The organism is Cryobacterium luteum (genome assembly GCF_900110125.1).
GTDB classification, from domain to species: domain Bacteria; phylum Actinomycetota; class Actinomycetes; order Actinomycetales; family Microbacteriaceae; genus Cryobacterium; species Cryobacterium luteum.
This window is the reverse complement of sequence record NZ_FOCN01000016.1, coordinates 1-57378: the sequence shown is the minus strand read 5'-3', so window position 1 is coordinate 57378 and position 57378 is coordinate 1. Positions and strand designations below refer to the sequence as shown.

Genomic DNA, 57378 nt, shown 5'->3' with positions numbered 1-57378 from the left:
CGGCAACGCGAGGCCATCTATGGTGACCGCCGCCACATCCTCGAGGGTGACGACCTGCACGAGCGCACCCAGACCTTCCTCACCAACGTCATCGACGAGGTGCTCGATGTGCACGCCGGCGACGGCAATGGAGATGATTGGGACTTCGATGCCATGTGGACGGAACTCAAGACCCTCTACCCGGTGGGCCTGACCATCGACGAGGTCGTTTCCGAGGCCGGCGACAAGGGCAGGATCAACCGCGACTTCATGCGCCGTGAGATCCTCTCCGACGCCAAGCTCGCCTATTCACGCCGCGAAGAGTCCCTCGGGGCACCCGCTATGCGCGAACTGGAGCGCCGCGTCGTGCTCTCGGTGATCGACCGTCGCTGGCGCGACCACCTCTACGAGATGGACTATCTGAAGGACGGCATCGGACTGCGCGCCATGGCCCAGCGTGACCCGTTGGTGGAATACCAGCGCGAGGGTTTCGCCATGTTCCAGCAGATGATGGGTCAGATTCGTGAGGAAACCGTCGGGTTCCTGTTCAATCTCGACGTCGAGGTGACCGCCGGTGCCGGTGCCGTCGCCGGACCGGTCGTCGCGGCCAAGGGACTCGCCCCGGCCGACGCCCCCGAGGAGAAGCTCAGCTACACCGCACCGAGCGATTCCGGCGGAGTCGAGGTGCGCAACCAGCGCGGCCAGATCCAGCAGGCCGCCACGGACCGGGCCAGGCGCACAGCCACCGTCGCGGCGAGCGACGACGAGCCGGCCGAAGCCGCCGGCCCGCCCCAGCGGGGAGCGTTTGGGCAGAAAACTGAGGGCGCAGCCCCGGTGAATCGGGCCGAACGCCGCGCCCAGGGCAAGAAGACGACCTAACGCGTCGAACACCCCGGTGACGCACGCCCAACCGCGGGCGCGTGTCACCGGGCCGTGGGCTACATGTGCCGGTGGTGCATCACAAGACGACGAGCACGGTGCCGCGCAGATGCCGGGTCGCGCCTTCCACCCGCAATGAGACGACATGCGGTCGGCGTTTGTCGTGCACCAGAATGACGGCGTCGAAGCCGCCGGTGGCGGTCGGTGACAGAGTGACGTGTTCGATCCAGAGCATCGGGCGGTGGGCGACGGTCCCCGTGACTGCTCTGGCCCGGGCCGCGATCGAGACGCGAACACGAAGATGGGCGTAGACGTCGTCGGTGACCCAGCGAGCAATCTGCTCGAGATTCCTGGCCCCGGCGATGATCTCGACAGCGCTCAGGGCGAGGGAGCGCAGGAACCGCTCCGCTTCGAGCGGTAGCGCGGGAACGATCGCTTGCGGGGCCGTGCCGGGACCGTCGGGACGCTGTTCCCCTCGGTCATCCCGCAACCGCGGAGCGCTGAAACCCGGTGATGTCATCGTATCTCCTGCCATCGAACCTGCAACTTCTCTGGCGCAAAACCTAAGCAGCCCGGTCGGAGCGCTGTCGAGCGCTTAAAGAGCCTGTGTATAAGGCCAGCGAGAATGCTCGGTGTCGGCTACTTTCTACCTGTGCGCTGGGATGATCTGTTTGACGACCTCGAAGGGCAGCTCGACCGCGCGCTGAGCTCCGCGGCAGCTGACCTCAGCCTGCAAGCGGAACGCCAGCGCCTGGAAAAACTCTCCCTGCGCACCCGGATCAGCAACGTCCTGCGTTCCGCCGGTGTCGGCGGTGCACTTCAGATCCGCGTGGTGCTGGTGACCGGCGAGACTCTCACCCTCCGCCCGACGACGCTCGGGCTGGACTGGCTGGCGGCCGACCTGCCCGGTGCGGCCAACAATCCGGTGGAGTGTGTGATCCCGCTGTCGGCCGTTGCCGGTGTGTTGCTGACCGAACAGCAGAGTCAGGCCTCGCTCGCCATCGAGTCAGAGGCCGCCGGCAGGCAGACCGAACGCGTCGGATTCCCCTTCGTGCTGAGCAGCCTGTGCCGCCGACGACGCACCGTGGAACTCCATACCAAGGGCGGTGTCCTGATCGGCACCATCGACCGGGTGGCGCGTGACCACCTCGATCTGGCGGTGCATCCGCTGGGAACCTTGCGCCGCACGCCCGACGTTTTGCACTACAACCTGGTCCCGTTCTGGCAGATCCATATCGTTCGCCTGCACTAGTGCCCACTCGTTCCGCCCACCTATTCAGCAACCCGATACCGACAAGCGAGGAAACGGATGAAAACACCCCGTCCCACCCGCACGCGCCGCCGATTCTGGGTCGATCCCCGATTCGTCATCGGTCTGGTACTCGTCGCCGCGTCGATCGCGGGAGTCGGAATGATCGTCGCCGGCAGTGATCGCACCACGGCGGTCTACACCGCACGGCACACGCTGACCGTCGGCGACCATCTGAAGACAGCCGACGTCACCCTGACCCGCGTGCAGCTCGGCGGCGCGACGGACCTGTATCTTGTGCCCTCAGCGGACCTGAAGGGTGGGCTGCTGGTCACCCAGACCATTCTGGCCGGCGAACTCGTGGCCCGGTCAGCGGTCGGTGACTCGTCGGGGAGCGACGTCACCAGCGTCGTCGTCGACATCCCCGGCGGACTGGCCGGGTCCATCTCGGCCGGATCCGTCGTCGATATCTGGTCGGCGCGCGCGACCGGACCAAGCGAATACGCGCCGCCGACGATCCTGGTGGGGCAGGCCGTCGTCGTGCGTATCGTCGAACCGACCGGCATCATCGCGGCTTCCAGCGGCCAATCGGTCGAGATGCTCGTGCCGAAGGCCACGGTGGGCGCGGTGCTCGAAGCCGTCATGAACGGCGACGCCCTCGCAATCGTTCCCGTGAACACCCCGGCAGGTGCGTGATGGCCCGGCTCGCGCTCGTTCTGGACCGGGCCACCGAACAGCGCATGCTGTCCGACATCATCGACTGCAATCACAGCGTGGTCACGCGCGTTGACACCGCCCGCGAATTTCTGGAGACTCTCTCCCACGGACAGCCGCACGTCGTGGTGGTCAGCGGCCGCCGGGAATCATTGACCGGTCAGTTGATCGCCGCCTGTGACGAACGCGGAATCCGGGTGGTCGCCCTCACCGCGACGGAACAGGAACGGCGCCACGCCGGCACGCTCGGCCTCTACGAAACGGTAGCGATCCCCTGCGACTGGTCGAACATCGAGGACCTGCTTGTGTCGGGCGTCGTCGTTCCGTTGCGTGTGGGGGAGCGGCAACTCACCGGCGGCGCGCTCAATACCGGTTCGGTGATCGCGGTCTGGGGGCCGTCGGGCGCTCCCGGACGGACCACCCTCGCCATCAACATCGCCGCGGAAATCGCCGCGGCCGGCCACACCGTGGTGTTGGCCGACCTCGACACCTACAGTGCCTCGATCGCACCGAGCCTCGGCATGCTCGATGAGGCACCGGGCTTCGCGGCCGCGTGCCGGCTGGCCGGCAGCGACAGCCTGAACCAATCGGAACTGGAACGCATCGCTCAGCGGTACAACTCGCCCAAGGGCGCCTTCTGGGTGCTCACCGGCCTCGGCCTGTCGTCACGCTGGCCCGAACTCTCCACGGAGCGCGTCACCCGCACCATCGACGCGCTGCGGCACTGGACGGATTACGTGGTGCTCGACACCGGCTTCAACCTCGAGAGCGACGAAGAGTTGTCCAGCGACCTTCGGGCACCCCGCCGCAATGCGGCCACCATCACGGCCCTGCGCGTGGCCGATCACGTCGTCGCCTGCGGGCTGGCCGACCCGGTCGGCATGGCCCGGTTTCTGCGCACCTGGAGCGACCTCACCGAAACGATCGGGAGCACCACGGTCAGCGTCGTGATGAACCAGGTACGGTCGAGCGCTGTCGGGCTGAATCCACGCGGTCAGGTGGCGGCCATGCTGCTGCGTTACGGCAGTATCCAGGATCCCGTTCTGGTGCCGCACGACCAGGGAGCCCTCGACGTGGCGATACTCACCGGTCGCACCCTGCGGGACGCGAGCCCGAAGTCTCCGGTGCGCCTGGGCATCCGTCGTTTTGTGTTGGAAGAACTCATCGTCGCTCCGGCTCAGGCATCAAAGCGGATGCCGCGGCGCGCGTGGTGGCCCGCCCGCAAGGCGGCCCCGGCGCAGTGACCGGATCAATTCCGCAGCGGGACCACGTCGACACTGCCGCCGGCACCCACGACGACCAGCACGCGCGGTGCTGTCACTCCCGCGAAGGCCAGCCTGAGGCGCTCGACCGACGGCAAAGAATCAGCGGGCGAGTCAGCGCGCGACCAGACGGTTATGGCGGCTCCGGTCAGATCGGCGATGAGGTCACGCAGTGCGGTCGGGTCTCCGGCCGTGACCAGGATCACCCGGTGGATGGCACGGCCTGGCAGGCCGGCCGCGGCCAGGGCCGACCGGTCCCGTCGCCAGACCGAGAAGTGGTATCCGGCGGCGAGGCCGGTGGCGACGAGCAGCCCGAGCGGTGCTCGCACCCGGTCGAGCAGGCTCTGCCCGCTCAGATCGTCGAGGGCGAACTCGAACACCCGGTAGCCGATCACGAGCAGGGTGATGATCGCCACGATCGCGCTGAGCCCGAAGATCAGAATGAGGTAAACCCGGCGGCCCGTCACCTGCGCGAACACCGGATCGACCGGGCGCAGCGGCTTCCAGGTGGCCCACCAGACCGGGCCGCCGACGAGTGCCGCGCTGAGGCCGCCGAGCAGCAGTGAGCGGGTGTCCGACCCGACCACGACCGGTGCCAGGCCAGCCAGCAGGGCGTTGACCACGATGCCCAGCCCGGTCGCGGCCGCCACCAGTCCGAAACCGGAAACGACGAGGCTCGCGGCCAGCCGACTCAGCACCGGGCGCTGCCGCAGCAGGCCGTGGTGGTAGGACCAGACCAGGGCGCCCACGAGCGCCGCCGCGATGGCGGTACCGACCGGGTCGAGAATATCGTTGAGCGAGGACTCCCGGGCGAAAGCCAGCCGGAGCAGCACGAACAGCACCGTTCCCGTTCCGACCAGAGTTGTGGCGGCTGCGGCGGCGATACCCACGACGATGAGCACGAGATCGGCCAGTACGCCGCGCACCAGCTGGGCGTGCTCACGCATCCACTGCCACCACCAGATCAGGCCGCCGCCGAGCAGCCAGACGCCGGCCTGCAGCGTCAGCCGCCACCACGGGTCGCCGACGGCGGTCGAGAAGAGCAGGGCGTCGACGGCCGCGTTCACCACGGACGCCACGGCGGTCACTGCGCCGACGGCCCCGATCAGCAGGCCGAAAATCGCGCCGAGGATCGGCGCGACGCCGGTCAGCCGGGTGGGGCTTTTGGCGTGATGCCGGGACATCCACCGGTGACAGGCCCAGACCAGAGCCCAGACCAGCGCGATCGCGAAGCTGCGCGGCTGCCAGTCGGTGCGCACCAGCGCGGCAAGGGTCGAGAGCAGGGCCGAGGTCGCCGTCACGAGCGCAACAGTCTGCATGCCGGCGAGGTACAGCCCCCAGGCGATCGACTCACGCTCCGCGCCGGCCAATCGCCGCCAGAGCACCCACCACAGCAACGAGGCGAACGGGCCGGCGATCAGGGTGAAGGCCAGCGACCGCGCCAGCGCTGACACATCGCTCCCGGCCAGGTTGGGGCCGGTCGGGAGATTTCCGGTGTCGAGGAGGCGTCCCAGAAGGCCGCTGAGGCCGATCGCGCCGATGACCACCAGCGCGAACAGCAGAACGTACACCACCACTCGGCGCGCAGCCGGGGCCGAGGCGCTGCCGGGTTGCCCGGCTGATCGGCGCACGACCACAACGATGGCGGTGATGCCGGCGCCCAACACGACGAGAAGAACGAGGAGAACCAGAACGGACATTATCGCGTCGCCGTCATGTCGTCACGATCATTTCGTCAACGTCGGGTTCGGGCAGATGGTGAGCTCCCACGGGGCCTGAGCGATCAACCAGTCGCCGTCGACCCTGACCAGGTCGAAGTTGCTCTCGAACTCATACTCGGAGGCACCGAATGGACCGTCGTCGTAGGAGGTGACCAGCGACACGATGACATCGGCCGAATCGGGACGAACCGTCGTGGACACCAGGACGACCCGCAGGTTGTCGGTCGGACCGCGCTCACCCTGGCTGCAGCCCACCGCGGCGTCCTCCGTGAGGAATGCGGCAACGGCCGCCTCATCACCGTCGATCACGGCCGCGGAATAGGCCTGCACCACGCCTTCCGGAGTGGTCGGATCGAGCGTTTCCGGTGCCCCCCGCGTGAAGACCACAACAAGAGAGACGAGCACGAGGACGCCGATGATGCTGAGGATGAGAATCAAGGTGCGATCCTTCGGTGCCGGCGTCGTGTGCATGATCACATCATGGACCCAATTTTGTACTGCCACCACAGCGGGCTTCGGGGAAGCGCGCGGGGATCTAGGCTAGTGAGGGTGTCGACTCTCAGTGATCTCGTACTTGCCCAGGGCCGCAGCAGCGCGGAAGATGTGGACTGGCTGCACATGCTCGTTGCGGACGGCCAGCTGCTGGCTGACCTCGCCTTCGCGGATATCGTCGTGTGGGTTCCGACGAGTTCCGGCAACTTCGTGGCGGTCGCGCACGCGCGCCCGTCGAGTGCCGCCACCCTGTTCTATCGGGACTTCGTCGGTCAGCAGGTCAAGGCCGAGTGGCGCAATCAGGTCACCGAAGCGTTCGAGACCGCCAAGATCGTCGATACCACGGCCCCCGACTGGTACGAGGAAACTCCCACTCGGGTGCGTGCCATCCCGGTGCTGCGTCGGCTGAGCACGACCGGTGCCGAGGTGGCGCCTTCCCCGGTGGCGGTGCTCACCCGCCACACCAACCTGAGTGAGGCACGTACGCCGAGCCGTCAGGAGCTCACCTTCAACGACTGCGCAAACGATCTGTTCGCCATGATCGCCTCCGGGGACTTTCCCGACCTCGGCGCCCCGACCGGGCCGCGCCGCGGCGCCCCGCGCGCATCGGACGGCCTGCTGCGGCTCGATGTCGACGGCCTGACCACCTTTGCCAGCCCGAATGCGCTCTCCGCATTCAACCGCATGGGCTTCGCCGAGGAACTCGAGGGCGAGTCGCTCGCTGAAGTCACCACCGGCCTGCTCACCGGCACCGCCGTCGTCGACGAGTCTCTGCCCCTCGTGGTTACCGGGCGCGCGCCGTGGCGCACCGATATCGAAGCGCGCGGGGTGACGGTGTCGCTGCGCGCGATTCCCATTCGCAACCGCGGCGAACGGGTCGGCGCGATCATTCTCTCCCGAGACGTCACCGAGCTGCGGCATCAGGAACGGGAGCTGATCACCAAGGATGCCACCATTCGAGAGATTCATCACCGGGTCAAGAACAACTTGCAGACCGTCGCGTCGCTGCTGCGCATCCAGGCACGGCGCACCCAGTCCGACCGCGCGCGCGAGGCGCTGACCCAGGCGATGCGGCGGGTCGCGGCCATCGCGGTCGTGCACGACACCCTCTCGGAGGGGCTCAGCCAGATTGTCGACTTCGACGCCGTCTTCGAACGGGTGCTGCTGCTGACGGTGGAGGTCGCATCCGCTCACAACACCACCGTGCATCCGAAGTCCTTTGGCAGTTTCGGAACGCTGCCGAGCGCGTACGCGACACCGCTCGCGCTCGTGCTGACCGAACTCGTCACCAACGCGGTCGAGCACGGCCTGGCCGGACGCGAAGGTGAGGTGTCGATCGAGGCGCAGCGCAGCGACGAGACCCTCACCGTGATGGTGCGCGACACCGGCGCCGGCCTGCCGGAGGGCAAGGTCGGTTCGGGCCTCGGCACGCAGATCGTGCGTACCCTCATTCAGGGCGAACTCGGCGGCACTATCGACTGGCACACCATGATGGGCAGCGGCACCGAGGTCACCATCGAGATCCCCCTGCGTTTCATGCAGGAGAATTAGCCCCGCCTTTTTCGTGGACGGGGCCCGGGCCCCGTCCATGGGCCCAGTTTAGAAACTGGGCCCACGTTCATAGGGTGGGCCCAGCAAGCGGATGCCGGTCGCGCGGCCGGAACGGACCGTGGCACTTCCGGAGACGGCCCGCGTGGACATGTTTCCGGGCCCGGTCCCGGAAACTGGGCCCAGATTAGATCATGGGCCCGGTTGCATAAGGTGCGCCCGGCAGCGGATGCCCGTCGCGCGCCCCGGGGGCGCCGCACGAGGGCGCCGGCGGGCATAAAAAAGCGAGCCCAGGCCCTTCCGGGAATACCGGAGGGCCGTAGGCTCGCGTTCTGTCGGTGCGCTGGCTCGCTAGGAGGCGCGGCGGGCGCGTGCGGCGCGGCGCTTGAGCGCGCGGCGCTCGTCTTCGCTCAGACCGCCCCAGACTCCGGAGTCCTGGCCGGTCTCGAGGGCGTACTGGAGGCACACCTCGGTGACGTTGCATCGAGCGCACACCGACTTGGCCTTCTCGATCTGGTCCACAGCGGGTCCAGTGTTACCGACCGGAAAGAAAAGTTCCGGGTCAGCGGTGAGGCAGGCAGCTTTATCGCGCCAGTCCATAGGGATGCTCCTTTTATTACATGGGTGCACGGCCGATTGGCCAGAGTTGCAGGGGTGATGACCGGTTGCAGGAAGATGGGATCTGCGCGATAACCGCGTTGAAACAGCTCACGTCCCTGTGAGCGTCAACCGGGCCTCAAATATCGTCCCATAATAGAGGTATCAAATCAATAGTTTTGTATGGCTTTTCGCTGTGAACAGCGGCTCTGGTACAGGGCGCCCAGCCTGGATTGACCTCCAGGCGCTTCGTCGTGCCCCCATGTTGGGGGTGTTCATCGTGCTGCTCACGCTGGAAGCACTCGCCCTCTGGGTCTTGAGCGCCTGGTGGGTGCTCGAACTGCTCATCGACACCCCCAACTCGGTAGGCGCCTCGCTCGCCCTGCTGGCCCTCACCGTGGTCGCTGCCGTGTGGGTCAGCGCCATCACCGTCGGGGCACTGCGTCGACGGCCGTGGATTCGCGGTGCCGCCGTGACCTGGCAGCTCGTGCAGGTCATGATAGCCATCGGCTGTTTTCAGGGGATCTACGCCCGGCCCGACGTGGGCTGGGCGCTGCTGCTGCCCTCGATCATCGTGCTCGTGCTGGTCTTCAACCCCCGGGTCGTTGCCGCGACCAGCCACGAGCCCGAGTCCGAAACCGACTGACCGGCTGGGCCCAGAGCGGCCGTGTGCGGGCCGTGACGGCCCGGTCGCTCAACCTCAGGCGTCGATGCCGAGCTTCTTGCGCAGGCTCGCGACGTGCCCGGTGGCCTTCACGTTGTACAGCGCGTGCGTGATGACGCCGGCCTCGTCGATCACGAAGGTCGACCGCAGCACGCCGGTGACGATCTTGCCGTACAGGTTCTTCTCGCCCCACGCGCCATACGCGCGGTGCACGGCGAGGTCGGTGTCGCTGAGCAGCGGAAAGTTGACCGCATCGTGCTCCTGGAACTTCTTAAGCTTGGCCGGGGCGTCTTTGGACAGGCCGAGCACCTGATAGCCGGCCGACTTGAGTGATCCGAGGTTGTCCCGAAAGTCGCAGGCCTGCGTTGTGCAGCCGGGGGTCATCGCCGCCGGGTAGAAGTACACGACGACCTTGCTGCCGGCGAAACCGCTCAGCGAAACGGATGCCCCATCCTGGTCGGTCAGAGTGAACTGGGGGGCCGTGTCGCCGACTGCGAGGCGTGCTGAATCCGTCATGTTTCCATCGTATCCGCGGCCGACCTGGCGAGCCGGCTCAGCGGGCGGGCGCGAACGTCGCGAGCAGGCGCTGCAGCGAGTCGAGGCGCACCCGGCCGGTGTCGCCGAGCTCGTCGGCCTCGACGGCATCGACGATCGCGCAGTCCGGCGAGCCGGGCAGGTGGGTGCAGCCGCGCGGGCAGCGCTCGGCGATCGCAGCGAGGTCGGTGAACGCCCTGAGGATGTTGTCGGTGTTGATGTGGCCCAGGCCGAAGGACCGCACGCCGGGGGTGTCGATGACCCAGCCGCGGCCGGCATCCGTTTGCAGGCGCAGTGACACGGTCGACGACGAGGTGTGGCGTCCGCGGCCGGTCACGGTGTTGACGACGCCGATGGCCCGGTTGGTGCCGGGCACGAGCGCGTTCACGAGGGTGGATTTGCCGACGCCGGAGTGCCCGACGAAGACCGTGTCGTGCCCGATCAGCGCCGCCGAGATCGCCTCGATCGGCATGCCGCCCTCACCGCTCTGGAACACGGGCAGGTCGAGGCCGGCGAAGTTGGCCAGGAACGCGGCCGGGTCGGCGAGGTCGGTCTTGGTGATGCACAGAATGGGCTTCACGCCGGCGTCGTAGGCCGCGACCAGGTAGCGATCCACCAAGCGGATGCGCGGCTCCGGGTTGGCGGCCGCGACCACGATGAGCATCTGGTCGGCATTGGCGACGATCACGCGCTCGACGGCGTCGGTGTCGTCGGCGCTGCGCCGGAGCAGGGTGTCCCGCGGCACGATCCGTACGATGCGAGCCAGGCTGCCCTCGGCGCCGGTGGTGTCGCCGACGATGTCGACGCGGTCGCCGTTGACGACGGCCTTCTTGCGCAGCTCGCTCGCCCTCGCGGTCGTAATGCGCCGTTCGGTGGGCAGGTTCTCGTCGAGCATGACGGTGTAGCGTCCGCGGTCGACCGAGAGGATGCGTCCGGTCAGGGCGTCCTGATGGCTCGGCCGGGTCTTGGAACGGGGCTTACTGCCCTTACGGCCGGGGCGCACGCGCACGCTCGACTCGTCGAACTCGGGTTCGTCGTCGTCGGCCGAGGACCACCAGGTGTCGCCGGCCTCCCCGGCCAGGTCGTCGGCCTCGCTGTGCCGGCCGGAGGCTGGATCGAGGTCACTGTCGCCTCGGTCTGAGGCGGGCGGAAGCGCGGCCATTTACAGTGCCGCTTCGGTGAGCATCGCGTGCCACAACTCGGGAAACTGGGGGAGGGTCTTGGCGGTCGTGCCGATGTTCTCCACGTCGACACCGGCCACCGCGAGCCCGATCAGCGCGCCGGCCGTGGCCATGCGGTGGTCGTCGTAGCTCAGCCACTGCCCGCCGTGCAGGGGAGCCGGCTCGATCTGGAGGCCGTCGGGCAGTTCGGTGACGTTGCCGCCGAGCCGGTTGATCTCGGTCGCGAGGGCGGTGAGACGGTCGGTCTCGTGGTTGCGTATGTGTCCGATGCCGGTGATCGTGCTGGGAGTCTCGGCCAGGGCGGCCAGCGCCACGAGGGTGCAGGCGAGTTCGCCGCCGGTGGAGAGATCCAGCGCGACGCCCTGAATGTGCTCGCCGCCGGTGACGGTGAGGCGGTCGCCGACCCGAGTGACGGTGGCACCGAAGCGTGGCAGCAGTTGCTCGAGGTCGGCGCCGACCTGCGTGGTGTGGGGCGGCCAGCCGGTGATCGTGACGCTGCCGCCGGCCACGAGCGCTGCGCAGAGGAACGGCGCGGCGTTGGAAAGGTCGGGTTCGAGGTCGACTGTTCGGCCGGCGAGTTCACCGGGTTCGATGATCCATTCGCCGACGTTGGGAGTGGCCACGATCACTCCGCGGGCGCGCAGGACCTCGATGGTCATCTCGATGTGCGGCAGGCTCGGCAGCCGGTCGCCCGAGTGGGTCAGGTGCAGGCCCTGCTCGAAGCGGGCGCCGGCCAGCAGCAGCCCGGAGACGAACTGGCTCGACGTGCCGGCGTCGATGGTCACGGCGCCGCCGGTGACCGCTCCACGGCCGTGCACGGTGAACGGGAGGGCGCGCTTGCCGTCATCGTTGATGTCGCCGCCGAGGTCGCGCAGCGCCCCGATGATGGGACCCATCGGGCGCCGGCGCGCACCGGCATCACCGTCGAACGTGGTCGGGCCGAGAGCGAGGGCAGCCAGCGGCGGCAGAAACCGCATGACGGTGCCGGCCAGGCCGCAGTCGATCGTGGTAGACCCGAGCAGTTCGACCGGCGGGGTCACGCGCAGGTCGGCGCCGAACGCGCCCGCACCGGGGACGGCCTCGATCGTGGCGCCGAGTTGCCGCAGCGCGTCGACCATGAGGTCGCTGTCGCGAGAGTGCAGCGGCGACCGCAACAGGGACGGTTCACTGGCCAAAGCGGATGCCACCAGCTCCCGGTTGGTCAACGATTTCGAGCCCGGCAGGGCCAGGACCGCCTGCAGGGGGGCGGCGGTGGTCGGCGCCGGCCACCAGGCATCCGCTTCGGTCGGTGAATTGTCGCCGTACGGATCGAACTCCGGCTTGGAATATCTCGAGATCAACATCGGTTATCAGAATAGTCGGTGATAACAATCTGAGGGAGATCCGTAACGGTGTCAATGCTGTTGGAACGACCCCCGGCTGTGGGTATCAGCTTAGAATTGCCCGTGATGACTTCAGACACGCCGGTTTCCGCTGAACACCCTTCGAGCAGCGACCCAGAACTCACGCCTCCTGCACCGACCAAGGCCGAACTGCGCGAGCAGACCCGCGGATTGTTCGAAGAGCAGGCGCTGCCTTTTCTCGACCAGCTCTACGCGGCGGCCATGCGCATGACGCGCAATCCGTCCGACGCGCAGGACCTCGTGCAGGAGACTTTTGTGAAGGCCTTCGCCGCTTTCGCGCAGTACGAGCAGGGCACCAACCTCAAGGCGTGGCTGTACCGCATCCTCACCAACACCTTCATCAATCAGTACCGTAAGAAGCAGCGCGAGCCCTATCAGGGCACCATTGACGACCTCGAAGACTGGCAGCTCGGCGGCGCCGAATCAACCACGGCCACGTCGGGGCGTTCGGCCGAGGCCGAGGCGATCGATCATCTGCCCGACAGTGCCGTCAAGGACGCCCTGCAGTCCATTCCCGAAGACTTCCGACTCGCCGTGTACTTCGCCGACGTCGAAGGGTTCTCCTACCAGGAGATCGCCGAAATCATGAAAACCCCTATTGGCACCGTGATGAGCCGCCTGCACCGTGGCCGGCGACTCCTGCGCGAACTGCTGGCCGGCTACGCGGCTGAGCGCGGGCTGGGCCAGGGCCAGAAAACATCCAGGAGCGCAGACAAATGACCGATTGTGGTTGCGAGAAGGCCAAGGCCGAGCTCGAAGAATACCTGCACAACGAACTTCGCAAAAATGATGCGGCCGACATTCAGGAGCACCTCGCCAGCTGCCCCGACTGCAGCAGCGAGCACCTTGTCGGGCGCACCCTGACCGAGGTGATGCAGCGTGCCTGCAAGGAGACCGCGCCGGAAGACCTGCGCGATCAGGTCCTGATCAAATTGCGCGCCCTGCAGGCCTCGCACTAGTCAGCGCGGCGACGGTTCGACCTGGCCGAGAAGGAAAGCGGCGCCGGTCGCATCGGTTAGCTGGGCGACGGTTCGGAAATCGGAAATCCCAGGGCTCCCGCAGCACCGTGCCGCCCGGTTCGGGCATCCGCGCTGCGGCCGCCCGAATGTCGGCAACGCCCAGATAGACCTGCCAGCGTGACGGCACGCCCTCCGGCAGTATGGCGTCGGCGTCGTACACTCCGCCCGTCATCGACTCGACGTGGTCGAAGGTGCTGTACCGAAAATCGGCCGTGTCATTGAGCAACGGATACAGCAATGGAGGGTGACCGCAGTCACCCTCCATTGCCGCATCGGTGTCGCTGTTACAGCGTCAACGCCTCGCGCTGCAGCTTGGCCTGCTCGATCGCGTGGCGCTTGGCCGAACCGGCGGCCGGAGAGGCCGACGCGGGACGCGAGAACAACCGCATGGCGCGCGGGCCGAGCTTGCTGGTTTCCAGGTAGAAGAACGGCCAGGCTCCCTGGTTTTCCGGCTCGTCCTGCACCCAGGCCAGTTCGGCGTTCGGATACTGGGCGGCCACGTTCTTCAACTCCACGGCGGGAAGCGGATAATACTGCTCGACACGCACGAGGGCGATCTCGGGGTTCGGGTTCTTGTCGAGTTCGTTCAGCAGGTCGTAGTAGATCTTTCCGGCCATGAACAGAACGCGCTTGACGGCGTTCTTGTCGCTGATGCGGGCATCGTCGATGACCGTCTCGAACTTGCCACTGGTGAGTTCGGCCACGGCGCTCGTCGCGCCGCGCAGACGCAGCATCGATTTGGGCGTGAACACGATCAGCGGACGGCGCGGGCGCATGTATGCCTGGCGGCGCAGCAGGTGGAAGTACGACGCAGGCGTCGACGGGCGCGCTACGGTCATGTTTTCCTCGGCACACAGCTGCAGGAACCGTTCGATGCGAGCCGACGAGTGGTCGGGCCCCTGGCCCTCATACCCGTGGGGCAGCAGCAGCACGACGGATGACCGCTGCCCCCACTTTTGCTCGGCAGACGAGACGAACTGGTCGATGATGGTCTGCGCGCCGTTGGCGAAGTCACCGAACTGAGCTTCCCAGAGCACGAGGGCGTCGGCGCGTTCCACCGAATACCCGTACTCGAAGCCCATGGCGGCGTATTCGCTCAGCAGCGAGTCGTAGATCCAGAACCTGGCCTGGTTGTCTTTCAAGTTGGCCAGCGGCAGCCATTCCTGGCCGTTCACCCGGTCGTGCAGCACCGCGTGACGCTGCACGAACGTGCCGCGGCGGGCATCCTGGCCGGCGAAACGCACGGGGGTGCCCTCCACCAGCAGCGAACCGAGTGCGAGCAGTTCGCCGAAGCTCCAGTCGATGTTGCCGTTGCGGCTCATGTCGAGACGCTTCTGCAACAGCTGCTGCAGCTTGTTGTGCACGGTGAACCCGGCCGGCTTGTTGTTGAACGCGTCACCGATGAGCTGGATGACGCTCTCGGGAACACCGGTCGTCTCCGGCTCGCCGGCGGCGTCTTCTCTGGCCTGCGCTTCAGACTCGGCCTTGGCCGCAGCGGCCATCTCCGGAGTGATGATCGGAATCGACGCGGTCTGCGCGGCGTGCGTCTCCATGAAGGCGCGCTCGAGGCGGTCCTGGAAGTCGCGGTGAGCGGCTTCGTATTCTTCCTCTGTAATGTCACCACGGCCGACAAGCGCCTCGGTGTAGAGCTTCCGCACGCTGCGCTTGGCCTCGACCAGGTTGTACATCAGCGGCTGCGTCATCGAGGGGTCGTCGCCCTCGTTGTGACCACGACGGCGGTAGCAGATGAGGTCGAGGACGACATCCTTCTTGAATTCCTGGCGGTAGGCGAACGCGAGTTCGCCGGCACGCACGACGGCTTCGGGGTCATCCCCGTTGACGTGGAAGATGGGTGCCTGGATGGTCTTGGCGACGTCGGTCGCGTAGACGCTGGTGCGGGCATCCTGCGGCAGGGTCGTGAAACCGAGCTGGTTGTTGACGACGATGTGCACGGTTCCGCCGGTGCGGTAACCGCGCAGCTGGGACATCTGCAGGGTTTCGAGCACGACGCCCTGGCCGGCCATCGCGGCGTCGCCGTGGATGAGGATGGGCAGGGTGGAGAAGGTGCCGATCGGCTTGCGGTCCTGCTTGGCCCGCACGATGCCCTCGAGCACGCCGTCTCCGGCCTCGAGGTGGGACGGGTTGGCGGCCAGCGACACCGGGATCTCCGCGCCGTCCTCACCGCGGAACATGCCCGTGGTGCCGAGGTGGTACTTCACGTCGCCGGAACCGTGCACGGTGCGCGGGTCCTGCGTTCCCTCGAACTCGCGGAAGATTTCGCCGTAGGTCTTGCCGGCAATGTTGGTGAGCACGTTCAGACGACCGCGGTGGGCCATGCCGATCGCGACCTCGTCGAGGCCCTGCTCGGCAGCGCCCTGCAGAATGGTGTCGAGCAGCGGAATGGTGCACTCGCCGCCCTCGAGGCTGAAACGCTTCTGCCCGACGTACTTGGTCTGCAGGAACGTCTCGAAGGCTTCGGCCTCGTTGAGCTTGGCGAGAATGCGCATCTGCTCGTGGTGCGTGGGCTTGACGTAGGACTTTTCCATCTTCTCCTGCACCCACTTGCGCTGGGCCGGGTCCTGGATGTGCATGTACTCGATGCCGGTGGTGCGACAGTACGAGTCGCGCAGCACACCGAGGATGTCGCGCAGCAGCATCTGGCGCTGCGAACCGAATCCGCCAGTCACGAAGGAGCGGTCGAGGTCCCAGAACGTGAGTCCGTGGGTGGCGATGTCGAGGTCGGGGTGACTGCGCTGCGAGTACTCCAGCGGGTCGATGTCGGCCATCAGGTGGCCGCGCACGCGGAACGAGTTGATCAGTTCCTGCACACGAGCGGTCTTGTCGACGGCGCTCGTGAGGTCGACGCTGATGTCCGGTGCCCAGTGAATCGGGTCGTAGGGAATGCGCAACGCCGAGAAGATCTCTTCGTAGAAGTTGTGCTGGCCGATCAGCAGCTCGTGCACAATCTTGAGGAACTCGCCCGAACCGGCGCCCTGAATGACGCGGTGGTCATAGGTGCTCGTGAGGGTGATGGTCTTGGAGATGGCCAGGCCGGTGAGCGTCTTGACGCTCGACCCCTGGAATTCGGCCGGGTAGTCGAGGGCGCCGGCGCCGATGATGCAGCCCTGACCCTTCATCAGACGGGGCACCGAGTGCACGGTGCCGATGCCGCCCGGGTTGGTCAGCGACAGGGTCGCGCCGGCGAAGTCGTCGGCGGTGAGCTTGTTTTTGCGTGCGCGGGTGACGAGGTCTTCGTAGGCGGCGAGGTATTCGCCGAAGGTCATCGTGTCGGCGCGCTTGATCGCCGGAACGAGCAGGGCGCGGGTGCCGTCGGGCTTGGGCATGTCGATGGCCAGGCCCATGCCGACATACGCGGGGGCGACGACGGAGGGCTTGCCATCGACCTCGTCGTAGTACACGTTCTGGCTGGGGAACATCTTGAGCGCGCGAATCAGCGCCCACCCGATGAGGTGGGTGAACGACACCTTGCCGCCGCGAGCCCGCTTCATGTGGTTGTTCATGACGATGCGGTTGTCGATGAGCAGTTTGGCCGGAATGGTGCGCACGCTCGTGGCGGTCGGTACGGTCAGGCTCGTGACCATGTTGGTCGCGAGGGACTTCGCCATACCGCGCAGCGGTGAGACTTTGTCGTTCTTGACCGGTTCGGACTCATCGGTGACGACGGCCTGCGGGCTGGTGACGGGAGCGTCGGCGGGAACCGGGGCCGGCTTGGGCGCACTCGACGTGGTGCGGGCCGTCTTCTGGGTCTCGGTGACGGTGGCCGGCGCTGCTGTCGGCGCTGCAGCGACGGGCGCTGCTGCCGGGGGAGCGGATGCTGCCGGCGGGGCCGCCTGCGGAACCGTCACGGCAGCCGCCGGGGTGTTGGCGGTCTGGTGGTAGCTCTCGAGCACGGGCCACCACGATTCATCCACCGACTGCTTGTCGATGAGAAATCGTTCATACAATTCGTCAACGAGCCACTCGTTTGCTCCGAATTCGCCTGACGTTGTCTCGTCAGAAGCTCCACCGGTTACCTGGCTTGACACCGTGGGATCGCCCACTCTCTGCTTTGAATTTGGATGCCCTCGGCGCGGTCATTCGCCGGGCAATCTGCGTTTTCAGTGCGGCTGTCGCTGACGATATCGACCGTCAGGTCAGTCTGCCCATCTAGCCTAATCCCATCCCGCGCGACCATGAACACCCCCCTGAACGGCTAGCGTTCTTGGTATGCAGTTCTATGGAACGACGCCCAGCCACGATTTGACCTATTCCGACGTGTTTCTGGTGCCAGGTCAATCGGCCGTCACCAGCCGTTTGGACGTCTCACTGGCCCCGAATGACGGCACCGGAGCCACGATCCCGATCGTGTCGGCGAACATGAACTCGGTCACCGGTCCGCGACTGGCGGCCTCGCTCGCCCGGCGTGGCGGGCTCGGGGTGCTGCCGCAGGACATGCACCTGCAAGACCTGGACGCGGCCATCCGCTGGGTAAAAGACCAGTCGGTTCGTTTCGACACGCCGTTCGTGTTCGCCCCGGACGACACCGTGGAACGCGCACTACGTCAGGTTCCGGCCGTGGCCGGGCAGGGCATCGTAATTCATTCCGACAGCGGTGACTACCTCGGCTGCATCGTCGCGAGTCGTCTGGCGACCGCTCTGCCCGATGCTCGCCTGGGCGACCTGCTGCACGGTGAACTGACCGCGCTCGACGCCGATGACGTCGACGGACCGCGCCGCGCCTTCGACCTGATGACCGAGGCCGATATCGACTTCGCCCCGGTGCTGCACCACGGCGTCGTCGTCGGAACGCTCAGCCGCAAGAGCGCCCTGCGCTCCACCCTCTACCAGCCGACCCTCGACACGCACGGCCGGCTCAAGGTCGCCGCGGCGATCGGCATCAACGGCGACGTCGCCGCGAAAGCCAGGGCGCTCGCCGCCGCCGGCGTGGACATCCTCGTGATCGACACCGCGCACGGCCACCAGGACGGCATGTTGCGTGCGCTCGGCATCGTCGCCGACCTGAACCTCGGGCTTCCGATCGTGGCCGGCAACGTCGTGACGAAGGACGCCGTGCGCGACCTGGTCGGAGCCGGCGCCACGATCGTCAAGGTCGGAGTCGGCCCCGGCGCCATGTGCACCACCCGCATGATGACCGCCGTCGGCCGGCCGCAGTTCTCCGCGGTGCTCGAAACGGCCACCGCCGCCCGCGAACTGGGGGCACACGTCTGGGCAGACGGCGGGGTGCGCTACCCGCGGGACGTGGCGCTGGCGCTGGCTGCGGGCGCGGCATCCGTCATGATCGGTTCCTGGTTCGCCGGAACGGCCGAAGCTCCGGGCACCCTCAATACGGATGCCCGCGGCGCGCTGTACAAGGAAAGCTGGGGAATGGCCTCGACCAAGGCCGTTCAGGCACGGTTCGAGCGCCTCGACGCCTACGACCTCGCCCGCAAAACCCTGTTTGCGGAGGGGATTTCAAGCTCGAAGATCTACCTCGACCCGCTGCGGCCGTCGATCGAGGACCTGCTCGACATGATCACCTCCGGGGTACGTTCCTCGTTCACCTACGCCGGGGCCACCTCTGTCGCCGATTTTCACGAGAAGGCGCTCGTGGGCATCCAGTCGGCCGCCGGCTATGAAGAGGGCAAGGCGCTGCCGGTTTCCTGGTAGCGCTGCTGCCGGGTGCGCGGCCAGGTGCGCCCGGTATACTCGGAGGAATAATGGACGACCCTCCCACCGCTGAACCCGCTTCTCACAAACCTTCGCCCGTAGCCGCTGGCGGTGACCTCCTTGTCTGAGCTGATCATGCTCGGGTTCGGACTTCTCCTGACCGTCGGAACGGGCCTCTTCGTCGCCAGTGAATTCGCCCTGGTGAATCTCGATCGCGCCGACCTCGAAGCCAGGCGCGATCGTGGGGAAACCCGCCTCCACCTCACCATCTCCGCGCTGAAGATCACGTCGACGCACCTGTCGAGCGCGCAGCTGGGCATCACCCTCACGACGCTGCTCACCGGGTACACGATCGAACCGGCCCTGTCGTCGCTGCTGCGCGGCCCGCTCACCTCGATCGGACTGCCCGTCGACCTGGTTCCGGCGTTCGGCACCACCATCGCCATCGTGACGGCGACCCTGGTGTCGATGGTGATCGGTGAACTGGTTCCGAAGAACTTCGCCCTCGCCCTGCCGATTCAGACCGCGCGCCTGGTGATCCCGTTCCAGACCGTGTTCACGACCGTGTTCAAACCGGCCGTGCTGCTACTCAACAACAGCGCCAACGGGCTGCTGCGCGCCATCGACATTGAACCGAGAGAGGAGCTGTCCGGCGCCCGCACCGCCGAAGAACTCTCCTCCCTCGTACGTCGATCGGCCAGCGCCGGGCTGCTCGAAAAGGACACCGCCACCCTGCTGCACCGCACGCTGCTGTTCTCCGGCCACGACGCCTCCGACGTGATGACGCCCCGGCCGCGCGTGGCGAGCATTCATCGCACCGACTCGGCGCAGGACGTCATCGACCTCACGCGCGCCACCGGCTACTCGCGGTTTCCGGTCGTCGACGAGAGCGCCGACGACGTTGTGGGTGTCGTGCACGTCAAGCAGGCCGTGGCCGTGCCCCGCGGCCGACGAGCGGATGTGCCGGTGTCGGCCCTGCAGACCGACCCGGTGCGCGTCCCCGAGACGATGAAGCTCGACGACCTGCTCGGCGAACTGCGCGGCCGCGGCTACCAGATGGCGATCGTCGTGGACGAATACGGCGGAACGGCGGGTGTCGTCACCCTCGAAGACCTGGTCGAAGAGCTCGTCGGCGAGGTCGCCGACGAGCATGACCGGGCCCGCGCCGGTGTGGTGCGTTCCCCCGATTCGCTGACCTTTCCCGGCATGCTGCGCCCCGACGAACTACTCGAACGTACGAGCGTCACCGTGCCGGAGCAGGGCCCGTACGAGACCGTGGCCGGTTTCGTCATGAGCGAGCTGGGTCGACTGCCGGTGATCGGTGACCGGGTGCCGGTGGGCGGCGGATTCCTCACCGTCGAGCGGCTTGAGGGACGCCGCATCGACCGGCTGCGTTTCACCCCCGAAGCCGTTGTGGAGCCCGCGCTGAAGGCCGACACCAAGACTGATCGAAAGAAGGTGAGCGACAAATGAGCGACTGGGCCGGACTTGCCTGGCTGGTTGTGCTCCTCGCCGCCAATGCCTTCTTCGTCGGAGCGGAATTCGCCGTCATCTCGGCCCGCCGCTCGCAGATCGAACCGCTCGCCGAAGCCGGAAAACGCAGCGCAAAAACCGCGCTGTGGGCGATGGAACACGCGACCCTCATGCTCGCGACCTCCCAGCTGGGCATCACGGTGTGCTCGCTGCTCATTCTCAACGTGTCAGAGCCGGCGATCCATCATCTGCTCGAGGTGCCGCTCGGCCTGACCGGACTGCCCGACGGGTACATCGGCACCATCGCGTTCATCGTCGCGCTGCTGTTGGTCTCCTACCTGCACGTCGTGTTCGGTGAGATGGTGCCGAAGAACCTGTCGTTCTCGGTGCCGGACCGCGCTGTGCTGCTGCTCGCGCCGCCGCTCGTCTTCGTCGCTCGCGTCTTCAAACCCTTGATCGTCACCCTCAACGCCTGCGCCAACGGCGTGCTGCGCCTGTTCGGCGTGCAGCCGAAGAACGAGGCGACGAGCGCGTACACGCTCGACGAGGTCGCCACGATCGTCACCCAGTCCACCCGGGAGGGTGTGCTGAGCGATGGAACCGGCGCGCTCAGCGCGGCGTTCGAGTTCACCAATCTCAAGGTGCGTGACGTGGCCGTCAGCCTCGGCAAGCTGGTCAGCCTGCCGGAGTCGGCTACACCGGCCGATGTGGAGAAGGCCGTCACGCGTCACGGGTTCTCGCGGTACGTGCTCGCCGACGCCGAGGGCTTCCTCACCGGGTATGTGCACTTGAAGGATGTGCTCGACCTCGAAGTCGCTCCGGCCGGGGAAGCAACGCTGGCCGCGCCGGACAGTTACGCGGGGCAGATCCCGGCCAAGCGCATCCGTGCCTTGATCTCAATCTTCGAAGACACCGACCTCGAGGATGCCCTCGCCACCATGCGCCGCTCCGGCGCGCACCTGGCGCGGTCATTCACCGCGGAGGGCGAGACCACCGGGGTGCTCTTTCTCGAGGACATCATCGAGGAGCTCGTCGGCGAAGTGCAGGACGCCACCCGCCGCGAGTAGTCCCTCACGTTTCTGGACGGGGCCCGGGCCCCGTCCGGCTGCACGTCTCGCCAAGGCGGCGACACGGGCGTAAAATGCTTCCTGAAAAATGCACATTCGGTGCAGAAAGGGAACGCTCATGTTAAGTCAATTGGAAACCTACTCCGTGCTTCCCGCGCGTGACCTCGCGCGCGCCCGGCGCTTCTACAAGGACGTGCTCGGCATGGAACCGGTGGAGGAACGCGTGGAGGGGCTGCTCTACCGCACCCCGAAGGGCGCCGCCATCATGGTCTACGAGACCGAGAATGCCGGAAGCGCGACGAACACCGCGATCGGCTTCGACACCGACGACATCGATGCCGAGGTTGCGGCGCTGCGTGGGCGCGGCGTCACGTTTGAGGAATACGATTTTCCGGGGTTGAAGACCGAGAACGGCATCGCGACGACCAACGATGATCGTGCGGCCTGGTTCAAGGACACCGAGGGCAACATCATCTGCGTGTCGCAGACCGTCGCCTTCGGCCGCGGCGAAGCGCGCGAGCGTGAGGGCACCGCCAACTCGACGGTCAGTGACTGACCCGCCGCGACACGTCCGAACGGATGACCGCGCCCGAGACGGGTGGCCGCTACGACCGTTACCGTAGCGCGCGCCGGTACCGGGCGCGGTCGCGACCGGGGGCGCGACCAGGCGCACACGTCGCAGGCGCGCGCCGTTCGGAAACGTCCTATCGTGGAGACATGGTGAAACCGCGCGGCTGGCTCGAATGGGAGGCCGAACAGGCCCGCGACTGGATCTCCCGGCCCCAGGCCGGCGACGACAAGTACTCGCGCGGCGTGCTCGGTGTGCGTACCGGTTCCAAGGACTACCCGGGCGCCGCGGTGCTCGGCGTCGACGCGGCCGTGCGCACCGGCCTCGGCATGGTGCGCTATCTCGGCCCGCGCCGCGCCGCCACCCTCGTGCTGCAGCGCCGCCCCGAGATCGTGATTGGGCCCGGCCGGGTGCAGGCCTGGCTGCTCGGCTCCGGCATCACTACCACCACGAGAACGGATGCCGTCACCACCGCCCTCCAGCACGCACTCGCCGAGGGCCTGCCCACCGTCATCGACGCCGGCGCCCTCGACCTCGTGTCGCGCGCGATCGGGCCCACCGTGATCACCCCGCACGCCGGTGAGCTCGCGGCGATGCTCGAGGGTGAGGCCAAGCCGGGCTCCGCCTCGCAGATCGCCGCCAACCCGGGGGAGTGGGCCATTCGCGCCGCCCGCTTGTTCGACGTGACGGTGCTGCTCAAGGGCGCCGTCACCCACGTGGCCTCGCCGGCCGGCGCCCGCCTGACCGTCTCCACCGGACCGGCCTGGTTGGCCACGGCCGGCTCGGGCGACGTGCTCGGCGGCATCCTGGGCGCCCTCCTGGCCACCCATTCCGATCAGCTCGAAACGGATGCGGCCTCGCTCGCCCCGCTCGCCGCCACCGCCGCGCTCCTGCACGCTGCGGCCGCGAATCTGGCCTCCGCCGGCGGCCCGATCGCGGCCCTCGACATTGCCGACGCCGTGCCGCGGGCCGTCGCCGCTCTGCTCGACCACGGGGTCGATCCGGGGCCACGCCCAACCCGCTGACCGGTACGAGAACCGGCCGGTTGTGCAAAGGTAAAGCGTGCACATTCATGAGGAGAGCAGGGCCGTGACCGGGCCTGCGCGGCCGGCACTGCGGCATCCGCCCGCCGGGCTGTGGTCGGCTTTTGCGATCGTGCACCTGCTGCTGATTCTGTTGGCCCTGTTCGGGCCGGGGTATCCGCTCGGCGACGTGGAGGTCGTCTACCGCGGCTGGGCCGAGAGCGCGGCCACCGGCAACATCGTGGGAATCACCGAGAATTTCGTCTACCCGGTGCTCGCCCTCGTACCGATCCTGGCGGCCTTCACCCTGGGCGGCCCGGCCTACCTCGCCACCTGGTTTCTGCTGGTGACCGGGCTGAACGCCGCGGCCTTCCGGGTGCTCGCGTGCTCGCACCGGGCAGCGGCCTGGTGGTGGCTGGCCTTTCTGACGCTGCTCGGCCCGATCGCGGTGTTGCGCATCGACGCGGTCACGGTGCCGCTCGTCATCGTCGCCCTGCTCTGGCTGCGCCGCCGCCCGCTCTGGGGCACCATGCTGCTCACGATCATCGCCTGGATCAAGATCTGGCCGGTCGCCGCGCTCGCCGCCCTGTTCGTGGCGTCGAAACTACGCTGGCGGATGCTCGCAGTCGCCGCCGCGGTCACCGTGACGGTGATCGGGATGGCCGCGCTGCTCAGCCTGAGCCGGGGCAGCGGAATCCACGTGCTGAGTTTCGTCGCCGAGCAGGCGGGGCGGGGAATTCAGATCGAGTCACCGGTGGCCGTGCCGTGGCTTTGGCAGGCGGCCCTCGGCGTGCCGGGTAGCGCCATCTACTACGACCAGCAGATTCTCACGTTTCAGGTGGCCGGCGCGGGCGTCACCGCCGTGAGCGCCGCGATGACCCCGCTGCTGGCGCTCGCCGCCGGCGTGGTGCTGCTGCTCGGTCTGCGGGCAGGGCGCCGGGGAGCCGACGTGCTGGCAGTACTGCCGCCCCTGGCCCTCGCGCTGACTCTGACCCTGATCGCGTTCAACAAGGTGGGTTCGCCGCAGTTCATCAGCTGGCTGGCCGCACCGATCATTTTCGGACTCGTTCTGAACGGTCGTGCCTGGCGCACCCCCGCGCTGCTCGGCCTTGCGCTCGCCGCGCTCACGCAGGTGATCTACCCGTCCCTGTATGACTGGGTGATCGAGGCCCACCCCCTCATGGTGCTCGTGCTGAGCCTGCGCAATCTGCTCGAATTCGTGCTGCTCGGCTGGGCGCTTTGGGCACTGTACCGGCGAGCTCCCGGAGTCTCCTCGTGAGTGCCAGATCCCGCGCGTCGTCAGCCGCCGGTGTCGGTGCTGAGCCAGCGGCCCCGCTCGTGGCGTGGCATACCCTCGCCGCCACGGTCGTCGCGAGCCGGCTGCAGGTTGATCCGACCATCGGTCTGACGGCCGGGACGGCCTTGGCCCGGCAGGGGGAATATGGCCCCAATCTGCTCCCCGAGCCCGCGAAAGTTGCAGCCTGGCGTAAAATTATCGGCCTGCTGGCCGAGAAAATGACGCTCGTGCTGGTGATCGCCGCGGTGGTCAGTGCCGTCGTGTCCCGGGAATGGGAGACACCGGTTGTCATCCTGGCGGTGATCATGCTCAACACGGCCCTGAACTATCTGCAGGAACGCCGCGCCGAAAACAGCCTCCAGGCGCTGCGGATCATGTCGGCGGGCATGGCGGTGGTCCGCCGTGACGGCAGCGAGCAGGAGGTGGCCCGGAGCGCCCTGGTTCCCGGCGACATCGTTCTGCTCGATGCCGGAGATTCCATTCCGGCCGACGGTCGCGTCCTGGAGGAATCGCGGTTGCAGGTGGCCGAGGCCACGCTGACCGGCGAATCCGAACCCGTCGGCAAGTCGACGCATCCGCTCGCCGCGGAGAACCTGCCACTCGGCGACCGCGACAATATGCTCTTCATGAACACCGAAGTCACCCGTGGCCGGGCGACCATGGTCGTCACCGCGATAGGCCTGGGCACGGAGGTCGGTGCCATTGCGGCGTTGATCGGTGAGGTGAAACGCGAACGCACCCCGCTGCAGCGACGGATCGACCAGCTGGCCCGGACGCTGACCCTGGTTGCCCTGATCGTGGTCGCGGTGGTGTTCGCACTGGGTCTGCTGCGCGGGCAGTCGTGGTCCGATCTGCTGATCATCTCGGTGTCGCTGGCCGTCGCGACCATTCCCGAGGGGCTCACGGCGGTCGTCGCCTTCACGCTGGCGATGGGGGCCGCGCGGTTGGCCGGCCGGGGGGCCATTCTCAAGCAGCTCTCGGCGGTGGAGACCCTCGGCAGCGTCACGCACATCGCCACGGACAAGACCGGCACGTTGACGATGAACGAGATGACGGCCCACCGCCTGAACATCCACGGACACGACTTTCAGATCACCGGCACCGGGTACTCAACCGACGGGGAAATTTTGAGCGAGGGCGGGCTGCCCGACCTGACCGAGGCGCTGCTGACGATGGCGCTGTGTAACGATGCCGTCATCGGTGACGGCAAGCTGGTCGGCGATCCGACGGAGGGCGCACTGGTCGTACTGGCCGAAAAGGGCGGTCTGGATGTTGCCGCAGCGCGGCGGGATCACCCGCGCCTGGCGGAGGTCCCGTTCGACGCGGACTACAAGTACATGGCCACCTTCCACCGGCTGACAGATACCACGGCGGATGCGAGCCAGTCCGCGCCTGTCATCGGCTACCGATGCCTGGCCAAGGGGGCCCCGGTGGCCTTGATGCAGGTGACCGACTCGGTGCTCACCGCGGACGGCATCCGGCCGATCGATGACCTGCATCGCCGCAATATTCATGAGGCCATCCAGGGATTGGCCGGCGAGGGCCTGCGCACCCTCATGCTGGCCGGGCGGCGTTTGCACACGGCTCTCCCCGACGACGAGAAATCGCTGCAGGCGCTGGTCACCGGTTTGACGATCTACGCCATCGTAGGAATCGTCGATCCGGCCCGAACCGAGGCGGCTCAGGCCATCGCGGAGGCGCGCGGAGCGGGAATCCAGGTGCACATGATCACGGGCGACCATCTGGTCACCGCATCGGCCATCGCCAAGGACCTGGGCATTCCCGGCGCCGCCGCATCCGGTCTTGACCTCGACGAGCTGGACGACGGCGAGCTCGGCCGACGTGCTGCCGGGTTCGGTGTGCTCGCCCGGGTCACTCCCGCACACAAGATTCGCATGGTGAAGGCTCTGCAAAGGGAGGGCAATGTCGTGGCGATGACCGGGGACGGTGTCAACGATGCGCCGGCGCTGAAGCAGGCGGACATCGGGATCGCCATGGGTATCACCGGCACGGATGTGGCCAAGGGCGCCGCGAACATGATCCTCACCGACGACAACTTCGCCACCATCGTGGCCGCGGTCAGGGAAGGCCGCGGCATCTACGCCAACATCCTGAAATTCGTCAGGTTCCAGCTCACCACGGCCTGGGGGTTCGTACTGATTTTCCTGGTCGCCGGCGTGACCGGGCTGGCCGGCGGGGCGCCGTTCACCGCCCTGCAGATCCTCTGGGTCAACATCATCATGGACGGCCCGCCCGCCCTCGCCCTCGGCGTGGATCCGGCCGAACCGGGCACGATGCAGCAACAGCCTCGCCCGGCGAATGAACGGCTGCTGACCCGGGCCCGGCTCGTCCGAATCCTCGGACTGGGTCTCGTCATGGCCGCCGGAACCCTGGCCGTACTGACCCTGGCCCCGGTGGTGTTCCCGGACAGCGCCGATGACGCAGCCTTCGCCAGTACCCTGGCCTTCACGACGTTCGTGTTCTATCAGGTGTTCAACCTGCTCAACGTGCGCTCGGACACCCATTCCGTCTTCTCCGCCCAGACCCTGACCAACCGGAGCATCTGGGTTGCCCTGGTCGCGGTCATCGTGCTGCAGGTCGCTGTGGTTCAGCTCGAGGTGCTTCAGGGACTCTTCGACACCACAGCGCTCACCGCGCCCCAGTGGGGTGTGGCGGTGCTGGTGGGGTCGTCCGCCCTCTGGGTCGAGGAAACCGGTAAGGCCGTCGTGCGGGCGTCCGTGCGCCGCCGGCTCGGCTCGGCCGAGAAATAATCGTCACCTTTCCGATCATCCCACCGAAGGAGTCACCCATGCTCGTAGCATTCTCTGTCGCACCGTCCGTCGCCGCCGACTCGCAGGGATCCGTGCACGACGCGGTCGCCGCTGCCGTGCGTGTCGTTCGGGCCTCCGGCCTGCCCAACCACACCGATTCCATGTTCACCACCATCGAGGGCGACTGGGACGAAGTCTTCGCCGTCATCAAGGCGGCGACCGAGGCGGTGGGCGCGTTCGGGCCGCGCGTGTCCCTGGTGTTGAAGGCGGATATCCGCCCCGGCCACACCGGCGAGCTCACCGGCAAGCTCGAACGCCTGGAGACCGCACTCGACGGTTAGACCTCCCGCGCGAGCAGGCTGGCGATTAGGCTGATTGCATGCCCCTCACACCTGACGGGTCGACGCCGCTGCCGTCGACCCGTATTCGTTTTGCCCTGCTCGCCCTCGCCCTGGGCGGCTTCGGCATCGGCGCGACCGAATTCGTCGCTATGGGTCTGCTGCCGAACCTCGCCGCCGACCTGCTGCCCGGCTTGTACGCGAGCGCACCGGATGCCGCCAACGCGCAGGCCGGCTGGCTCATCTCCGCCTACGCCCTCGGCGTCGTCGTGGGCGCGCCGACCATCGCAGCGGCCGCCGCCCGCTGGCCGCGCAAACAGTTGCTGCTCGGCCTGCTGACCGCGTTCACCCTCGGCACGATCGCCTCGGCCGCGCTACCCACCTTCGAGACCGTGCTCGCCGCCCGCTTCGTGGCCGGGCTGCCGCACGGCGCCTACTTCGGCATCGCTTCGCTCGTCGCCGCCCACCTGATGGGACCGGGCAAGCGAGCCCGCGGCATCGCCATCGTGCTCTCCGGCCTGACCATTTCCAACGTGATCGGGGTGCCGACGATCACCTGGATCGGCCAGATGAGCGGATGGCGCGTCGCCTACCTCGTCGTCGCCGCCATTTTCGCGCTCACCTTTGTGGCGGTCGCCGTGTTCGTGCCGTTCCAGGCCGGCAACCCGAAGGCCACCATGCGGGCCGAGCTGCGGGCCTTCCGCACACTGCAGGTGTGGATCACCCTGTCGATCGGCGCGATCGGCTTCGGCGGGCTGTTCGCCGTCTACACCTATGTCGCGCCGCTCGTGATCGAAATCACCGGGCTGGCCGCGGCCGCGGTACCGCTCATCCTCGTGGTCATCGGCCTCGGCATGACGGCGGGCAACTTCGCCGGGGGAGCGCTGGCCGACTGGAGCGTGCGCCGCACCATGTACATCGCCTTCGGCGTGCTCATTCTCGCGCTCGTCACCCTCGGCCTGTCGGCGCAGTTCCTGGCCGGGCTGCTGGTGGGCGTGTTCCTGGTCGGTGCGGCGGCATCCGCTCTCTCACCGACCATTCAGGCGCGCCTGATGGACGTCGCCCACGAGAGCCAGTCGCTCGCCGCGGCGCTCAATCATTCCTCGCTCAACGTCGGGAATGCGCTCGGTGCAGCCCTCGGCGGCGGCGCAATCGCTGCCGGGCTCGGCTATCTCGCGCCGGTCTGGATCGGTGTGGGGCTCAGCGTCATCGGCGTGCTGCTGACCCTGCTCACCTTCAGCATCGACCGGCGACGCCGCCACGCCGGCCACCACGTTCCGTACGGCACGCAGCTGATCCCCGTCGTACGCTCCCGTTAGCCCGGGGCGTGCCGTTTCGGCCTGACCAATTGAGACCCGCTCATCCCGGTCGAACGCTCACGTTAACGCACACTGACCGGCCCGCCTGTCGCCGGGTGGGCCGGTCAGGTTTCAGAGGGGGCGTCAGTCCGTCTGCAGCAGGATGCCGTCGTGGATGGCGCGCTTACGCAGCGCGACCTTGGTTCCCACGTCGTACCCGGCGAGGCGGTACTTCTCGCGAATGCGCTTGAGGTAGCTCTTGGCGGTCTCCTCGGAGATGCCAAGCTGGTAGGCGACGGCCTTGACCGGCTCGCCGGCACCGTAGAGCGCCATGACCCGGCGTTCCTGCGCGCTGAGGCGGGGACCTTCGACGTTCTCGGTGGAGTTGAGCGCGTAGTCGAGCTCAGCCGAGATATACGACTTGCCGTTGTACGCGGCGCGAATGGCGTCGACGATCATGCTCGCCTCTTCGCTCTTCACGAGGTAGCCGAGCGCTCCGGCCGCGAGGGCCTCGCGCACGAGGGCCGGCTCGGAATAGGTGCTCATGAGCACCGTCTTGACGCCGGTCGTCTTGAGCGTGGAAATCTTCAGGGACACCGGGATGTTGTCTTTGAGATCGAGGTCGAGCAGCACGACATCCACCGGAAACTCGGGATGCGTGAGCAGCTCGGGCCAGGTGGTCACCGCCGCTACCATCTCGATGTCATCAGCGGCGCTCCGGATCCACTCGGTGAGTGCCCCCAGAAGCATTCTGTGGTCATCAACCAGGGCCAAACGAATGGGACGGTCTGTTGTCGTCATTTTCTGCCTCCTACTGCCTGCACCTTATCGTCAAAATCCCCAATATTAGGCATCCGCGGGATTGTCCACACTGCACTCGATGTCTACCCGCAGACTTCCGGACCGATTTGAGTCCACATGCGGGCCGACGGCACGAATCGCCTGCCAGGTTTCCGGATCGACACGCCGCCGGGCGACCCCCGTTGTGGTCAGTTCGATCGGAAAACGTACCTTGTGGTGCGGACCTGCCCCATGTGTGGGGGCAATCGGTCCAAGTCTCAGCGAAACGGATGCCCCCGACCGCGCCGTATCCCCGATCAGTAGCCAAATCGTGAGCAGCAGCCCGTCGCGTTGCGGCGGTGACAGTAGGCCGGCGAGGCCGGCCGGGTCGCTCAGCGCGACGACCGGGCCGAGGAATTCGCTCTCGGTGATGGCATGGTGCAGCCAGGTTTCGGTGCGGCCCTCGATCAGGTGCAACCGCAACTGGGTGGCCAGTGACGCTGCCGTTGTCGCCGTCGACGGTGCCAGCGGCAGGGCGGTGCGGCCCTGGGCCACATCGTCGAGCAGAGTCTCAGCGTCGAGGTCGAGCCGGGCCAGCTGCTCGGAAGCGAGCATGCCCACCGCGAACCGGGGCTGGGAGACCGTGCTTTGCACCAGCACCAGGTCGAGTTCGCGCTGCACCATGCGCCGAAACGCCTGCACGATGCTCGCCCCGACCAGCGGCGGCGCCACCGCGAGGGCAATGGACAGAATGTCAGGGCCGAGGGTGAGCAGGTCAGTGCGCTTTTCGAACAGGGTCACCACGCTCATAACCACGCCGAGGACGACGGTGGCCATGGTGATGTCCCCGGTCTCCCGCAGTGTCACGATCGAGAGCAGAAAGGCGCCGACGGCGGGGGCCGCGGTGGGAAAGTCGCCGGCCCCGGCCAGCCCCCACGACCCGGCCAGATCCAGGGCCAGCACGACCGAGCAGGCGCCCAGGGCCGCCAGAAACAGCCAGAGCGGCAGGCGGGAGGCCAGCTTGTGCACGGCGAGGTGCACGGTCACGGCGGTGGCCAGCAGAATCACCCAGGCCAGAATGCTGAGCACCGGAAGGTGGCCCGGCTGCGCCTGGATGATCAGTCGCACCATGAGGAACAGCACGATGCAGGCACCGCTGACGCTCATGCCGATGCCCAGATGACGGGCGCCCAAACCGTTCTGGTCCGACCGGAACACGGTGATGCGGCCGTCACCACGCAGAATTGTGCGCGGAAACCGCAGCGGTAGGAGGTCGGCGCGGCTGCGTCGATCAGCGGATGCCGGCGGCCAGCTGCGTTCAACGGGGCCGCCGAGCAGACGCGAACCGACACCCCGCGGGTGGGTGGCGATTGGCGCTGTATCGCTGAACTGGCTCACTTGGGAACCTCCAGGACGACCGTCGTCCCGGCGCCCGGTGAGGAGAACAGGCGGGCGTTGCCGCCCACGTCGCGCAGCCGGGCGATGACCGATTCGGCGACGCCGAGCCGCTCGGAGCCGACCTGGCCGAGATCGAAGCCGACCCCGGTGTCGGTGACCATCGCGCGAACGGTGGTGGCGTCATCCGTTATGGTCACGTCGGCGTGGTCGACGCCGGAGTGGCGGCGCACGTTCTCGAGGCATTCGGAGAGCGCCAGCAAGAAAGAGTCGAGCACGTTGCTGTGCAGCTGCACCTGGCCGCAGCCGTGCCAGTTGACGGTGAGGCCCATGCGTTCGAATCGTTGGCGCACCGCGTCGAGGGTGTCGCCGAGGGTGAGTACCGTGGCCGGCTCGAGGCTGTACGCCCCGGACCGGCGCGGGGTCGGCAGGCCGCCGAGGCGCAGCTGGCGCAGCAGCCGGGCGTCGTCGCCGGCCTGTTTCTGCAGGGCGGTCGGGCTGACCCCGACACCGGAGTGTGCGAGCAGGGTGAGGGTGGCCAGCACGGTGTCGTGCAGCAGTCGGGCGTCCTGACGGCGCTGGGCTTCGAGCTCGCTCGCGTGTCGTTCGGCCCGGTGGGCGCGGCCGATCGCGGCGATGCGGTGCATGACGCGGGGCACGCTTTGCGCGATCCACCAGGAGGCCAGAGTGAAGGCCAGCCACATGCTCACGGTCAGGGCCAGCAGCACGGTGCGGTCGGGCGCATCGACCGTCACGACGGCCACGCTCGTGACGGTGAGCACGAAGAACAACACGAGCAGCAGCAGCCGGCGTGGGCTGGTCAGCAGCACGGCCGCGACGGCGCACATCGGTGCGGTCGAGACCATGCCGATGACACTTTCCTCGATCAGGTTCGGGGGCACGCCGGGATGGCTGGTGAAGCCGACGACCAGAATGATGGCCAGGCCGCAGAGCACTATCAGGACGGCCCAGCGCAGGGCCCCCGTGCTGCCGAGCAGGTACTGGCCGGCCACCATGACCAGCACGAGCACGACGGCCCACAGACGTGCGTCGGCCTCCAGACCGCCCGGAACCAGCAGGCACGCGAAGGTCGTGGCCGAACCGGTGAGCCCGGCCGCCTGCACCGCTCTTCGCAGGAGGCGGTCGCGCTCCTTGAAAATGCGTTGCATGGGTGCCTGTCCGATTGGAGATGAACGTGTCTAACAGCACCATACCGGGCGCCACCGACACGGGTCCCCCCTAGTGCAATACCCGCCGAATCTGGGCGCCGATCGCTTCGTTCTCGATCAGGAAGCCATCGTGACCATACCCGGATTCGAGCACCACCGCGGTGGGGCCGTCAATATTGTTCGGCAGATGGGCGGCGATGGTGCGCTGGCCGTCGGCCGGAAACAGTCGGTCGCTGTCGATTCCGACCACGACCGAGCGGGCGGTGACCCGCCCGAGAGCGGCCGCGACGCCGCCGCGATCGCGACCGACGTCGTGGGAGTTCATGGCTTCGACGAGCACGATGTAGCTGTTGGCGTCGAACCGTCTGGTGAATTTATTACCGTGAAAGTCGAGGTAGGATTCCACGGCGAAGCGGCCGTTGGCGCCGAGCGGACTGATGCCGCTCTGCCAGCCCCGGTCGAAGCGGGCGTTCAGTTCGGCCGGGCTGCGGTAGTTCAACAGGGCCATGCGGCGGGCCAGGGCCAGACCGCGGGTCGGGCCGTCGCCATCCGCTTCGTCGTAGTAGTCACCGGCGCGAAACGCCGGGTCGGTACGGATGGCCTCGATCTGCACCGAGTTCAGGCCGATCTGGTCAGCGGTGGTGACGGGCGGCGCAGCCAGGATGATGAGGCGGTCAACCCGGTCGGGGGTCTCGATGGCCCATTCGAGGGCGTGCATGCCGCCCATGGACCCGCCGATGACTGCCGCCCAGCGGTCGATACCGAGCCGGTCGCTGAGCACGCGCTGCGCGGTGACCTGGTCTCGGATGGTCAGATAGGGAAAGCGGATGCCCCACTCCAGCGCATCGGGCGCGAGCGAGGCCGGCCCGGTGCTGCCCTGACAGCCGCCGAGCATGTTCGGTGCAACGACGAACCAGCGATCGGTGTCGATGGCGAGGCCGGGACCGACGATGCCGTCCCACCAGCCGCCCGTCTCGTGCCCGGGGCCGGGCGCGCCGACCACGTGACTGTCACCGGTGAGGGCGTGCAGCACGAGCACGGCGTTGTCGCCGGCCGGGCTCAGGGTTCCCCAGGTCTCATAGGCGAGGCGGGCTGCCGGCAGGCGACCGCCGGCCTCGAAGGTGAGCGGGCCTAGATTCAGGAACTGTCGGTGGCCGACCGGGTCGCCGTCGCGCCAGGCGCCGGTCGCCGGGGGTTTGCCGAGGACCGAGCGCGCCTGGGCTTCGGTGATGAAGCTCGACGGGACCGTGTCCGCTGATGATTGCCATTCCATACCCGTCCATTCTGTCGGTGGAATGACCGGCCCGGGCGCATGTTACGTTGTGCGCCCGGGCGATGACCGACCTCAGGCGTCGGCGCGGTCACGCTTGACGATGGCGCGGGCGGCGGCCAGGCCGGCCTCGAGGTCGGCTTTCAGGTCGGTGACGTTCTCGATGCCCACCGAGAGGCGTACCAGGCCGGGCGTCACGCCGGCGGTCAGCTGCTGCTCGGGGGTGAGCTGGGCGTGTGTGGTCGAGGCCGGGTGAATCACCAGGGAGCGCACGTCGCCGATGTTGGCGAGGTGGCTGAACAGGCTCAGGTTGTCGACGAGGGCGCGGCCGGCCGCGACGCCGCCCTTGAGCTCGAACGAGAGCACCGCGCCGACGCCGAGCGGGGCGTACTTGTTGGCGGTGGCGTACCAGGGGCTCGACGGGAGGCCGGCGTAGTTCACCGAGGCAATGTCGTCGTGGTTGTCGAGCCACTCTGCGATGTCCTGGGCGTTCTGCACATGCCGTTCGATGCGCAGGCTGAGCGTTTCGATGCCCTGGATGAGCTGCCAGGCGCTCGCCGGGGCGATGGCACTGCCGAGGTCGCGCAGCAGCTGCACGCGCGCTTTGATGACGTAGGCGATGCCGTCGCCGACCGCGGTGGTGTAGCTCGCGCCATGGTACGACGGGTCGGGTTCGGTCAGACCGGGAAACTTCTCGACGTTCTTGGACCACTCGAATTTGCCGCCGTCCACGAGAACGCCGCCGATGATGGTGCCGTGGCCGCCGAGAAATTTGGTGGCCGAGTGCACGATGATATCGGCGCCGTGCTCGAACGGGCGAATGAGGTACGGCGTCGCAATCGTGTTGTCTACGATCAACGGAATACCGTTCGCGTGGGCGACATCCGCTACCAGGCTGATATCGAGCACGTTGATGCGCGGGTTGCCGATGGTCTCGGCGAAGAACAGTTTGGTGTTGGGGCGCACCGCGCGCTCCCACTCGGCGACGTCATCCTGGTCTTCCACAAAGGTGACCTCGATGCCGAGCTTGGCCAGGGTGTACTTGAACAGGTTGTAGGTGCCGCCGTAGATCGAGCTCGACGACACGATGTGGTCGCCGGCCTGGGCGATGTTCAACACCGCAAAAGTGGATGCCGACTGGCCGCTGGACAGCAGCAGCGCCGCCGTGCCGCCCTCGAGCGCTGCGACCCGCTCCTCGACGACCGCCTGGGTGGGATTCTGGATGCGGGTGTAGATGTTGCCGAATTCGGCCAGCGCGAACAGGTTCTGGGCGTGCTCGGCGCTGTTGAACACGTACGACGTGGTCTGGTAGATCGGGGTGGCCCGGGCGTTGGTGACCGGGTCGGGACGAGCGCCGGAGTGAACCTGCTTGGTTTCAAACTTCCACGATGAAGAATTGTCGGTCACGATAGCCTCCGGCTCATACAGCGCGGACTCTCCAACGCTCTGGCCCCGATCATAAAGAGGCCCGAATGGCCGTGCAACAACGGGCGAAACACAGCGTCATTTTCTCGCTGGCGGCAATGTGCGATTCTCGTGCGGCAGCACGATCGTTCCCGTCGGTGTGGCAGCATCGGGCCGGAACAGCCACCGGGCCCGCGGCTCGACGAGCGGCCGGAACACCCGTCGAACGACGGGCATCGACAGCACGATCGAGATGGCCACGCTCAGCACGATCATGCCGGGCAGCACCCATGCTGGCTGCGGCCCGTCGAGTACTCCCGACTCCCGCAGCGGGTACAGCACGAAGGTATGCAGCAGGTAGATGTACATCGTCGCCGCTCCCAGGTGGGTGAACCAGGTCGAACGCCGGGGAATCAGCATCAAAAAGGCCACGATCAGCGTGAAAGCGAGCAGCATCACCGCCAAACGGATGCCGCCGGCCCAGAACTCTGAATAGTCGAAGACCCCGTAGGCCTCGTCGTAGAGCAGGAACCGGCGCACCTGCAGGTCGCGCAGCGTCTGGATGTTCAGCGCGATGATCAGGTAGAGCGCGGCGAACAGCCCGAGCGCTCCGGTCCGCCAGCGCCAGATGAGGCCGGCGCGCAGTTCCAGCCAGGTGTCGGTCAGCAGCCACTGGCGCAGTTTCCAGCCGAACACGAAGAACGGCAGCAGGCCGAGGGTACGAGAAAGGGTGAAGGTTCCGTCGATGTTGGGCAGGTACCCGGCGCCGATGGAGATCACGATGCTGATCAGCAGGGGGTAGCGCAGCAGAACGAGATAGGGCAGCGCGATGCGCCAAACGAGCAGGGCGAGCAGAAACCACAGGGTCCAGCTCGCGGTGGAGTAGTCAAGCAGGAGCTTGCCGCCGAGAATCCAGCGCAGGCCGGTCCAGATCGTCTCGAAGATGACGTACGGAATGATGATGTCGCTGAGCAGCCGGTGCATCTGCCGCGCGTCGGGCGGCCCGCTCTTGGCAAAATAGCCGCTCACCGCCACGAAAACCGGTACGTGAAACGCGTAGATGAACAGGTACAGCGTGTACGCGACATCCGCTTCGCCGATGAGTTTGAGAATCGCGTGGCCGACCACCATGAGGGTGATCGCGATCCAGCGCGCGTTGTCCCAGAGGGGTACGCGGCGCTTGACTGGTTGGCTGGTGGTGTTTCCCACTGAGTTCGTCGGTGCGGTGCTCATTCAATCCATTCTCCCGCCACAATGGAGAAATGAGTACTCGACGAGTCGTTGTAACCGGAGCAAGTTCAGGAATTGGAGCGGCGACCGTTCGTCTGTTCCGGCTTCGAGGCTGGGATGTGGTGGGAGTCGCCCGGCGTGCCGATCGCCTGGCCGCACTGCGGGCGGAAACGGGAGCGGATGTCTTCACCGCCGACCTCACCGTGCAAGCGGATGTGGACGCGCTGCGCGACTATTTGGCCGAGACCGGCCCGGTGCACGCCCTCGTCAACAACGCCGGCGGCGCCAAGGGACTCGATTCGGTCGAGGCCGGCAGCATCGAAGACTGGGCCTGGATGTTCGAGATCAACGTGCTCGCCGTCAAACGGGTCACCACGGCCCTGCTGCCGCTGCTGCGCGCCGGCATCCGCTCGGGGGCAGGGTCGGCCGATATCGTCACCGTCACGTCGATCGCCGGGCACGTCGCTTACCTCGGCGGCGGCGGGTACAACGCGGCCAAGTTCGCCGCGCACGCGATGACCGAGGTGCTGCGCCTCGAGCTTTCAGGGGAGCCGATCCGGGTGATCGAGATCGCGCCGGGCATGGTCAAAACGGATGAGTTCGGCCTGGTTCGCTTCAACGGTGACGCCGACAAGGCATTCGCGGCCTACGACAACGTGCCAGATCCGCTGTCGGCGGAGGACGTGGCCGAGACGATCGTGTCGAGCGTTGAGCGCCCGGCGCACGTGAACCTCGACCTGATCGTGATCAAGCCGGTCGCCCAGGCCGCGCCGACCCGCATCGCCCGCGGCGAGCTGACGGTGCGCGAGCCCTAATCGCGGCCCGCGTCTGGGACGGGTCATCCGCTCCTCGCTCAAACATTGAGGCGTTCCAGGGGTCTTGCGCGAAAAGCGTGCGCAAGACCCCTGAAACACCTCAAAACTCGCAACCCCGCGAACAACCCGCCCCCGTCGCTCCTCGTGTTGGCATACAGAACGGGCCGGACAGGATGTAATTCCTGGCCGGCCCGTTCGTGGGACTGCGAGGGTTAGTGCTCGACGGCCTTTTCGGCGCCGTGGCCGGTGAGCGAGCGCACGGCCATTTCGGCGGCGAGCTTCGGGCTCTCCTTCACGGTGCTGGTGACCGATCCGAGCCAGCCCAGGAAGAAGCCGAGCGGGATGGAGACGATACCGGGGTTGCTCAGCGGGAAGAACGCGAAGTCGACACCGGCACCGAACATCGACGTGTCGGTGCCCGAGAACACCGGCGAGAAGATGATCAGGAGAACAGCCGAGGACAGGCCGCCGTACATGCTCCAGACCGCGCCGCGGGTCGTGAACCGACGCCAGAACAGGGAATAGAGAATGGTCGGCAGGTTGGCGCTCGCCGCGACGGCGAACGCCAGTGCTACCAGGAAGGCGATGTTCTGACCCTGTACACCGATACCACCGGCGATGGCCAGGATTCCGATGACGACGACGGTGCGACGTGCAACCTTGACCTCGTCGTCCGGATTTCCCTTGCCCTTTTTGATTACGGAGCCATAGATGTCATGCGCGAAGCTCGTGGCCGCCGTGATGGTGATTCCGGCTACCACTGCCAGGATCGTCGCGAAGGCGATGGCGGAGATGAAGCCGAGCAGCAGTGGACCACCGAGGGCGAGCGCGAGCAGCGGAGCCGCCGAGTTCACGCCGCCGGGAGCGGCCTCAATGGTGTCCGCACCGACGAGCGAGGCAGCACCGAAGCCGAGCACGAGGGTGAAGATGTAGAACGCGCCGATCAGCCAGATAGCCCAGACCACCGAGCGACGAGCTTCCTTGGCGGTGGGAACCGTGTAGAAACGCATGAGCACGTGCGGCAGCCCGGCGGTGCCGAGCACCAGAGCCAGGGCGAGCGAGATGAAGTCGAGCGGGTTGGCGCCGTACTTCAGTCCCGGAGCGAGGATGTCGGCGCCGGAGGCGGAGATCGCGACGGCGCTGTCGAGCAGGTTCGACAAGCTGAAGCCGTTGATCGCGAGGACCCAGATGGTCATCGCGAACGCGCCGATGATCAGCAGGAAGGCCTTGACGATCTGCACCCAGGTGGTGCCCTTCATACCGCCGACGAGTACATAGACGATCATCAGGCCGCCGACGACGGTGACCACGATGGACTGGCCGAGCTTGTCGTTGATGCCGAGGAGCAGCGAGACGAGTCCGCCGGCGCCGGCCATCTGGGCGAGCAGGTAGAAGAAGCAGACGGCCAGTGTGGTCGTGGCTGCTGCCATGCGCACCGGGCCCTGTTTCAGCCGGAAGGAGAGCACATCGGCCATGGTGAACTTGGCCGTGTTGCGCATGAGCTCGGCAACCAGCAGCAGGGCGACGAGCCAGGCCACGAGGAAGCCGATGGAATACATGAAGCCGTCATAGCCGGTGACGGCGATCGCGCCGACAATGCCAAGGAACGACGCTGCCGAAAGATAGTCGCCCGCGATGGCGAACCCGTTCTGCGGCCCGGTGAAGGAGCGGCCACCGGCGTAATAATCCGCCGCAGTCTTGTTGTTGCGGCCCGAGCGAATGACGATGATCAGCGTCACCGCCACGAAGGCGAGAAAGATCGAGATGTTCAGAACGGGGTTGTTCTCAACCGGTTTGACCGTCGTGGCCAGAATCTGCAAAGCGTTCATCGCTGTTCCAGCCCTTCAAGTTCGCCGCGAAGTTCTGCGGTCAGGGGATCGATCTTGCGGTTGGCGAAGGTCACGTAGCTCATCGTGATGGCGAAGGTCGTGACGAACTGCGCGAGGCCGAGGAGCAGACCGATGTTGATGCTGCCGAACACCGGCGTTGCCATGAAATCACGCGCGTAGGCTGCCGCGAGCACGTAGGCGATGTACCAGACCAGGAAGAAGATCGACAGCGGCACCACGAAACGGTTGCGGGTCTTCTTCATGTGCAAAAACTGCGGCGTCTTCTCATACGCCTCGTAGTCGATCGTGGACTTCGGTGGGGCGTCTTTCACTGCTTCACTCATGGGGCCTCCTTGCCTCAGGGACGAAAAATGTGGGTGTCGAAAAATTGTGGGTGCGCGGTGGGGTGCTCGTGACGGCCTAAGAAACGGATGCTGACAGCGCACGTTTCAGATCGTCGAGAACGGTGGGATCTTCGATGGTGGGAGGGACGGAATATTCTTCACCGTCGACGATTTGTCGAATGGTTTTGCGAAGAATCTTGCCCGACCGCGTTTTGGGCAGTCGGTCGAGTATGGTGACGTCGCGAAACGCTGCGACCGGGCCGACATGCTCCCGGACGAGGGCGACGAGCTCTGCGGCGAGAACGCCATGGTCGATGGTACTGCCGGCCTTGAGCGTGACGAAACCAGCGGCACGCTGACCCTTGAGCTGGTCGTGTACGCCGAGAACCGCGCATTCGGCGACGGCCGGATGCAGCGTGAGAACCTCCTCGAGCGAGCCGGTCGACAATCGGTGCCCGGCCACGTTGATGACGTCGTCGGTGCGGCCCATCACGAACAGGTAGCCGTCGGCATCGAAATGCCCGGAGTCTCCGGTGGCGTAGTAGCCGGGGAACGCGGTGAGGTACGAACTCGCGAAACGTTCCGCGCTGCCCCAGACGCCGAGCAGGGTTCCGGGCGGCAATGGCAGCCGAATGGCGATGTTGCCGTCCTTGCCGACCTTGTCGATCGGCTTGCCCTTGGAATCCAGAATGGCGATGTCGTAGCCGGGTACCGGCACCGTGGCCGAGCCCGGCTTGGTCGGCAGCTCTTCGATGCCGAGCAGGTTGGCGCAGATCGCCCAGCCGGTCTCGGTCTGCCACCAGTGGTCGACCACCGGGCAGTGCAGCCCATCGTTGGCCCAGTGGAAGGTTTCGGGGTCGAGACGTTCACCGGCCAGGAACAGGCTGGTCAGGCTCGACACGTCGTGATTTTTCAGTTCGAGCAGGTCAGGATCGACGCGGCGGATTGCGCGGATGGCCGTCGGTGCGGTGAACAGCACCTTGACCTTGTAGTCGTCGACGACGCGCCAGAATGCGCCGGCATTCGGGGTTCCGATCGGTTTGCCCTCGTAGATAACCGTGGTCGCCCCGGCCAACAACGGTGCGTAGACGATATAGGAATGCCCGACCACCCAGCCGACGTCGGAGGCGGCCCAGAAAACGTCGCCCGGCCCGACGTTGTAGACGTTGCGCATCGACCAGTTCAGGGCGACGGCGTGGCCGCCATTGTCCCGGATGATGCCCTTGGGCTTACCGGTTGTGCCGGAGGTGTAGAGAATGTACAGCGGATCGTCGGAGCGGAGGGCAATCGGGTCGGCCGGTGCCGCCTTCGCTTCTTCGTCGGCCCAGTCCAGCCAGTGCACCGTCGTTCCGGAACGGTCCTGGTAGTCCGCCGCCGAACCGGGAATGCTCTCCCGGCTTCGCGCGATGACGGTGTGCACCGAACCCTGACTGAGCGCCAGTGCCTTCTCGACCAGCGGCAGATATTCCACCACACGGCCCGGTTCCAGCCCGCCGGATGCCGTGACGATGACACTCGGCCGTGCGTCATCGATGCGCACGGCCAGTTCCGTGGCCGCGAAACCACCGAACACTACCGAGTGCACCGCGCCGATGCGTGCGCAGGCGAGCATGGCGATGACAGCTTCGGGAATCATCGGCAGGTAGATGATGACCCGGTCGCCGGTACCGACACCGTTGGCGCGCAGAGCGCCGGCGAACTTGGCGACTCGGCCGAGCAGATCGAGGTAGCTCAAACGAATCCGGGTGCCGGTCATGGCCGAGTCGTAGATCAGGGCCGTGTGGGAGCCGCGCCCGGCCAGGACGTGACGGTCGAGGGCGTTATAGCTCGTGTTGAGCGTCCCCCCGGGGAACCAGCTTCCGGTCACCGGCCCGTCGGCGTCGAGGGCTTTCGATGGCGGCGTGATCCAGTCGATGCCCGCGGCGGCGTCCAACCAGAAGTCGTCCGGCGACGAAATGCTGCGTCGCCAAGCCTCCTGATAGGCCCCACCTGATGCGCCATTCATAGTTACCTTCTCCATTGAAGAGCCTCTGTATACAAAGAGTGGTTGAAGTATTGCATATAACCCGACAATGTGGAATAGGATCGCTCTTGTGTATACAGAAACCGCAATGTTGGGGTTGGACGTACCGCTTCGCGCCAGTGAGCGGGCGTACCGCCAGCTGCGCGGGGAGATTCTCAACGGACTCCTCGCCCCGGGCGCTGCCCTGCTCGAAGTAGAACAGGCTGAACGCATCGGCGTCTCTCGCACCCCGCTGCGGGAAGCGGTGGCCCGACTGATTGCCGACGGCCTCGTGGTCGGCCGTCGTGGACGGGGCTTCGAAGTGACCGACATCTCCGTCGACAGTATCTCCGAGCTGTATGAGTTGCGTCAGGCCCTCGAGGTGCAGGCCATCCGCCTGGCCGCGACTCGACGTGATCCCGCGCCGTTCGTGGAGCTGCGCGGCGCGTTCCTCACCGCGCCGGAGCTTCTGGAGCAGGGCGACATCGGCGTGCACCGCTACTACGCGCTGATCGACGAACTGGAAGACGCCGTCGATGCTGCCGTCGAAAACCCCTTTCTCGTCGGCGCCCTGCGCGCCGTTCGCACCCACTTGGCCCGTATCCGCCGGCTTGCTCGTAGAAATCCGCTGCGACTGCGTGCTGCAGCGGCGGAGCATCTGCTGATTATCGACGCCATCATTGCCGGCGACCCGTCGCTGGCAGCCCACGCCACCCATATTCATCTTCACCAAAGCCTCCTGAGCGTCCTCGCGGCGATCGATGAGGACTCGGCCAGTAGTCGATCTGCGACTGCGGCCGACTAACGAAGGGATCCACAGTGCAGCTTCACCACGTTCGAGTTCACAAGAGCGACGAGAATCTGGCCCGCGAGGACCAGCTGGCCTGGAAGATCGCCGAGGTCGCCGCGGACCCTGCCCTGGTCTCCGAGGACGTGACCGAGATGGTCATCAACCGCGTGATCGACAATGCCTCTGTGGCTGCGGCGAGCCTGACCCGTCGCCCGGTGATTGCCGCCCGCTCGCAGGCGCTCGCCCACCCGCGTTCCAACGGTGGCGACGGCTCGACCGTGTTCGGCCTCGCGCCGGCCCGCCGGGTGTCCCCGGAGTGGGCCGCCTGGGCCAACGGTGTTGCCGTGCGTGAACTGGACTACCACGACACCTTTCTGGCCGCCGAGTACTCGCACCCCGGCGACAACATTCCGCCGATCGTCGCCGTCGCCCAGCACCTCGCCACGTCGCGCGGGCTGACCGGCAGCGCCCTGATTCGCGGTATCGCCACCGGCTATGAAATTCAGATCGACCTCGTGAAATCGATCAGCCTGCACGCGCACAAGATCGACCACGTCGCCCACCTCGGCCCGTCGGTCGCCGCCGGCATCGGAACCCTGCTCGGCCTCGACAAGGAGACCATCTTTCAGGCCGTCGGCCAGGCGCTACACACCACGACCGCCACCCGCCAGTCGCGCAAGGGCGAGATCTCCAGTTGGAAGGCCCACGCCCCGGCGTTCGCCGGCAAGATGGCCGTTGAAGCCGTCGACCGGGCGCTGCGCGGCGAGACCAGCCCGACCCCCATCTATGAGGGCGAAGACGGCGTCATTGCCTGGCTGCTCGACGGCCCGGACGGCTCGTACGACGTGTCGCTGCCGGCGGCCGGCAGCGCCAAGCGCGCCATCCTCGACAGCTACACCAAGGAGCATTCGGCCGAATACCAGGCGCAGGCCTGGATCGACCTGGCCCGCAAGCTGCACAACGAGCACCCCGAACTGCTGGTGGCCGGTGCCATTAAGAGCGTACGTCTCCACACCAGCCACCATACGCACTACGTGATCGGTTCCGGCGCCAACGACCCGCAGAAGTACGACCCCACCGCGAGCCGCGAAACCCTCGACCACTCCATTCCCTATATCTTCACGGTGGCCTTGCAGGACGGCAGCTGGAACCACGTCGACTCCTACAGCCCGGAGCGTGCCGGCCGCCCCGACACGATCGCCCTGTGGAACACCGTCACCACGACCGAAGACCAGGAGTGGACGCGTCGGTACCACTCCCTCGACCCGGCCGAGAAGGCCTTCGGCGGTCGCGTCGAAATCGAGCTGGCCGATGGAACCCGCCTGGTCGACGAGATCGCCGTGGCCGATGCGCATCCGCTGGGCGCTCGACCCTTCGCCCGCGCCGAGTACATCACCAAGTTCCGCACCCTCGCCGCGCCGGTGATGGAGGAATCCGAGATCGAACGCTTCCTCGCCCTCGCGCAGCGCCTGCCCGAGCTCACTGCCGCCGACCTCGGCGGCCTGACCATCGTGGCCAAGCCGGGACTGCTCGAGTCGATCGCCACCCCGAACGGTATCTTCTAATGCTGTACGCCAAGGCCAGCGCCGCCGACAAGCGCGTCGCCCTGCGCGCCGGCCTGTCGAGCGGCCGGATACTGCGCTACCCCGGCGCGTTCAACCCGCTCTCGGCCAAGCTGATCCAGCAGAAGGGGTTCGAGGGGGTCTACATTTCGGGCGCAGTGCTCTCGGCCGACCTCGGCCTGCCCGACATCGGCCTGACCACCCTGACCGAGGTGGCCGGCCGGTCGCAGCAGATCGCCCGCATGACCGACCTGCCGGCGATCGTCGACGCCGACACCGGTTTCGGCGAGCCGATGAACGTGGCGCGCACCATCCAGACCCTCGAGGATGCCGGCCTCGCCGGCATGCACATCGAAGACCAGATCAACCCGAAACGCTGCGGTCACCTCGATGGCAAGCAGGTCGTGGATACCGACACCGCGATCAAACGCATCCGTGCGGCGGTCGACGCGCGGCGGGACCCGAACTTTCTCGTGATGGCGCGCACGGACATCCGTGCCGTCGACGGGCTGGATGCGGCGGTCACGCGCGCCAAGGCGCTGCAGGATGCCGGCGCCGACGCGATCTTCCCCGAGGCGATGGGCAGCCTGGCCGAGTTCGAGACCATTCGGGCGGCCGTGTCGGTGCCGATTCTGGCGAACATGACCGAATTCGGCAAGGGCGAGCTGTACACCGTGCAGCAGCTCGAAGACGTCGGCATGAACCTGGTGATCTTTCCGGTGTCGCTCCTGCGCCTCGCGATGGGTTCCGCCGCCCGCGGACTCGACGCGATCGAGAGCCACGGCTCACTCACCACGATGCTGCCGGAAATGCAGCACCGGGCCGACCTGTACAAGTTGCTCGACTACTCCTCGTACAGCCAGTTCGATTCGGGTATCTTCGATTTCACGCTGAACCCGCACATTTCGACGCCCAGTTCGACGCAGGTCTAAAGGAGCACCATGTCTGACACCCAAACGGTGGAACCGCACATCTATAAAGGATTGACCGGCGTCGTCGTCGACACGACCGCGGTCTCCAAGGTCAACCCGGAAACCAACTCGCTGCTTTATCGGGGCTACCCGGTGCAGGAACTCGCGGCCAAGAAGAGCTTCGAAGAGGTCGCCTACCTGCTCTGGCACGGCGAACTGCCCAACGACCAGGAGCTCGCCGACTTCGAAGCGCTCGAACGCTCGCTGCGTCACCTCAGCCCGATGATCAAGCGCATCATCGACGAGCTGCCGCTGACCGCCCACCCGATGGACGTCGTGCGCACCGCGGTGAGCGTCATCGGCGCGAGCGACCCCGACGCCGAGAACCCGTCCCCGCAATCCGACCTCGCGAAGTCGATTCGTCTGATGGCGCAGTTGCCCGCGATCGTCTGTTACGACCAGCGTCGCCGGCGCGGCCAGGACCTGGTCGAACCGCGCGATGACCTCGGCTATTCGGCGAACTTTCTGCACATGGCCTTCGGCGAGGTACCTGAGCTTGTCGTCGTCAACGCCTTCGACGTATCGATGATCCTTTACGCCGAGCATTCCTTCAACGCGTCGACCTTCACCGCACGCGTCATCACCTCCACGTTGTCTGACCTGTATTCGGCCGTGACCGGTGCGGTCGGGGCGCTCAAGGGCGCCCTGCACGGCGGAGCCAACGAGGCCGTCATGCACACCTTCACCGAGATCGGCCTCGAAGCCGGTTCGGCCGCACGGGCCGAGCCATGGCTCGAGCAGGCGCTCGCCGAGAAGCGCAAGATCATGGGCTTCGGGCACCGCGTCTACAAGAGCGGCGACTCGCGGGTGCCGACCATGCGGGCCTCGCTGGTCACCCTCGTCGACCACTACCAGAAGCCCGAACTGCTCGAACTCTACGAAGCCCTCGAGACGGCGATGACCACCCGCAAGGCGATCCTGCCGAACCTCGACTACCCGTCGGGCCCGGCCTACCACCTGATGGGGTTCGACACCCTCACCTTCACGCCCATCTTCGTCGCGGCGCGCATCACCGGGTGGACCGCGCACATCATGGAGCAGAAGAAGAGCAACGCGCTCATCCGACCGCTGTCCGCTTACAACGGCGTCGACCAGCGTCAGGTTCCGTAGCCGTTGTCTGCAAGCGGATGCCGCGCTGCCAGCTGGCAGCGCGGCATCCGTTTTGGATGGTGTGGATGGTCGCTAGCATTGACGGATGACCAATGATGCCGAGGCTGTGCCCACACCGTCCGTGATCGACCGCGAAATTCTGCAGTGGACCGACTTCGCAGCGGCGTCGCGTGAGCTGGCCGTGCGGGTGCGGGAGAGCGGTTTTCACCCGGATGTCGTGATCGCCATCGCCCGCGGCGGCCTGCTGCTGGCCGGAGCCGTGTCGTACGCGCTCGGCACCAAGAACTGCGGCAGCATCAACGTGGAGTTCTACACCGGCATCGACGAACGCCTGCCGGAGCCCGTGTTGTCGGCCCCGATGCTCGACGCTCCGGCCCTCGCCGGCAAGCGGGTGCTGCTGGTCGACGACGTCTCCGACTCCGGCCACACCCTCGCGCTCGTGATGCGCCTGCTCGGCGAGACCGCGATGGAGGTGCGCACCGCGACGCTCTATACCAAGCCGCGCACGGTGCACGTGCCCGACTTCACCTGGCGGGAGACCGACAAGTGGATCGTGTTCCCGTGGTCGGCGCTGCCGCCGGTACCGGGAGCCCCCGACAGCATCGCGCCGGAAGCGCTCGCCGACGTCACCGCTGCTGAGGTCACGGCGTGAGCGTGCACCTGGTCGGCGGCGGGGGAGACCCGGCGCACGATGCCGAGGTGTTCGGAATGTTCCGAGCCGAGGTTACGGCTCAGGCTTTCACAGCCGACCGCGACGAACCGATCGTGGCCGTCATCACCGTCGGGCCGGGCAGCGCGCACGCCGAGGAACTGGCCGCGTCGCTCGGGGCCACCGCGCAAACCCGCCGCACCATGCTCGCGCCCGGCGACACGGCCGACCTGACCGCTCTGGGCGCCGTTGACGGCATCATCATCGGCGGCGGTGTGACCCCCGATTATCTGGCCGCCCTGCTGCCGATCGCGGGCGAGATTCGCCGCCAAGTCTCGGCCGGCGTGCCGTACCTTGGTTTCTCGGCCGGCGCCATGATCGCCGCCGAACGCGCCCTGATCGGCGGCTGGCGCATCGGCGGCGTCGAAGTCGCGCCCGAAGACGTCGCCGAGGGCCTCGACGAGATCACCCTCGCCCAGGGCCTCGGCCTGCTCGACGTGACCGTCGACGTGCACGCTGCCCAGTCCGGCAGCCTGTCCCGCCTGATTGCGGCGACCGAGGCCGGCCTCGTCGACGGCGGTCTGGCCATCGACGAGAACACCGTGCTCGTCATCGGCGAGGGCGCACTCCGCGTGCTCGGCGCCGGCAGCGTCTGGAAGGTCAGCCAAGCCGACGGCGGCGTGCTCGTGAGCACCATCGGCGCCTGATCTGGTGATGCGAGCCGGTAAATGGATGCCGCCGCGCCCGGCGGCGGGCGCCAGCGGGCGCGGCAGGATGGTCACCGCGTGACCCTCGACGAGCTGGCCGCAAACGGGCAGATCGACCCGGGCTGGGCGCAGGCGCTCGCCCCCGTAGCCGACGACCTGGCCAGGGTCGGCTCGTTCCTGGCGACCGAACGCGCAGCCGGGCACGAGGTTCTGCCGGAGCCGGAGCACCTGCTTCGGGCCTTTCGTCAGCCGTTCGCCGCGGTGCGGGTGCTCATCGTGGGGCAGGATCCCTACCCCACGCCGGGGCATCCGATCGGCCTGGCCTTCGCCGTCAACGCACACGTGCGGCCGCTGCCGCGCAGCCTCGGCAACATCTACACCGAACTCGCCGCCGACCTCACACTGCCGCGGCCCGAGCACGGCGACCTCTCGGCCTGGTCCGAGCAGGGGGTATTGCTGCTCAACCGGGTGCTCAGCGTGCGCGCCGGGGCGGCCGGATCGCATCGTCGGCACGGCTGGGAGGCGGTGACCGACCAGGCTATTCGTGCGCTGGTGGCGCGGCGGCATCCGCTCGTGGCGATTCTGTGGGGCAAAGACGCCGGCACCCTGAAGCCCCTGCTCGGCGACACGCCCGTGCTGGAGTCGGCGCACCCGAGCCCGTTGTCAGCCCGCCGCGGCTTTTTCGGCTCGGCGCCGTTCAGCGCGGCCAATCGCCTGCTCGCCCGGCAGGGGGCGGCGCCGGTCCGTTGGGAGCTTCCGGTAATCTGGAACCAACCAGAAAGGGGAGTGCCCGGTGCTTGAGGAAGAATACGCGCCTCGTCGTCGGCTGCCTCGCCATCTGCGTCCGGAGATTGCGGCCGAGGCGCCGTTCGAATACGAGATGCGTGAGGTTCGGGCGACCGACCTGCCGCACATTCGCGAGATCTACAACTATTTCGTCGCCAACAGCACCGTCACCTTCGATGAAGATGCCATGACGCTCGCCGAGTGGCGCGATAAGTTCTACTACCTGAACAAGCAGGGGATGCCGTTCATCACCGCCGTCTCGCCGGCCGGACAGATTCTCGGGTATGCCCTGGTCAGCCCGTGGAAGCAGAAACGGGCTTACCGGTTCACGGTGGAGAACTCGATCTACCTCGGCGCCGCGTCGACCGGTAAGGGACTCGGGCGTGAACTGCTCGGCGAGCTGATCCGACGGTGCAAAGCGGCCGGCCTGAAGGAGATCATCGCCGTCATCGCCGACCAGGGAGCGGATGCCTCGATCAAACTGCACCGCGATTTCGGTTTCGAGGAGATCGGCCGCATGGGCAAGGTCGGTTTCAAGTTCGAGCGCTGGCTCGGCACCATCCTGCTGCAGAAAAGCCTGAAGTAGGCTCGCGCCTCGGGCCGGCATCTCAGAGCGACCTACGGTGGCTAATTCAGGAAATCCAGGTCTCGGCGCTGATCGCCAGGCGCAAATCACGGGGCGGCGCATCCGCTGCGGAGCAGATTTCCTGAATTGGCCCCACAAACGCAAGCGGTTGCGGGGCCGGGCCGGGCTCCCGAGCGCGGGTCAGCGCGGCGTGTTCAGGCGACCGACCGCGTTGAGCACGGCCCGGCGGGGGTAGATGCTCGCGACCCGGGCGAGCAGCGCGTTGCGGGCGCCGACCAGCACCACGGATGGCGTCACCGACCGGTCGAGCGCAGCGAACGATGAGCGCATGACCTCCTCGACCGTGAGCGGCGTGCCCTTCTTGCCACCGCTGGTCTGGGCAACCTCGAAGAATTCGGTGTCGGCCGGGCCCGGGCAGATCGCCGTCACCTTGAGGCCGCTCGCCCGCGTTTCATAGCTGACCGCTTCGGTGTAGCTGAGCACGTAGGCCTTGGTCGCGCCGTAGACCGCCATGCGCGGCACCGGCTGGAACGCCGCCGTGCTGGCGAGGTTCACGAGCGCCGCGGTATGCGGGTACAGCGACGCGGTCTCGACCAGGTCGGGCAGAAAAGCGTGGGTCAGCGCGGTCAGCGCGTGCACGTTGACGGCTACCTGCTCGCGTTCCCGTTCCTCGTCGGAGTCGAGCACCGTGCCGAAGGTCGCGAAGCCGGCATTGTTCACGAGCGTGCCGATGGTAATCGCGCGCTCGCGCAGGTCGCTGACCAGCTCGGGCACGGCATCCGCTGTGCTGAGGTCGAGGGGGATGACCGTCGAGACGGTGCCGTATTTCTCGGCGAGGTCCACCGCGAGGGCTTCGAGGCGGGCCTGCCGGCGGGCGACGAGCACCAAATCTGCGCCGCGCTGGGCGAGCTCGTGGGCGTACCCGACGCCGAGTCCGCTCGACGCGCCGGTGATGAGCGCGGTGGTGCCGATGGGATTGTACAAAGCGCTGGCCATGGCTCGAGGCTAGCCGCCCCGGACGTGCATCACCAGAGGTGGCCGGTCGCCGCGCCGGGTCGAACTAGGCTCGGCACATGGCTGATCCACACGAACTGACCGCCCTGGAACAATGGCAGGCCCTGCAGAACCGCGAGATCAGTCCGAGCGAGCTCACGGAGCACTACCTTGCGCGCATCGAAAAGTTCAATCCGGCCCTCGGCGCGTTCGTCACCGTGACCACGCACGCCGCCCGCGCCCGCGCGCGCTACGTCGAAGAGCGGATGCCGCGTACCGCGCCGCTCTGGGGCCTCCCGTTCGCCGACAAAGACCTGTACCTGCGCGCCGGGGTGCCAGTCGGGTTCGGGTCGCGGCTGTTCGAGGGCTTCGTGCCCGACGAGTCGGACGACCTCGTGCAGGCGCTCGATGACGCCGGCGGGGTCAGCCTCGGCAAGACCAACACCCCAGAATTCGGGCTCGCTTCCTACACCGAAAGTCTCGCCGCCCCGCCGGCGCGCACCCCGTGGAACCTTGCGCTCGGGGCCGGCGGCTCGAGCGGCGGCGCTGCCGTCGCGGTCGCCGCACGCCTGCTGCCGTTCGCGCCGGGCTCCGACGGCGGCGGGTCGATTCGCATTCCCGCCGCCGCCTGCGGGCTGGTCGGGCTCAAGCCCGGCCGTGGGCGGGTGCCGTCCGCTTCCGGCATCGACAAGCTCGGCGGGCTGGCCGTCGGCGGTCCGCTCGCCCGCACGGTAGCGGATGCCGCGCTGCTGCTCGACGCCATGATCGCGCCGCGAGACGGTCACCCCGACCACCACTACGCCCTGCGCGCCCCCGGCGACGAGACGCCGCTGCTGGCGGCGGCAGTCCGCGGCGAGGGCCGTTTTCAGCTCGGCGTGATGACCACCTCGGCCTGGGACGACGCTTATGACATTACGATCGCCCCGGAAGCACAGGCCGCCCTCGACCTGGCCGTGGCCGGGTTTGCCGCGCTGCAGCATGGGCTCGAGGAGACGGCCCTCAAGCCCGACCCGAGCTACGTGCCCGCGTTCCGGGCCCTCTGGCAGGCCGGGGCGGCGACCATCCCCGCCGACACCGACGCCCAGATCGCCCTGCTTGAACCGCTGACCCAGTGGCTGCTCGCCCGCGGTCGCGCCCTCAGCGCCCGGGACCTCGCCGAGGCGCTCGCCGCGCTGACGGCGTTCGAGCGCTCGTTCATTCGCCAACTGTCAAAATTCGATGCCGTGCTGACCCCGGCCATGGCGCTCACTCCGCGTCCGGTCGGCTGGTACGACGCCGACGACGCCGAGGCCAACTTCGCCCAGCAGGTGCAGTACACGCCGTTCACCTCGATGATCAACGTGAGCGGCCTGCCGGCCATCGTGCTCCCGGTGCACCAGACCGAGAACGGCCTGCCGATGGGCGTGCAGCTCATCGGCCGGCCGGGCGGCGAGGCCACCCTGCTCGCGCTCGGAGCGCAGCTGGAGCGGCGCATCCGCTGGCAGGACAGGGTGCCGCCCGAGCCTGCCTAGGTTGTGGCGGGTTGGCTTGTGGCGGGCCGGTTCTGGCGGGCCCGCTAGCCGCGCGTCGAAACCGGCCGGGACGGCCACCAGAATCGGTCGTCGATCAGAAAGACCAGGGCGGGCACAAGTACGGTGCGCACGACCAGGGTGTCGAGCAGCACGCCAATGCAGACGATCACCCCGATCTGGGTGAGCGCTACGACGGGCAGCACCCCGAGCACGGCGAACACCGCCGCGATCAGAATTCCGGCGCTCGTGATCACCGCGCCGGTCGACGACAGTGCCCGCACCATGCCCTCCCGGGTGCCGTAACGCCGGGCCTCTTCGCGGGCCCGGGTGGTCAGGAAGATGTTGTAATCCACGCCGAGCGCCACCAGGAACAGAAACGAGAACAACACGACGTTGGTGTCGAACGCCGCGAAGCCGAGCAGATTCTGAAAGATCAGGTTCGACGCGCCGAGGCTCGCGAAGAAGGTACCGAGCACGGTCGCTATGAGCAACACCGGCGCCACGAGCGAGCGCAGCAGCAGCGCCAGAATCAGAAAGACGATGCCCAGAATGAGCGGCAGGATCAGGGCCTGGTCGCGCTCGGCGCTCGTCTTCGTGTCGAGGGCCGTGGCATCGCTGCCGCCGACCAGCGACTGCGAAACCGCAGCCGGGGCATCCGCCAAGTCGGTGCGCAGCGCGGCGATCGTATCGAAGGTCTCGTCGCTGCCCGGTTCACTGTCGAGGGTGACGTCAATGCGGGTGAGCCCGCCGGCGTTCTCACCGGCGACCGCCGCGGTCACCCCGGGGGTCGCGAGGGCAACAGCTACGGCGTCAGCGGATGCCGCATCCGGAGCGAGCACGACCGTCTGGCTGGTCAGCCCCGCCGAAAACGACTCGTCCACAATTTTCTGCGCCACGACCGACTCCGGGTTGCCGAGCAACTGGTCTGCCTGCGACAATCCCACCGCGGCGCCGTTCAGCCCGAACGCGAGCGAACCGATCGCGAGCACCGACACGGTTGTGATGATCGCCGGGTGCCGGGCCACGCCCCGACCGAGCCTGGTCCAGAAGCCGGCGCGCGGGGCGGCGGCTTCGGCCTGCACGCGGGGAATGAACGGCCAGAACAGGCCACGCCCGCACACCACGAGGGCGGCCGGCAACACGAGCAGGGCGAACAGAATGGCGATGATCACGCCGATCGCGCAGGCGATGCCGAGCGCGCGGTTGCCGGCGAGTTCGGCGAAGACCAGGGTGGCGAGGCTCAGCGCGACGGTGCCGCCGCTGGCCGCGATGGCCGGGCCGGCGCTCGTCACCGCGGTGCGCATCGCCACATTGCGGCTCTCGGTGTGTAGCAGTTCTTCGCGGTAGCGGGCCACCAGCAGCAGCGCATAGTTGGTGCCGGCACCGAACACCAGCACAGAGAGGATGCCGGAGATCGAGGCGTCGAGGGCGAAACCGAGTGGTTCGGCCAGCGCGCCGGCCACTTTGCCGGCGAGGCCGTCGGCGAGCCCGACCACGACGAGCGGCACGATCCAGAGCACGGGGCTGCGGTAGGTCACGATGAGCAGCACGGCGACCACGATGACGGTCACCAGCAGCAGGCGAAAGTCGGCTCCGGCGAAGGCATTGGTGATGTCGGCCTGAAACCCGACCGGCCCGGTGACGTAGGCGGTCAGCCCGTTCGGCAGCCCGCCCGATGCCGTCCGACGGATGTCGGTGGCCGTATTCTCGATGTCGGCGGTCGCCCCGAGCGCCTCCAGCGGCATCACGCTCAGCGAGGCCTCGCCGTCGTCGCTGAACTGCGGCGTCGCGGCGCGCGGCGCGATCGACGCGGCGCCGAGCTGTTCAGCCGCGGCGGTGATCGCGGTGCGATCGCCCGCGGTCAGTTCGGCGCCGTCCCGGCTCCAGACCACGATCGCGGCGGTCTGGTCGGCCGAGGGAAACTCGGCGAGCAGCTCGGTGACCTGGGCGGCCTGGCTGGTTTTCGGCAGACCGGCGGCGGGAAAATCCTCGGATTCGTTGGCCGGCAGCAGGGTGAACAGCAGCCCGACGGCAATGACGGTGCCGAGCAACACCGCCCACGCGGTGCGTTTGCCGGTGATGAAGCGGGTGATCGCGAGCACAGTTCCTCCAGAACTTTGTGCTCGCTATCCTAGCTAGCTAAAGTCTCCCCGGCTCAGGCTGCGGAATTGTTTTGAATTAATCAAAACAACTGCTAGGGTCGAAGCATGACAACGATTGATTCGAGCAGCGACCACGCAGGCCCTGGCCTGGCCGCGGCCGACTCCGAGTCGTTGGCCGGCATCATCCGATCGGCCGGTCTCAAGGTGACCGCGCCGCGTCTGGCCGTGCTGCGTGCCCTCACCGCCGCGCCGCACTCCAACGCCGACGCGCTGTTCGGCGTGGTGCACGCCGGCCTGCCCGGCACCTCGCTGCAGGCGGTCTATGGGGTGCTTGCCTCGTTCGGCAGCGCCGGGCTCGTGCGCAAGATTGAACCGGCCGGCTCGCCGGCGCTGTTCGAACGCCGGGTCGGTGACAATCACCACCACATCGTGTGCACTCGTTGCCACGCGGTACACGATGTGGACTGCGCGGTCGGCCACGCCCCCTGCCTCGAACCGGCGGATGCCCTCGGTTTCGACGTGCGCGCCGCCGAGGTCACCTACTGGGGCCTGTGCGTGCAGTGCCAGCTCGAGACCGCAAGCCAGCTGGAAACCTCCCACCCCTAAACTTCCTCCGTCAACCTCGCGTTGCTGTTCACAATAAGGAGCACCATGACTATCAAACCCACTACCGACCAGACGGGTACCCCCGTCGCCAGCGACGCACACTCCCTCACCGTCGGCGACAACGGCGTCACCGCGCTGCACGACCGTTACCTGGTCGAAAAGCTCGCCCAGTTCAACCGCGAGCGCATTCCGGAGCGCATCGTGCACGCCAAGGGCGGTGGAGCGCACGGCGAGTTCGTCGTCACCGGCGACGTCTCGAAATACACCCGCGCGGCCGTGTTCCAGCCGGGTACCGTCACCCCCACCCTGCAGCGCTTCTCCAGCGTCGCCGGCGAGCAGGGCAGCCCCGACACCTGGCGCGACGTGCGCGGCTTCTCGGTGAAGTTCTACACCAGCGAGGGCAACTACGACATCGTCGGCAACAACACCCCGGTGTTCTTCATCCGCGACGGCATCAAATTCCCCGACTTCATCCACTCGCAGAAGCGCCTGCCGGGCACGGGCCTGCGCGACGCGACCATGCAGTGGGACTTCTGGACCCTCTCCCCGGAGTCGGCCCACCAGGTCACCTACCTCATGGGCGACCGCGGCCTGCCGCGCTCCTGGCGTGAAATGCCCGGCTTCGGCTCGCACACCTACCAGTGGATCAACGCCGAAGGCTCGCGCTTCTGGGTGAAGTACCACTTCGAATCCAACCAGGGCAACGTCGAGATGGAGGGATCAGAAGCCGAGCTCATCGCCGGCGCGGATGCCGACTACTACCGTCGCGACCTGTCCGACGCGATCGCCGCCGGCAACTTCCCGTCCTGGAACGTCTCGGTGCAGGTCATGCCGTACGAGCAGGGCAACACCTACCGGTTCAACCCGTTCGACGTCACCAAGGTCTGGCCGCACGCCGACTTCCCGCTCATCCCGGTCGGCACCCACACGCTCAACCGCAACCCCGACAACTTCTTCGCCGAGATCGAGCAGTCGGCGTTCTCGCCCGCCAACTTCGTGCCCGGCATCGCGGCGAGCCCCGACAAGATGCTCATGGCGCGCATCTTCTCCTACCCCGACGCACAGCGCTATCGTGTGGGCACCAACTTCACCCAGCTGCCGGTCAACGCACCGATCAGCCCGCTGAACAACTACTCGCAGGACGGCGCGCAGCGTCACCACTACAACGCACCGAGCCAGCCGAACTACGCGCCGAACTCCCTCGGCGGCCCGGTCGCCGACCCCGCCGCCGCGGGCGAGGGCTCGTGGGAGAATGACGGTTCGCTGCTGCGTGCCGCCGCCACCCTGCGCAGTGAAGACGACGACTTCGGCCAGGCCGGAACGCTGTACCGCGAGGTCTACGACGACGCCCAGAAGGCGCGTTTTCTCGACACCATCACCGGTGCCATCAGCGGAGTGACCCGGCCCGAGGTCACCGAGCGAGCCATCGGCTACTGGACCAGCGTGGACGCCGACCTCGGCGCCAAGCTGCGCGCCAACCTCGCCGTCTTCGCCGCGGCTGCCGCGGTCGACGCCGAGTACATCGCCGCGCAGTAGTACTTACCGCCTAACCAGAACCGCCCGGCCTGTTCGCAGGCCGGGCGGTTGTGTGTCAGCTGCTTCCCTGGAGGGGGCGCAATTCGCTCGTTCCAGGGACGCTCTGGGACGATTTGCGACCCCTCGCCGGTGTCGGCGGTGCGATCTCGAACCACGCTGGCTTGAGCTAGCGGATGTACCCGCCCTTTTTCAGGCCCGCCTCGATTTCGAAGCGGTTGTTCAGGGGGCTGCGCCCGGCGAGCGCGTAGAGCAGCGGAAAGACCAGGCCGAACCGTTGCCACTGGCGTTTGTGCACGGCCTCGTGCTCGAGCACGGTCGCCGTGACGTTCTGGTTGGTGAGGTAGCAGCCGCCAACGCAGGAGCCGCCGCGCCCAAAGGTCCACGGTGGCATGCCGCGAAAGACGAACAGGCCGGCCCGTTTTTCGACGCGGCCGGTGCTCCAGATCGAGCCCCAGACCAGCCCGACCGCCGTCGCGTAGAGGTAGCCGGCCCGGCTCAGCGGCGAATCGAAGAGGATACGTCGCATCCGGTCAGCCTAATTCTTCGTCGGTGTCGGTGTCGGTGTCGTTATCGGTGAACCCGGGGCGACCGTACGCCTCGAGCAGGCGCAGCCATACCTCGGTGAGCGTCGGGTAGCTCGGCACCGCGTGCCAGAGCCGATTGATCGGCACCTCGCCGACGATGGCGACCGTGGCGGAGTGCAGCAGTTCGGCGACGTCCTGGCCCACGAAGGTGACGCCGAGCAGCACTTCCCGGTCGAGGTCGACGATCGCCCGGGCCTTGCCGACGTAGCCGACGGCGAGCACCGACGCGCCGCCCAGGTTGGCGAGATCGTAATCGAGAATACGGATGCGAAACCCTGCCTTCACCGCGGATGCGGCGGTGTGCCCCACCGAGGCGACTTGCGGGTCGGTGAAGGTCACCTGCGGAACGGCGGCGTGGTCGGCGGTCGCGACGTGGGCGCCCCACGGTGTATCGTCGACCGGTCGGCCGGCCGCCCGGGTGACGATCGCATCGCCGGCGGCCCGCGCCTGGTATTTGCCCTGGTGGGTAAGGAGGGCCCGGTGGTTGACGTCGCCGGTGGCGTAGAGCCAGTCGCCGGCGAGGTCGGGGGAGTCGCCCTGCACGAGCAGGGTATCGTCCACGTCGAGCCAGTCGCCGGCACCGAGTCCGACCGTATCGAGGCCGAGATCGTCGGTGCGCGCTGTGCGACCGATGGCCACGAGCACCTGATCGGCCGTGACGGTGCTTGCGTCATCGAGAGCGAGGGTGACCGTGCCGTCGTGTTCGCGGTGCGCTGTGGTGGTAGAGCGGCCGATGAGCACGGTCACCCCGTTCTCCTCGAGCGCGGCGGTGACGAGTTCACCGGCGAAAGGTTCCTGCCCGCCGAGCAGGGGGCTGCGGGCGATGACGGTCACCGCCGAGCCGAGCGAGGCGTAGGCGGCGGCCATCTCGGCGGCGACGACGCCGCCGCCGATCACCGCGAGGCGCGGTGGAATCTGCTGGGCGCTCGTGGCCTCGCGGCTGGTCCACGGGTTGACCGCCCGGAGGCCGTCGATGTCGGGCAGCAGCGCCGCCGATCCGGTGCTGACGACGACGGCGTGGGTGGCCGTGAGAACGGTCACCGCGCCATCCGCTGCGGTCACGGTGACTTCTTTGACACCGGTGAGGCGGGCGTGGCCGCGCACGAGGGCGATGCCGGCCGAGTCGAGCCATTTCGCCTGGCCGTCGTCCTTCCAATGGCTGGCAATGGAGTCGCGCTGGCGGAGGGCGGCGCGGGCATCAACGGTTCCGCTGACAGCTTCGGCGGCGCCCGGCACCCGCCGGGCTGCGGCGAGGGCGGCGCCGCTGCGCAGCAGAGCCTTCGATGGCATGCAGGCCCAGTACGAACACTCACCGCCCACCAGGTCGCTTTCGACGACGACCGTGCTCAGGTCGCCCTGGCTGGTGCGGTCCGCGACGTTCTCCCCGACAGCGCCGCCGCCGATCACGATGACGTCGTAACTCTGACTCGACATTGAATCTCCTTCACTGCGGTGGGGGCGCGTTGGGAGCAGCCTAGCCGAGGTTCCGACGTTCGGAGTGTGCTGCCTGGGCGCCCCGGGACCACCTTCGGAAGCCGGGCCCATGATCTAGAGCCTGTTGCTTAATGGGATCGCTCCTGAATTGAATTTTGCTCGGGTGCGTGTCGTTGCGGGGTGTGTTTGGGGGGTCTGGGAAAATGGTTTATGGCCCTGAATTATCGTCCGGTGGATCGTGATCAATCGTTTCTGATACCGCCGGATATGCGTGATTGGTTGCCGACGAATCACCTCGCGTGGTTCCTGATCGATGTCGTGAAGCAGCTCGACACGAGCGCTTTGCACGACAAGACCAAACTCGGCGGCACGGGCCGTGGGGGGTATAACCCCGACCTGTTGTTGGCGGTGTGGATTTACGCGTCGGCCCGCGGGATCTCGTCGTCGCGGCAGATTGAGCGGGCCTGCAT

Annotated in this window: 51 protein-coding genes (1 of these 51 only partly in view); 30 read left to right on the top strand and 21 right to left on the bottom strand. The window is 67.2% G+C overall.

Annotated elements, in window-relative coordinates:
• A protein-coding gene (secA, locus tag BMW72_RS14140; protein ID WP_092111627.1) for a preprotein translocase subunit SecA crosses the window boundary here: on the top strand, positions 1–858 show its final stretch. 1950 nt of this gene lie to the left of the window's left edge; the window shows 858 of its 2808 coding nt (coding positions 1951–2808); the start codon falls outside the window, past its left edge; the stop codon is at positions 856–858.
• 79 nt (positions 859–937) lie between these two features.
• Here secA and BMW72_RS14135 read toward each other — a convergent pair whose 3' ends face one another.
• Entirely contained in the window at positions 938–1378 is a 441-nt protein-coding gene (locus BMW72_RS14135; RefSeq protein WP_092111625.1) for an Rv3235 family protein, read from the bottom strand.
• A 105-nt stretch (positions 1379–1483) separates the two neighbouring features.
• Between BMW72_RS14135 and BMW72_RS14130 the strand changes: the two genes are divergently transcribed.
• From BMW72_RS14130 to BMW72_RS14120, 3 genes are read left to right on the top strand one after another with little or no spacing between them, the layout of a single operon-like run.
• Entirely contained in the window at positions 1484–2110 is a 627-nt protein-coding gene (locus tag BMW72_RS14130) for a hypothetical protein (protein WP_092111622.1), read from the top strand.
• A 57-nt stretch (positions 2111–2167) separates the two neighbouring features.
• Entirely contained in the window at positions 2168–2803 is a 636-nt protein-coding gene (locus tag BMW72_RS14125) for a hypothetical protein (RefSeq protein WP_092111621.1), read from the top strand.
• Positions 2803–4065, top strand: coding sequence for a CpaE/TadZ family protein (locus BMW72_RS14120; RefSeq protein ID WP_092111619.1), 1263 nt, complete (start codon positions 2803–2805; stop codon positions 4063–4065). The genes BMW72_RS14125 and BMW72_RS14120 overlap by 1 nt, the downstream gene beginning before the upstream one ends.
• Before the next feature lie 5 nt (positions 4066–4070).
• On the opposite strand, the gene BMW72_RS14115 is transcribed toward BMW72_RS14120, so the two are convergent.
• Complete coding sequence (locus BMW72_RS14115; RefSeq protein ID WP_241984088.1) at positions 4071–5783, bottom strand: DUF5671 domain-containing protein; 1713 nt, start codon at positions 5781–5783, stop codon at positions 4071–4073.
• 27 nt (positions 5784–5810) lie between these two features.
• Positions 5811–6275, bottom strand: coding sequence for an LpqB family beta-propeller domain-containing protein (locus tag BMW72_RS14110; RefSeq protein WP_092111660.1), 465 nt, complete (start codon positions 6273–6275; stop codon positions 5811–5813).
• Between the two features lie 78 nt (positions 6276–6353).
• On the opposite strand from BMW72_RS14110, the gene BMW72_RS14105 reads away from it, so the two are divergent.
• The gene (locus BMW72_RS14105) at positions 6354–7847 is read left to right on the top strand and encodes a sensor histidine kinase (RefSeq protein ID WP_092111617.1); all 1494 of its coding nucleotides are present in this window, start codon (positions 6354–6356) and stop codon (positions 7845–7847) included.
• 348 nt (positions 7848–8195) lie between these two features.
• On the opposite strand, the gene BMW72_RS14100 is transcribed toward BMW72_RS14105, so the two are convergent.
• Entirely contained in the window at positions 8196–8444 is a 249-nt protein-coding gene (locus tag BMW72_RS14100; RefSeq protein WP_035837005.1) for a WhiB family transcriptional regulator, read from the bottom strand.
• 259 nt (positions 8445–8703) lie between these two features.
• Here BMW72_RS14100 and BMW72_RS14095 point away from each other — a divergent pair, with 259 nt between their 5' ends.
• Positions 8704–9087, top strand: coding sequence for a hypothetical protein (locus BMW72_RS14095; RefSeq protein ID WP_092111615.1), 384 nt, complete (start codon positions 8704–8706; stop codon positions 9085–9087).
• 54 nt (positions 9088–9141) lie between these two features.
• Here BMW72_RS14095 and bcp read toward each other — a convergent pair whose 3' ends face one another.
• From bcp to aroA, 3 genes are read right to left on the bottom strand one after another with little or no spacing between them, the layout of a single operon-like run.
• The gene (gene bcp / locus BMW72_RS14090) at positions 9142–9621 is read right to left on the bottom strand and encodes a thioredoxin-dependent thiol peroxidase (RefSeq protein WP_092111613.1); all 480 of its coding nucleotides are present in this window, start codon (positions 9619–9621) and stop codon (positions 9142–9144) included.
• A gap of 37 nt (positions 9622–9658) precedes the next feature.
• Positions 9659–10801: a ribosome small subunit-dependent GTPase A gene (gene rsgA, locus BMW72_RS14085; protein WP_092111611.1), complete on the bottom strand. Its 1143-nt coding sequence runs from the start codon at positions 10799–10801 to the stop codon at positions 9659–9661.
• Positions 10802–12163, bottom strand: a complete 1362-nt coding sequence (gene aroA / locus BMW72_RS14080) for a 3-phosphoshikimate 1-carboxyvinyltransferase (RefSeq protein ID WP_092111610.1) — start codon at positions 12161–12163, stop codon at positions 10802–10804. It abuts the gene before it with no gap.
• 105 nt (positions 12164–12268) lie between these two features.
• Here aroA and BMW72_RS14075 point away from each other — a divergent pair, with 105 nt between their 5' ends.
• Together BMW72_RS14075 and BMW72_RS14070 are read left to right on the top strand one after the other, a co-directional pair.
• The gene (locus BMW72_RS14075) at positions 12269–12943 is read left to right on the top strand and encodes a sigma-70 family RNA polymerase sigma factor (protein ID WP_092111608.1); all 675 of its coding nucleotides are present in this window, start codon (positions 12269–12271) and stop codon (positions 12941–12943) included.
• A complete protein-coding gene (locus tag BMW72_RS14070; RefSeq protein WP_092111606.1) occupies positions 12940–13182 on the top strand; it encodes a zf-HC2 domain-containing protein in 243 nt (80 codons plus the stop codon). Before BMW72_RS14075 ends, BMW72_RS14070 begins: the two co-directional genes overlap by 4 nt.
• Positions 13183–13526: 344 nt before the next feature.
• Here the strand turns inward: BMW72_RS14070 and BMW72_RS14065 are convergent, their stop codons facing one another.
• Entirely contained in the window at positions 13527–17288 is a 3762-nt protein-coding gene (locus BMW72_RS14065; RefSeq protein WP_092111658.1) for a multifunctional oxoglutarate decarboxylase/oxoglutarate dehydrogenase thiamine pyrophosphate-binding subunit/dihydrolipoyllysine-residue succinyltransferase subunit, read from the bottom strand.
• A gap of 181 nt (positions 17289–17469) precedes the next feature.
• Here BMW72_RS14065 and guaB1 point away from each other — a divergent pair, with 181 nt between their 5' ends.
• From guaB1 to BMW72_RS14020, 9 genes are all read left to right on the top strand, one after another.
• Positions 17470–18909, top strand: coding sequence for a GMP reductase (gene guaB1 / locus BMW72_RS14060; RefSeq protein WP_092111604.1), 1440 nt, complete (start codon positions 17470–17472; stop codon positions 18907–18909).
• 135 nt (positions 18910–19044) lie between these two features.
• Positions 19045–20382 carry a hemolysin family protein gene (locus BMW72_RS14055; RefSeq protein WP_092111656.1) on the top strand — a complete coding sequence of 446 codons (1338 nt, stop codon included), beginning with the start codon at positions 19045–19047 and terminating at the stop codon, positions 20380–20382.
• The gene (locus tag BMW72_RS14050; protein WP_092111602.1) at positions 20379–21449 is read left to right on the top strand and encodes a hemolysin family protein; all 1071 of its coding nucleotides are present in this window, start codon (positions 20379–20381) and stop codon (positions 21447–21449) included. The genes BMW72_RS14055 and BMW72_RS14050 overlap by 4 nt, the downstream gene beginning before the upstream one ends.
• Positions 21450–21567: 118 nt before the next feature.
• The gene (locus BMW72_RS14045) at positions 21568–22005 is read left to right on the top strand and encodes a VOC family protein (RefSeq protein ID WP_092111600.1); all 438 of its coding nucleotides are present in this window, start codon (positions 21568–21570) and stop codon (positions 22003–22005) included.
• 161 nt (positions 22006–22166) lie between these two features.
• Positions 22167–23042, top strand: a complete 876-nt coding sequence (locus BMW72_RS14040) for an ADP-dependent NAD(P)H-hydrate dehydratase (protein ID WP_092111598.1) — start codon at positions 22167–22169, stop codon at positions 23040–23042.
• Positions 23043–23106: 64 nt separating this feature from the next.
• Positions 23107–24318 (top strand): glycosyltransferase 87 family protein, encoded by a 1212-nt coding sequence (locus BMW72_RS14035; RefSeq protein ID WP_092111596.1) that lies wholly within the window; start codon positions 23107–23109, stop codon positions 24316–24318.
• Positions 24315–27107, top strand: a complete 2793-nt coding sequence (locus BMW72_RS14030) for a cation-translocating P-type ATPase (RefSeq protein ID WP_241984089.1) — start codon at positions 24315–24317, stop codon at positions 27105–27107. The genes BMW72_RS14035 and BMW72_RS14030 overlap by 4 nt, the downstream gene beginning before the upstream one ends.
• A 38-nt stretch (positions 27108–27145) precedes the next feature.
• Entirely contained in the window at positions 27146–27448 is a 303-nt protein-coding gene (locus tag BMW72_RS14025; protein ID WP_092111594.1) for a thiamine-binding protein, read from the top strand.
• A gap of 38 nt (positions 27449–27486) precedes the next feature.
• Complete coding sequence (locus BMW72_RS14020; protein WP_092111592.1) at positions 27487–28764, top strand: MFS transporter; 1278 nt, start codon at positions 27487–27489, stop codon at positions 28762–28764.
• 123 nt (positions 28765–28887) lie between these two features.
• Here the strand turns inward: BMW72_RS14020 and BMW72_RS14015 are convergent, their stop codons facing one another.
• From BMW72_RS14015 to BMW72_RS13990, 6 genes are all read right to left on the bottom strand, one after another.
• On the bottom strand, positions 28888–29544 hold the full coding sequence (locus BMW72_RS14015; protein ID WP_092111590.1) for a response regulator transcription factor: 657 nt from the start codon (positions 29542–29544) through the stop codon (positions 28888–28890).
• Positions 29545–29589: 45 nt separating this feature from the next.
• Positions 29590–30921, bottom strand: coding sequence for a hypothetical protein (locus tag BMW72_RS14010; RefSeq protein ID WP_092111588.1), 1332 nt, complete (start codon positions 30919–30921; stop codon positions 29590–29592).
• Positions 30918–32087 (bottom strand): sensor histidine kinase, encoded by a 1170-nt coding sequence (locus tag BMW72_RS14005; protein ID WP_092111586.1) that lies wholly within the window; start codon positions 32085–32087, stop codon positions 30918–30920. The genes BMW72_RS14010 and BMW72_RS14005 overlap by 4 nt, the downstream gene beginning before the upstream one ends.
• A 70-nt stretch (positions 32088–32157) precedes the next feature.
• The gene (metX, locus tag BMW72_RS14000) at positions 32158–33360 is read right to left on the bottom strand and encodes a homoserine O-acetyltransferase MetX (RefSeq protein WP_092111584.1); all 1203 of its coding nucleotides are present in this window, start codon (positions 33358–33360) and stop codon (positions 32158–32160) included.
• 72 nt (positions 33361–33432) lie between these two features.
• The gene (locus tag BMW72_RS13995) at positions 33433–34764 is read right to left on the bottom strand and encodes a bifunctional o-acetylhomoserine/o-acetylserine sulfhydrylase (RefSeq protein ID WP_092111583.1); all 1332 of its coding nucleotides are present in this window, start codon (positions 34762–34764) and stop codon (positions 33433–33435) included.
• A 96-nt stretch (positions 34765–34860) separates the two neighbouring features.
• Positions 34861–35994 (bottom strand): acyltransferase family protein, encoded by a 1134-nt coding sequence (locus BMW72_RS13990; RefSeq protein WP_092111581.1) that lies wholly within the window; start codon positions 35992–35994, stop codon positions 34861–34863.
• 29 nt (positions 35995–36023) lie between these two features.
• Between BMW72_RS13990 and BMW72_RS13985 the strand changes: the two genes are divergently transcribed.
• Positions 36024–36806, top strand: coding sequence for an SDR family NAD(P)-dependent oxidoreductase (locus tag BMW72_RS13985; RefSeq protein WP_092111579.1), 783 nt, complete (start codon positions 36024–36026; stop codon positions 36804–36806).
• 212 nt (positions 36807–37018) lie between these two features.
• On the opposite strand, the gene BMW72_RS13980 is transcribed toward BMW72_RS13985, so the two are convergent.
• The 3 genes from BMW72_RS13980 to BMW72_RS13970 all read right to left on the bottom strand — a co-directional run bounded on the left by BMW72_RS13980 (position 37019) and on the right by BMW72_RS13970 (position 40984).
• The gene (locus BMW72_RS13980) at positions 37019–38635 is read right to left on the bottom strand and encodes a solute symporter family protein (protein ID WP_092111577.1); all 1617 of its coding nucleotides are present in this window, start codon (positions 38633–38635) and stop codon (positions 37019–37021) included.
• A complete protein-coding gene (locus tag BMW72_RS13975; protein WP_092111575.1) occupies positions 38632–38979 on the bottom strand; it encodes a DUF485 domain-containing protein in 348 nt (115 codons plus the stop codon). Before BMW72_RS13975 ends, BMW72_RS13980 begins: the two co-directional genes overlap by 4 nt.
• A gap of 76 nt (positions 38980–39055) precedes the next feature.
• Positions 39056–40984 carry an AMP-binding protein gene (locus BMW72_RS13970; RefSeq protein WP_092111573.1) on the bottom strand — a complete coding sequence of 643 codons (1929 nt, stop codon included), beginning with the start codon at positions 40982–40984 and terminating at the stop codon, positions 39056–39058.
• Between the two features lie 106 nt (positions 40985–41090).
• On the opposite strand from BMW72_RS13970, the gene BMW72_RS13965 reads away from it, so the two are divergent.
• The 8 genes from BMW72_RS13965 (at position 41091) to BMW72_RS13930 (ending at position 48142) form a co-directional block, all read left to right on the top strand.
• Positions 41091–41786 carry a GntR family transcriptional regulator gene (locus BMW72_RS13965; RefSeq protein ID WP_092111571.1) on the top strand — a complete coding sequence of 232 codons (696 nt, stop codon included), beginning with the start codon at positions 41091–41093 and terminating at the stop codon, positions 41784–41786.
• A gap of 14 nt (positions 41787–41800) precedes the next feature.
• On the top strand, positions 41801–43336 hold the full coding sequence (locus BMW72_RS13960; RefSeq protein ID WP_092111568.1) for an MmgE/PrpD family protein: 1536 nt from the start codon (positions 41801–41803) through the stop codon (positions 43334–43336).
• Positions 43336–44265 carry a methylisocitrate lyase gene (gene prpB, locus BMW72_RS13955; protein WP_092111566.1) on the top strand — a complete coding sequence of 310 codons (930 nt, stop codon included), beginning with the start codon at positions 43336–43338 and terminating at the stop codon, positions 44263–44265. Before BMW72_RS13960 ends, prpB begins: the two co-directional genes overlap by 1 nt.
• A gap of 9 nt (positions 44266–44274) precedes the next feature.
• Positions 44275–45414 carry a bifunctional 2-methylcitrate synthase/citrate synthase gene (locus tag BMW72_RS13950; protein ID WP_092111565.1) on the top strand — a complete coding sequence of 380 codons (1140 nt, stop codon included), beginning with the start codon at positions 44275–44277 and terminating at the stop codon, positions 45412–45414.
• Between the two features lie 85 nt (positions 45415–45499).
• Entirely contained in the window at positions 45500–46066 is a 567-nt protein-coding gene (locus BMW72_RS13945) for a phosphoribosyltransferase (protein ID WP_092111563.1), read from the top strand.
• Positions 46063–46770 carry a Type 1 glutamine amidotransferase-like domain-containing protein gene (locus BMW72_RS13940; RefSeq protein WP_241984090.1) on the top strand — a complete coding sequence of 236 codons (708 nt, stop codon included), beginning with the start codon at positions 46063–46065 and terminating at the stop codon, positions 46768–46770. The genes BMW72_RS13945 and BMW72_RS13940 overlap by 4 nt, the downstream gene beginning before the upstream one ends.
• Before the next feature lie 21 nt (positions 46771–46791).
• Positions 46792–47571: a uracil-DNA glycosylase gene (locus tag BMW72_RS13935; protein ID WP_092111562.1), complete on the top strand. Its 780-nt coding sequence runs from the start codon at positions 46792–46794 to the stop codon at positions 47569–47571.
• Positions 47564–48142 carry a GNAT family N-acetyltransferase gene (locus BMW72_RS13930; RefSeq protein WP_174843188.1) on the top strand — a complete coding sequence of 193 codons (579 nt, stop codon included), beginning with the start codon at positions 47564–47566 and terminating at the stop codon, positions 48140–48142. Before BMW72_RS13935 ends, BMW72_RS13930 begins: the two co-directional genes overlap by 8 nt.
• A gap of 180 nt (positions 48143–48322) precedes the next feature.
• Here the strand turns inward: BMW72_RS13930 and BMW72_RS13925 are convergent, their stop codons facing one another.
• On the bottom strand, positions 48323–49138 hold the full coding sequence (locus tag BMW72_RS13925) for an SDR family NAD(P)-dependent oxidoreductase (RefSeq protein WP_092111560.1): 816 nt from the start codon (positions 49136–49138) through the stop codon (positions 48323–48325).
• Between the two features lie 77 nt (positions 49139–49215).
• On the opposite strand from BMW72_RS13925, the gene BMW72_RS13920 reads away from it, so the two are divergent.
• The gene (locus tag BMW72_RS13920; protein WP_092111559.1) at positions 49216–50646 is read left to right on the top strand and encodes an amidase; all 1431 of its coding nucleotides are present in this window, start codon (positions 49216–49218) and stop codon (positions 50644–50646) included.
• Positions 50647–50690: 44 nt separating this feature from the next.
• On the opposite strand, the gene BMW72_RS13915 is transcribed toward BMW72_RS13920, so the two are convergent.
• A complete protein-coding gene (locus BMW72_RS13915) occupies positions 50691–52748 on the bottom strand; it encodes an MMPL family transporter (RefSeq protein WP_092111557.1) in 2058 nt (685 codons plus the stop codon).
• A gap of 105 nt (positions 52749–52853) precedes the next feature.
• On the opposite strand from BMW72_RS13915, the gene BMW72_RS13910 reads away from it, so the two are divergent.
• The gene (locus tag BMW72_RS13910; protein WP_092111555.1) at positions 52854–53354 is read left to right on the top strand and encodes a Fur family transcriptional regulator; all 501 of its coding nucleotides are present in this window, start codon (positions 52854–52856) and stop codon (positions 53352–53354) included.
• Between the two features lie 45 nt (positions 53355–53399).
• Positions 53400–54890: a catalase gene (locus BMW72_RS13905; RefSeq protein ID WP_092111553.1), complete on the top strand. Its 1491-nt coding sequence runs from the start codon at positions 53400–53402 to the stop codon at positions 54888–54890.
• Between the two features lie 166 nt (positions 54891–55056).
• On the opposite strand, the gene BMW72_RS13900 is transcribed toward BMW72_RS13905, so the two are convergent.
• The gene (locus BMW72_RS13900) at positions 55057–55416 is read right to left on the bottom strand and encodes a Fe-S oxidoreductase (protein ID WP_092111551.1); all 360 of its coding nucleotides are present in this window, start codon (positions 55414–55416) and stop codon (positions 55057–55059) included.
• A gap of 4 nt (positions 55417–55420) precedes the next feature.
• Positions 55421–56908, bottom strand: a complete 1488-nt coding sequence (locus BMW72_RS13895) for a dihydrolipoyl dehydrogenase family protein (protein ID WP_092111549.1) — start codon at positions 56906–56908, stop codon at positions 55421–55423.
• A 210-nt stretch (positions 56909–57118) separates the two neighbouring features.
• Here BMW72_RS13895 and BMW72_RS13890 point away from each other — a divergent pair.
• Positions 57119–57378 (top strand): transposase (locus BMW72_RS13890; RefSeq protein ID WP_482764168.1); only part of this gene is annotated, 260 nt, incomplete at its 3' end.

What these genes read in the sequence shown, in the direction of transcription:
- BMW72_RS14135 (WP_092111625.1), bottom strand. Translation starts at nt 1,378, where the DNA reads ATGACATCACCGGGTTTCAGCGCTCCGCGGTTGCGGGATGACCGAGGG.
- BMW72_RS14130 (WP_092111622.1), top strand. Translation starts at nt 1,484, where the DNA reads ATGCTCGGTGTCGGCTACTTTCTACCTGTGCGCTGGGATGATCTGTTT.
- BMW72_RS14125 (WP_092111621.1), top strand. Translation starts at nt 2,168, where the DNA reads ATGAAAACACCCCGTCCCACCCGCACGCGCCGCCGATTCTGGGTCGAT.
- BMW72_RS14120 (WP_092111619.1), top strand. Translation starts at nt 2,803, where the DNA reads ATGGCCCGGCTCGCGCTCGTTCTGGACCGGGCCACCGAACAGCGCATG.
- BMW72_RS14115 (WP_241984088.1), bottom strand. Translation starts at nt 5,783, where the DNA reads ATGTCCGTTCTGGTTCTCCTCGTTCTTCTCGTCGTGTTGGGCGCCGGC.
- BMW72_RS14110 (WP_092111660.1), bottom strand. Translation starts at nt 6,275, where the DNA reads ATGCACACGACGCCGGCACCGAAGGATCGCACCTTGATTCTCATCCTC.
- BMW72_RS14100 (WP_035837005.1), bottom strand. Translation starts at nt 8,444, where the DNA reads ATGGACTGGCGCGATAAAGCTGCCTGCCTCACCGCTGACCCGGAACTT.
- BMW72_RS14095 (WP_092111615.1), top strand. Translation starts at nt 8,704, where the DNA reads ATGTTGGGGGTGTTCATCGTGCTGCTCACGCTGGAAGCACTCGCCCTC.
- bcp (WP_092111613.1), bottom strand. Translation starts at nt 9,621, where the DNA reads ATGACGGATTCAGCACGCCTCGCAGTCGGCGACACGGCCCCCCAGTTC.
- rsgA (WP_092111611.1), bottom strand. Translation starts at nt 10,801, where the DNA reads ATGGCCGCGCTTCCGCCCGCCTCAGACCGAGGCGACAGTGACCTCGAT.
- aroA (WP_092111610.1), bottom strand. Translation starts at nt 12,163, where the DNA reads ATGTTGATCTCGAGATATTCCAAGCCGGAGTTCGATCCGTACGGCGAC.
- BMW72_RS14075 (WP_092111608.1), top strand. Translation starts at nt 12,269, where the DNA reads ATGACTTCAGACACGCCGGTTTCCGCTGAACACCCTTCGAGCAGCGAC.
- BMW72_RS14070 (WP_092111606.1), top strand. Translation starts at nt 12,940, where the DNA reads ATGACCGATTGTGGTTGCGAGAAGGCCAAGGCCGAGCTCGAAGAATAC.
- guaB1 (WP_092111604.1), top strand. Translation starts at nt 17,470, where the DNA reads ATGCAGTTCTATGGAACGACGCCCAGCCACGATTTGACCTATTCCGAC.
- BMW72_RS14055 (WP_092111656.1), top strand. Translation starts at nt 19,045, where the DNA reads ATGCTCGGGTTCGGACTTCTCCTGACCGTCGGAACGGGCCTCTTCGTC.
- BMW72_RS14050 (WP_092111602.1), top strand. Translation starts at nt 20,379, where the DNA reads ATGAGCGACTGGGCCGGACTTGCCTGGCTGGTTGTGCTCCTCGCCGCC.
- BMW72_RS14045 (WP_092111600.1), top strand. Translation starts at nt 21,568, where the DNA reads ATGTTAAGTCAATTGGAAACCTACTCCGTGCTTCCCGCGCGTGACCTC.
- BMW72_RS14040 (WP_092111598.1), top strand. Translation starts at nt 22,167, where the DNA reads ATGGTGAAACCGCGCGGCTGGCTCGAATGGGAGGCCGAACAGGCCCGC.
- BMW72_RS14025 (WP_092111594.1), top strand. Translation starts at nt 27,146, where the DNA reads ATGCTCGTAGCATTCTCTGTCGCACCGTCCGTCGCCGCCGACTCGCAG.
- BMW72_RS14020 (WP_092111592.1), top strand. Translation starts at nt 27,487, where the DNA reads ATGCCCCTCACACCTGACGGGTCGACGCCGCTGCCGTCGACCCGTATT.
- BMW72_RS14015 (WP_092111590.1), bottom strand. Translation starts at nt 29,544, where the DNA reads ATGACGACAACAGACCGTCCCATTCGTTTGGCCCTGGTTGATGACCAC.
- BMW72_RS14005 (WP_092111586.1), bottom strand. Translation starts at nt 32,087, where the DNA reads ATGCAACGCATTTTCAAGGAGCGCGACCGCCTCCTGCGAAGAGCGGTG.
- metX (WP_092111584.1), bottom strand. Translation starts at nt 33,360, where the DNA reads ATGGAATGGCAATCATCAGCGGACACGGTCCCGTCGAGCTTCATCACC.
- BMW72_RS13990 (WP_092111581.1), bottom strand. Translation starts at nt 35,994, where the DNA reads ATGAGCACCGCACCGACGAACTCAGTGGGAAACACCACCAGCCAACCA.
- BMW72_RS13985 (WP_092111579.1), top strand. Translation starts at nt 36,024, where the DNA reads ATGAGTACTCGACGAGTCGTTGTAACCGGAGCAAGTTCAGGAATTGGA.
- BMW72_RS13980 (WP_092111577.1), bottom strand. Translation starts at nt 38,635, where the DNA reads ATGAACGCTTTGCAGATTCTGGCCACGACGGTCAAACCGGTTGAGAAC.
- BMW72_RS13975 (WP_092111575.1), bottom strand. Translation starts at nt 38,979, where the DNA reads ATGAGTGAAGCAGTGAAAGACGCCCCACCGAAGTCCACGATCGACTAC.
- BMW72_RS13970 (WP_092111573.1), bottom strand. Translation starts at nt 40,984, where the DNA reads ATGAATGGCGCATCAGGTGGGGCCTATCAGGAGGCTTGGCGACGCAGC.
- BMW72_RS13965 (WP_092111571.1), top strand. Translation starts at nt 41,091, where the DNA reads ATGTTGGGGTTGGACGTACCGCTTCGCGCCAGTGAGCGGGCGTACCGC.
- prpB (WP_092111566.1), top strand. Translation starts at nt 43,336, where the DNA reads ATGCTGTACGCCAAGGCCAGCGCCGCCGACAAGCGCGTCGCCCTGCGC.
- BMW72_RS13950 (WP_092111565.1), top strand. Translation starts at nt 44,275, where the DNA reads ATGTCTGACACCCAAACGGTGGAACCGCACATCTATAAAGGATTGACC.
- BMW72_RS13945 (WP_092111563.1), top strand. Translation starts at nt 45,500, where the DNA reads ATGACCAATGATGCCGAGGCTGTGCCCACACCGTCCGTGATCGACCGC.
- BMW72_RS13935 (WP_092111562.1), top strand. Translation starts at nt 46,792, where the DNA reads ATGGATGCCGCCGCGCCCGGCGGCGGGCGCCAGCGGGCGCGGCAGGAT.
- BMW72_RS13925 (WP_092111560.1), bottom strand. Translation starts at nt 49,138, where the DNA reads ATGGCCAGCGCTTTGTACAATCCCATCGGCACCACCGCGCTCATCACC.
- BMW72_RS13920 (WP_092111559.1), top strand. Translation starts at nt 49,216, where the DNA reads ATGGCTGATCCACACGAACTGACCGCCCTGGAACAATGGCAGGCCCTG.
- BMW72_RS13910 (WP_092111555.1), top strand. Translation starts at nt 52,854, where the DNA reads ATGACAACGATTGATTCGAGCAGCGACCACGCAGGCCCTGGCCTGGCC.
- BMW72_RS13905 (WP_092111553.1), top strand. Translation starts at nt 53,400, where the DNA reads ATGACTATCAAACCCACTACCGACCAGACGGGTACCCCCGTCGCCAGC.
- BMW72_RS13900 (WP_092111551.1), bottom strand. Translation starts at nt 55,416, where the DNA reads ATGCGACGTATCCTCTTCGATTCGCCGCTGAGCCGGGCCGGCTACCTC.
- BMW72_RS13895 (WP_092111549.1), bottom strand. Translation starts at nt 56,908, where the DNA reads ATGTCGAGTCAGAGTTACGACGTCATCGTGATCGGCGGCGGCGCTGTC.